At 46.4% G+C, this 57671-nt stretch carries 56 protein-coding genes, 1 riboswitch and 1 other annotated feature; of the genes, 24 read left to right on the top strand and 32 right to left on the bottom strand.

Annotated features, from left to right (window positions below; translation table 11 throughout):
- The first annotated feature begins 87 nt into the window (after nucleotides 1-87).
- From epr to sacY, 3 genes are all read left to right on the top strand, one after another.
- Entirely contained in the window at nucleotides 88-2025 is a 1938-nt protein-coding gene (gene epr, locus ACQXR1_RS00280; protein ID WP_430771528.1) for a minor protease Epr, read from the top strand.
- A 430-nt stretch (nucleotides 2026-2455) separates the two neighbouring features.
- Nucleotides 2456-3835: a SacY negative regulator SacX gene (gene sacX / locus ACQXR1_RS00275; protein WP_134974934.1), complete on the top strand. Its 1380-nt coding sequence runs from the start codon at nucleotides 2456-2458 to the stop codon at nucleotides 3833-3835.
- Between the two features lie 53 nt (nucleotides 3836-3888).
- Entirely contained in the window at nucleotides 3889-4731 is an 843-nt protein-coding gene (gene sacY / locus ACQXR1_RS00270) for a transcription antiterminator SacY (protein ID WP_040081426.1), read from the top strand.
- 52 nt (nucleotides 4732-4783) lie between these two features.
- Here the strand turns inward: sacY and ACQXR1_RS00265 are convergent, their stop codons facing one another.
- On the bottom strand, nucleotides 4784-5644 hold the full coding sequence (locus ACQXR1_RS00265) for a glycosyltransferase family 8 protein (protein ID WP_040081424.1): 861 nt from the start codon (nucleotides 5642-5644) through the stop codon (nucleotides 4784-4786).
- 109 nt (nucleotides 5645-5753) lie between these two features.
- Nucleotides 5754-6467 (bottom strand): TIGR02206 family membrane protein, encoded by a 714-nt coding sequence (locus ACQXR1_RS00260; RefSeq protein ID WP_071582427.1) that lies wholly within the window; start codon nucleotides 6465-6467, stop codon nucleotides 5754-5756.
- Between the two features lie 150 nt (nucleotides 6468-6617).
- On the opposite strand from ACQXR1_RS00260, the gene ywaE reads away from it, so the two are divergent.
- From ywaE to ywaD, 3 genes are all read left to right on the top strand, one after another.
- Entirely contained in the window at nucleotides 6618-7133 is a 516-nt protein-coding gene (gene ywaE, locus ACQXR1_RS00255; RefSeq protein ID WP_326275078.1) for a tyrZ transcriptional regulator YwaE, read from the top strand.
- Nucleotides 7128-7342, top strand: a binding site (T-box leader). Its footprint overlaps the gene before it by 6 nt.
- Nucleotides 7343-7382: 40 nt before the next feature.
- A complete protein-coding gene (gene tyrS, locus ACQXR1_RS00250; RefSeq protein ID WP_083252795.1) occupies nucleotides 7383-8630 on the top strand; it encodes a tyrosine--tRNA ligase in 1248 nt (415 codons plus the stop codon).
- 149 nt (nucleotides 8631-8779) lie between these two features.
- The gene (gene ywaD, locus ACQXR1_RS00245) at nucleotides 8780-10147 is read left to right on the top strand and encodes an aminopeptidase YwaD (protein WP_069838442.1); all 1368 of its coding nucleotides are present in this window, start codon (nucleotides 8780-8782) and stop codon (nucleotides 10145-10147) included.
- A gap of 46 nt (nucleotides 10148-10193) precedes the next feature.
- Here ywaD and ACQXR1_RS00240 read toward each other — a convergent pair whose 3' ends face one another.
- The 6 genes from ACQXR1_RS00240 to ACQXR1_RS00215 all read right to left on the bottom strand — a co-directional run bounded on the left by ACQXR1_RS00240 (nucleotide 10194) and on the right by ACQXR1_RS00215 (nucleotide 14827).
- Nucleotides 10194-11054, bottom strand: a complete 861-nt coding sequence (locus ACQXR1_RS00240; protein ID WP_371326429.1) for a helix-turn-helix transcriptional regulator — start codon at nucleotides 11052-11054, stop codon at nucleotides 10194-10196.
- A 46-nt stretch (nucleotides 11055-11100) separates the two neighbouring features.
- A complete protein-coding gene (locus ACQXR1_RS00235; protein WP_014665883.1) occupies nucleotides 11101-11484 on the bottom strand; it encodes a carboxymuconolactone decarboxylase family protein in 384 nt (127 codons plus the stop codon).
- Nucleotides 11485-11490: 6 nt separating this feature from the next.
- Nucleotides 11491-12684 carry an MFS transporter gene (locus ACQXR1_RS00230; RefSeq protein ID WP_326275075.1) on the bottom strand — a complete coding sequence of 398 codons (1194 nt, stop codon included), beginning with the start codon at nucleotides 12682-12684 and terminating at the stop codon, nucleotides 11491-11493.
- A 137-nt stretch (nucleotides 12685-12821) separates the two neighbouring features.
- Nucleotides 12822-13454 (bottom strand): GTP pyrophosphokinase YwaC, encoded by a 633-nt coding sequence (gene ywaC, locus ACQXR1_RS00225; protein ID WP_014665885.1) that lies wholly within the window; start codon nucleotides 13452-13454, stop codon nucleotides 12822-12824.
- A gap of 140 nt (nucleotides 13455-13594) precedes the next feature.
- The gene (locus tag ACQXR1_RS00220; protein WP_430771527.1) at nucleotides 13595-14530 is read right to left on the bottom strand and encodes a 1,4-dihydroxy-2-naphthoate polyprenyltransferase; all 936 of its coding nucleotides are present in this window, start codon (nucleotides 14528-14530) and stop codon (nucleotides 13595-13597) included.
- Nucleotides 14531-14692: 162 nt separating this feature from the next.
- Nucleotides 14693-14827 carry a hypothetical protein gene (locus ACQXR1_RS00215; RefSeq protein ID WP_052438131.1) on the bottom strand — a complete coding sequence of 45 codons (135 nt, stop codon included), beginning with the start codon at nucleotides 14825-14827 and terminating at the stop codon, nucleotides 14693-14695.
- 149 nt (nucleotides 14828-14976) lie between these two features.
- Between ACQXR1_RS00215 and ACQXR1_RS00210 the strand changes: the two genes are divergently transcribed.
- From ACQXR1_RS00210 to ACQXR1_RS00180, 7 genes are all read left to right on the top strand, one after another.
- Nucleotides 14977-15126 (top strand): teichoic acid D-Ala incorporation-associated protein DltX, encoded by a 150-nt coding sequence (locus ACQXR1_RS00210; protein WP_003227330.1) that lies wholly within the window; start codon nucleotides 14977-14979, stop codon nucleotides 15124-15126.
- Between the two features lie 17 nt (nucleotides 15127-15143).
- Nucleotides 15144-16655 carry a D-alanine--poly(phosphoribitol) ligase subunit DltA gene (dltA, locus tag ACQXR1_RS00205; RefSeq protein WP_306289350.1) on the top strand — a complete coding sequence of 504 codons (1512 nt, stop codon included), beginning with the start codon at nucleotides 15144-15146 and terminating at the stop codon, nucleotides 16653-16655.
- A complete protein-coding gene (gene dltB, locus ACQXR1_RS00200; RefSeq protein ID WP_306289349.1) occupies nucleotides 16652-17839 on the top strand; it encodes a D-alanyl-lipoteichoic acid biosynthesis protein DltB in 1188 nt (395 codons plus the stop codon). Before dltA ends, dltB begins: the two co-directional genes overlap by 4 nt.
- Before the next feature lie 16 nt (nucleotides 17840-17855).
- A complete protein-coding gene (dltC, locus tag ACQXR1_RS00195; protein ID WP_003227325.1) occupies nucleotides 17856-18092 on the top strand; it encodes a D-alanine--poly(phosphoribitol) ligase subunit DltC in 237 nt (78 codons plus the stop codon).
- Complete coding sequence (gene dltD, locus ACQXR1_RS00190) at nucleotides 18092-19270, top strand: D-alanyl-lipoteichoic acid biosynthesis protein DltD (protein WP_069838438.1); 1179 nt, start codon at nucleotides 18092-18094, stop codon at nucleotides 19268-19270. Before dltC ends, dltD begins: the two co-directional genes overlap by 1 nt.
- 88 nt (nucleotides 19271-19358) lie before the next feature.
- Entirely contained in the window at nucleotides 19359-20117 is a 759-nt protein-coding gene (locus tag ACQXR1_RS00185) for an SDR family oxidoreductase (RefSeq protein WP_306289348.1), read from the top strand.
- A 141-nt stretch (nucleotides 20118-20258) separates the two neighbouring features.
- Nucleotides 20259-21350: a branched-chain amino acid aminotransferase gene (locus ACQXR1_RS00180; RefSeq protein WP_014665893.1), complete on the top strand. Its 1092-nt coding sequence runs from the start codon at nucleotides 20259-20261 to the stop codon at nucleotides 21348-21350.
- Nucleotides 21351-21383: 33 nt separating this feature from the next.
- On the opposite strand, the gene licH is transcribed toward ACQXR1_RS00180, so the two are convergent.
- The 7 genes from licH to ACQXR1_RS00145 all read right to left on the bottom strand — a co-directional run bounded on the left by licH (nucleotide 21384) and on the right by ACQXR1_RS00145 (nucleotide 27735).
- Nucleotides 21384-22712 (bottom strand): 6-phospho-beta-glucosidase LicH, encoded by a 1329-nt coding sequence (gene licH / locus ACQXR1_RS00175; protein WP_040081400.1) that lies wholly within the window; start codon nucleotides 22710-22712, stop codon nucleotides 21384-21386.
- On the bottom strand, nucleotides 22709-23041 hold the full coding sequence (licA, locus tag ACQXR1_RS00170; protein WP_306645663.1) for a PTS lichenan transporter subunit IIA: 333 nt from the start codon (nucleotides 23039-23041) through the stop codon (nucleotides 22709-22711). The genes licH and licA overlap by 4 nt, the downstream gene beginning before the upstream one ends.
- 18 nt (nucleotides 23042-23059) lie before the next feature.
- Entirely contained in the window at nucleotides 23060-24418 is a 1359-nt protein-coding gene (gene licC, locus ACQXR1_RS00165) for a PTS lichenan transporter subunit IIC (RefSeq protein ID WP_430771525.1), read from the bottom strand.
- Nucleotides 24419-24433: 15 nt separating this feature from the next.
- Entirely contained in the window at nucleotides 24434-24742 is a 309-nt protein-coding gene (licB, locus tag ACQXR1_RS00160; protein WP_069150575.1) for a PTS lichenan transporter subunit IIB, read from the bottom strand.
- A gap of 128 nt (nucleotides 24743-24870) precedes the next feature.
- A complete protein-coding gene (gene licR, locus ACQXR1_RS00155) occupies nucleotides 24871-26796 on the bottom strand; it encodes a transcriptional regulator LicR (protein ID WP_430771524.1) in 1926 nt (641 codons plus the stop codon).
- 161 nt (nucleotides 26797-26957) lie between these two features.
- Entirely contained in the window at nucleotides 26958-27116 is a 159-nt protein-coding gene (locus ACQXR1_RS00150) for a hypothetical protein (RefSeq protein WP_052438130.1), read from the bottom strand.
- Nucleotides 27117-27144: 28 nt separating this feature from the next.
- On the bottom strand, nucleotides 27145-27735 hold the full coding sequence (locus ACQXR1_RS00145) for a DNA-3-methyladenine glycosylase (RefSeq protein WP_430771522.1): 591 nt from the start codon (nucleotides 27733-27735) through the stop codon (nucleotides 27145-27147).
- 129 nt (nucleotides 27736-27864) lie between these two features.
- Between ACQXR1_RS00145 and katX the strand changes: the two genes are divergently transcribed.
- Together katX and ACQXR1_RS00135 are read left to right on the top strand one after the other, a co-directional pair.
- Nucleotides 27865-29508, top strand: coding sequence for a catalase KatX (katX, locus tag ACQXR1_RS00140; RefSeq protein ID WP_430771521.1), 1644 nt, complete (start codon nucleotides 27865-27867; stop codon nucleotides 29506-29508).
- Between the two features lie 100 nt (nucleotides 29509-29608).
- Nucleotides 29609-30811, top strand: coding sequence for an MFS transporter (locus ACQXR1_RS00135; RefSeq protein ID WP_430771520.1), 1203 nt, complete (start codon nucleotides 29609-29611; stop codon nucleotides 30809-30811).
- Here the strand turns inward: ACQXR1_RS00135 and ACQXR1_RS00130 are convergent.
- The 6 genes from ACQXR1_RS00130 to sigY are packed head-to-tail and all read right to left on the bottom strand — an operon-like array spanning nucleotide 30808 to nucleotide 33711.
- Complete coding sequence (locus tag ACQXR1_RS00130; RefSeq protein WP_430771519.1) at nucleotides 30808-31584, bottom strand: ABC transporter permease; 777 nt, start codon at nucleotides 31582-31584, stop codon at nucleotides 30808-30810. The genes ACQXR1_RS00135 and ACQXR1_RS00130 overlap by 4 nt on opposite strands.
- Entirely contained in the window at nucleotides 31581-32468 is an 888-nt protein-coding gene (locus ACQXR1_RS00125) for an ABC transporter ATP-binding protein (protein WP_151257781.1), read from the bottom strand. Before ACQXR1_RS00125 ends, ACQXR1_RS00130 begins: the two co-directional genes overlap by 4 nt.
- Before the next feature lie 5 nt (nucleotides 32469-32473).
- Nucleotides 32474-32662, bottom strand: a complete 189-nt coding sequence (gene yxlE, locus ACQXR1_RS00120; RefSeq protein WP_003227293.1) for a sigma Y negative regulator YxlE — start codon at nucleotides 32660-32662, stop codon at nucleotides 32474-32476.
- On the bottom strand, nucleotides 32659-32865 hold the full coding sequence (yxlD, locus tag ACQXR1_RS00115; protein ID WP_014665906.1) for a sigma Y negative regulator YxlD: 207 nt from the start codon (nucleotides 32863-32865) through the stop codon (nucleotides 32659-32661). Before yxlD ends, yxlE begins: the two co-directional genes overlap by 4 nt.
- A complete protein-coding gene (locus ACQXR1_RS00110) occupies nucleotides 32862-33182 on the bottom strand; it encodes a YxlC family protein (RefSeq protein WP_394715432.1) in 321 nt (106 codons plus the stop codon). The genes yxlD and ACQXR1_RS00110 overlap by 4 nt, the downstream gene beginning before the upstream one ends.
- Entirely contained in the window at nucleotides 33175-33711 is a 537-nt protein-coding gene (gene sigY / locus ACQXR1_RS00105; RefSeq protein WP_430771518.1) for an RNA polymerase sigma factor SigY, read from the bottom strand. The genes ACQXR1_RS00110 and sigY overlap by 8 nt, the downstream gene beginning before the upstream one ends.
- Nucleotides 33712-33924: 213 nt before the next feature.
- Between sigY and ACQXR1_RS00100 the strand changes: the two genes are divergently transcribed.
- Nucleotides 33925-35298 carry a cytosine permease gene (locus ACQXR1_RS00100; RefSeq protein ID WP_040081383.1) on the top strand — a complete coding sequence of 458 codons (1374 nt, stop codon included), beginning with the start codon at nucleotides 33925-33927 and terminating at the stop codon, nucleotides 35296-35298.
- Nucleotides 35299-35311: 13 nt separating this feature from the next.
- Here the strand turns inward: ACQXR1_RS00100 and ACQXR1_RS00095 are convergent, their stop codons facing one another.
- The 5 genes from ACQXR1_RS00095 to cydA all read right to left on the bottom strand — a co-directional run bounded on the left by ACQXR1_RS00095 (nucleotide 35312) and on the right by cydA (nucleotide 42061).
- Nucleotides 35312-36142 (bottom strand): NAD(P)H-hydrate dehydratase, encoded by an 831-nt coding sequence (locus ACQXR1_RS00095; protein WP_071582443.1) that lies wholly within the window; start codon nucleotides 36140-36142, stop codon nucleotides 35312-35314.
- Nucleotides 36143-36227: 85 nt separating this feature from the next.
- A complete protein-coding gene (gene cydC, locus ACQXR1_RS00090) occupies nucleotides 36228-37955 on the bottom strand; it encodes a thiol reductant ABC exporter subunit CydC (protein WP_430771516.1) in 1728 nt (575 codons plus the stop codon).
- Nucleotides 37952-39655, bottom strand: coding sequence for a thiol reductant ABC exporter subunit CydD (gene cydD, locus ACQXR1_RS00085; RefSeq protein ID WP_276354345.1), 1704 nt, complete (start codon nucleotides 39653-39655; stop codon nucleotides 37952-37954). Before cydD ends, cydC begins: the two co-directional genes overlap by 4 nt.
- A complete protein-coding gene (gene cydB, locus ACQXR1_RS00080) occupies nucleotides 39655-40671 on the bottom strand; it encodes a cytochrome d ubiquinol oxidase subunit II (protein ID WP_003244559.1) in 1017 nt (338 codons plus the stop codon). Before cydB ends, cydD begins: the two co-directional genes overlap by 1 nt.
- A complete protein-coding gene (gene cydA / locus ACQXR1_RS00075) occupies nucleotides 40655-42061 on the bottom strand; it encodes a cytochrome ubiquinol oxidase subunit I (protein WP_014665915.1) in 1407 nt (468 codons plus the stop codon). Before cydA ends, cydB begins: the two co-directional genes overlap by 17 nt.
- A gap of 556 nt (nucleotides 42062-42617) precedes the next feature.
- On the opposite strand from cydA, the gene cimH reads away from it, so the two are divergent.
- The 3 genes from cimH to ACQXR1_RS00060 all read left to right on the top strand — a co-directional run bounded on the left by cimH (nucleotide 42618) and on the right by ACQXR1_RS00060 (nucleotide 46039).
- The gene (cimH, locus tag ACQXR1_RS00070) at nucleotides 42618-43970 is read left to right on the top strand and encodes a citrate/malate transporter CimH (RefSeq protein ID WP_069150586.1); all 1353 of its coding nucleotides are present in this window, start codon (nucleotides 42618-42620) and stop codon (nucleotides 43968-43970) included.
- A 122-nt stretch (nucleotides 43971-44092) separates the two neighbouring features.
- Nucleotides 44093-45781, top strand: a complete 1689-nt coding sequence (locus ACQXR1_RS00065; RefSeq protein WP_430771515.1) for a M56 family metallopeptidase — start codon at nucleotides 44093-44095, stop codon at nucleotides 45779-45781.
- Nucleotides 45782-45838: 57 nt separating this feature from the next.
- Nucleotides 45839-46039, top strand: coding sequence for a hypothetical protein (locus ACQXR1_RS00060; protein ID WP_430771513.1), 201 nt, complete (start codon nucleotides 45839-45841; stop codon nucleotides 46037-46039).
- Nucleotides 46040-46052: 13 nt separating this feature from the next.
- On the opposite strand, the gene ACQXR1_RS00055 is transcribed toward ACQXR1_RS00060, so the two are convergent.
- From ACQXR1_RS00055 to ACQXR1_RS00040, 4 genes are all read right to left on the bottom strand, one after another.
- On the bottom strand, nucleotides 46053-46892 hold the full coding sequence (locus ACQXR1_RS00055) for a polysaccharide deacetylase family protein (RefSeq protein ID WP_430771512.1): 840 nt from the start codon (nucleotides 46890-46892) through the stop codon (nucleotides 46053-46055).
- A 101-nt stretch (nucleotides 46893-46993) separates the two neighbouring features.
- On the bottom strand, nucleotides 46994-47719 hold the full coding sequence (locus tag ACQXR1_RS00050) for a ZIP family metal transporter (protein ID WP_151257511.1): 726 nt from the start codon (nucleotides 47717-47719) through the stop codon (nucleotides 46994-46996).
- 108 nt (nucleotides 47720-47827) lie between these two features.
- Complete coding sequence (gene msmX / locus ACQXR1_RS00045) at nucleotides 47828-48925, bottom strand: maltodextrin ABC transporter ATP-binding protein MsmX (protein ID WP_003242648.1); 1098 nt, start codon at nucleotides 48923-48925, stop codon at nucleotides 47828-47830.
- Nucleotides 48926-49045: 120 nt separating this feature from the next.
- The gene (locus ACQXR1_RS00040; protein ID WP_430771511.1) at nucleotides 49046-49939 is read right to left on the bottom strand and encodes a PucR family transcriptional regulator; all 894 of its coding nucleotides are present in this window, start codon (nucleotides 49937-49939) and stop codon (nucleotides 49046-49048) included.
- A gap of 183 nt (nucleotides 49940-50122) precedes the next feature.
- Between ACQXR1_RS00040 and ACQXR1_RS00035 the strand changes: the two genes are divergently transcribed.
- Entirely contained in the window at nucleotides 50123-51580 is a 1458-nt protein-coding gene (locus tag ACQXR1_RS00035; protein WP_430771510.1) for an aldehyde dehydrogenase family protein, read from the top strand.
- Nucleotides 51581-51621: 41 nt separating this feature from the next.
- Here the strand turns inward: ACQXR1_RS00035 and ACQXR1_RS00030 are convergent, their stop codons facing one another.
- Nucleotides 51622-52458: a YitT family protein gene (locus ACQXR1_RS00030; protein WP_003242615.1), complete on the bottom strand. Its 837-nt coding sequence runs from the start codon at nucleotides 52456-52458 to the stop codon at nucleotides 51622-51624.
- 77 nt (nucleotides 52459-52535) lie between these two features.
- Nucleotides 52536-52638, bottom strand: a riboswitch (guanidine-I (ykkC/yxkD leader).
- A gap of 157 nt (nucleotides 52639-52795) precedes the next feature.
- On the bottom strand, nucleotides 52796-53815 hold the full coding sequence (gene galE / locus ACQXR1_RS00025) for a UDP-glucose 4-epimerase GalE (protein ID WP_430771509.1): 1020 nt from the start codon (nucleotides 53813-53815) through the stop codon (nucleotides 52796-52798).
- A gap of 197 nt (nucleotides 53816-54012) precedes the next feature.
- Between galE and ACQXR1_RS00020 the strand changes: the two genes are divergently transcribed.
- From ACQXR1_RS00020 to pepT, 4 genes are read left to right on the top strand one after another with little or no spacing between them, the layout of a single operon-like run.
- The gene (locus tag ACQXR1_RS00020) at nucleotides 54013-54486 is read left to right on the top strand and encodes a DUF1453 domain-containing protein (RefSeq protein WP_430771507.1); all 474 of its coding nucleotides are present in this window, start codon (nucleotides 54013-54015) and stop codon (nucleotides 54484-54486) included.
- Between the two features lie 17 nt (nucleotides 54487-54503).
- On the top strand, nucleotides 54504-55724 hold the full coding sequence (locus ACQXR1_RS00015) for a sensor histidine kinase (protein WP_326275050.1): 1221 nt from the start codon (nucleotides 54504-54506) through the stop codon (nucleotides 55722-55724).
- Nucleotides 55711-56367, top strand: coding sequence for a two-component system response regulator YxJL (gene yxjL, locus ACQXR1_RS00010; protein ID WP_430771506.1), 657 nt, complete (start codon nucleotides 55711-55713; stop codon nucleotides 56365-56367). Before ACQXR1_RS00015 ends, yxjL begins: the two co-directional genes overlap by 14 nt.
- A gap of 49 nt (nucleotides 56368-56416) precedes the next feature.
- Complete coding sequence (gene pepT / locus ACQXR1_RS00005) at nucleotides 56417-57649, top strand: peptidase T (protein WP_430771505.1); 1233 nt, start codon at nucleotides 56417-56419, stop codon at nucleotides 57647-57649.
- Nucleotides 57650-57671: the final 22 nt, after the last annotated feature.

The following is a 57671-nucleotide window of genomic DNA, read 5'->3' as shown; positions in this document are numbered from 1 at the left end:
CCATGAAAATTTTTTTCCTTCTTACTATCAATCTCTCTTTTTTTCTCCGATATATATATCAAACATCATAGAAAAAGGAGATTAATCATGAAAAACATGTCTTGCAAACTTGTTGTATCAGTCACTCTGTTTTTCAGTTTTCTCGCCATAGGCCCTCTCGCTCATGCGCAAAACAGCAGCGAGAAAGAGGTCATTGTGGTTTATAAAAACAAGGCCGGAAAGGAAACCATCCTGGACAGCGATGCTGATGTTGAAAAGCAGTATAAGCATCTTCCCGCAGTAGCAGTCACAGCAGATCAGGAGACAGTAAAAGAATTAAAGCAGGATCCTGATATTTTGTATGTAGAAAACAACGTATCCTTTACCGCAGCAGACAGCTCGGATTTCAAAGTGCTGTCAGACGGCGCTGACACCTCTGACAACTTCGAGCAATGGAACCTTGAGCCCATTCAGGTAAAACAGGCCTGGAAGGCAGGACTGACAGGAAAAAGTGTCAAAATTGCCGTCATTGACAGCGGAATCTCCCCCCACGATGACCTGTCGATTGCCGGCGGGTATTCAGCTGTCAGTTATACCTCTTCTTACAAAGATGATAACGGCCACGGAACACATGTCGCAGGGATTATCGGAGCCAAGCACAATGGCTACGGAATTGACGGCATCGCACCGGAAGCACAAATATACGCGGTTAAAGCGCTTGATCAGAACGGCTCGGGGGATCTTCAAAGCCTTCTCCAAGGAATTGACTGGTCGATCGCAAACAGGATGGACATCGTCAATATGAGCCTTGGCACGACGTCAGACAGCAAAATCCTTCATGACGCCGTGGACAAAGCATATGAACAAGGCGTTCTGCTTGTTGCAGCAAGCGGGAATGACGGAAACGGAAAACCAGTGAATTATCCGGCGGCGTACAGCAGTGTCGTTGCGGTTTCGGCAACAAACGAAAAGAATCAGCTTGCTTCCTTCTCAACAACTGGAGATGAAGTTGAATTTTCAGCGCCGGGAACAAACATCACAAGCACTTACGTAAACCAGTATTATGCGACAGGAAGCGGGACATCCCAAGCGACACCGCACGCCGCTGCCATGTTTGCTTTGTTAAAACAGCGGGACCCTGACGAGACAAACGTCCAGCTTCGTGAGGAAATGCGGAGAAACATCGTTGATCTTGGTACCGCAGGCCGCGATCAGCAATTTGGCTACGGCTTAATCCAGTATAAAGCACAGGCAACAGATTCAGCGTACACGGCAGAAGAGCAAGCGGTGAAAAAAGCGGAACAATCAAAAGCACAAACCGATATCGACAAAGCGCGGGAACTCGTTAGCCAGCTGCCGGACTCCGACGCCAAAACTGCCCTGCAAAAAAGACTGGATAAAGTACAGTCATACAGAAATGTAAAAGATGCGAAAGACAAAGTCGCAAAGGCAGAAAAGTACAAAACACAGCAAACCGTTGATACAGCCCAACCTGCCATTAACAAGCTGCCGAACGGAACAGACAAAAAGAACCTGCAAAAACGGTTAGACCAAGTTAAACGCTACATCGCATCAAAGCAGGCGAAAGACAAAGTTGCGAAAGCGGAGAAAAGCAAAAAGAAAACAGATGTGGATAGCGCACAATCAGCAGTTGGCAAGCTGCCGGCAGGTTCAGAAAAAACGTCCCTGCAGAAACGCCTTGCCAAAGTGAAAAGCACCAATTTGAAAACAGCGCAGCAATCCGTCTCCTTCGCTGAAAAGACATCAACTGATGCAAATGCGGCAAAAGCACAATCAGCCGTCAATCAGCTTCAATCAGGCAAGGACAAAACAGCATTGCAAAAACGGTTAGACAAAGTGAAGAAAAAAGTGGCGGCAGCTGAAGCAAAAAAAGTCGAAACGGCAAAAGCTAAAGTAAAGAAAGCGGAGAAAGACAAAACAAAGAAATCGAAGACATCCGCTCAGTCTGCAGTGAACCAATTAAAAGCATCCAATGAAAAAACAAAGCTGCAAAAACGGCTGAACGCCGTCAAAGCGAAAAAGTAACCAAAACCCTTTAAGACTTGCATACCAGGTCTTAAAGGGTTTTTATCTTCATAGAACACCGCACACAACCTTTTTCCCATCCATCGCACAGGCTTTTCATACTATTGCTATACAGCCATGAACAGCATAAAATGAACGTTATTACAGTTATCACCACATATGGCGGGATTGTGACTGGGCAGGCAGGCAAGACCCAATGATGCAAAGGGAGTATTAGTGCCTAAAAAAGCAGGGCATTTTAACTCTTCTTTTCGTGTTGGTCTCCTAACGGCGCCTTGGACAACAATTCCTATACTAATGCTCCGTCACCGACGCGGGCATTTTTGCCATTTTCAACCGATATTTCTCACTTTTTTCATTTTGATTGTCAACTTTTCATTTGATACGATGAACAAGCCGACTTTTCTTCAGCAAAGGAGGTTTTGATTGCTTGCATAATGAGATTGCAAAAGACTTACTGCTGCTAGCAGGAGGAAAAAACAACATTATCAGCATCAGCCATTGTACGACCCGTCTTCGTTTTGATGTAAAGGACGAGACGAAAATTGATATACGTGCCATTGAGAACCTGCAAGGTGTGCAGGGCACCTTTTTCCGATACGGACTATTCCAGATTATTTTCGGAGCAGGCGTCGTCAACAAAATATATAAAGAAGTCGTTCAAGTGTGGGAGGCCGCGCCTTCTGAAGAGCCTGTTCACCAGAAAAAAGCCAGCCGGAAGCTGAACCCTGCCGCAGCTTTTGCGAAAACACTGTCTGATATTTTTGTGCCGATTATTCCGGCAATAACAGCAAGCGGCCTGCTCATGGGGCTGATTGGCATGATTAAGGTGTTTCACTGGTTCGCTGCCGGCAGCCCATGGATTAAAATGCTCGACCTCGTGTCCAGCACGGCCTTTATTTTGCTGCCGATTTTAGTCGGCTTCAGTGCCGCACGGCAATTTGGCAGCAACCCATATCTAGGGGCAGTGATCGCGGGGCTTTTGACGCACCCTGATCTGCTGGACCCGTCTATGCTCGGCAGCAAAACCCCGTCTTCTTTAGATATATGGGGGCTTCACATCCCGATGATGGGCTATCAGGGTTCCATCATACCGATTCTTCTCTCCGTTTTTGTCATGAGCAAAATTGAGAAGCTATTAAAATCGATTGTGCCGAAGTCACTTGATGTCGTGATCATTCCCTTTATTACGGTCATGGTGACAGGGTGCCTCGCGCTGATTGTGATGAATCCCGCCGCTTCTATCGTCGGCCAAATCATGACACAATCGATAGTCTATATTTATGATCACGCCGGCATTGCCGCCGGAGCCCTTTTCGGCGGCATCTACTCTACTATCGTCCTATCTGGCTTGCATCATAGCTTTTATGCGATTGAAGCAACGCTGCTTGCGAATCCGCATGTCGGTGTCAACTTTTTAGTGCCGATATGGTCGATGGCGAATGTGGCCCAGGGCGGAGCGGGGCTTGCGGTATTCCTCAAAACGAAACAATCAAGCCTGAAAAAAATTGCTCTCCCCGCTTCTCTGACCGCGTTTTTAGGCATTGTTGAACCGATTGTATTCGGGGTGAATCTCAAACTGATCCGTCCCTTTATCGGTGCAGCCATCGGCGGTGCTATTGGCGGAGCGTACGTAGTTGCGGTACAAGTTGTGGCAAATTCCTACGGGCTGACAGGCATTCCGATGATTTCAATTGTGCTGCCGTTTGGCGCCGCGAATTTTGTTCATTATATGATCGGTTTTTTGATCGCCGCCGTCTCTGCTTTTATAGCTACATTGTTTCTCGGGTTTAAAGAAGAGACAGAATAACTGGATTTATTCGTTTTCATTCATAAAACGGGGGATGAAAGGACAAAAAAGCTATGAAAATTAAAAGAATCTTAAATCATAATGCTATCGTCGTAAAGGATCAAAATGAAGAGAAGATTCTCTTGGGTGCAGGAATTGGGTTCGACAAAAAGAAGAATGATATTGTCGATCCGTCAAAAATAGAAAAAACCTTTATCAGAAAAGATACAGCTGACTATAAGCAGTTCGAAGAGATTTTAGAAACATTGCCTGAAGACCATATTCAGATTTCTGAGCAAATTATCTCTCATGCCGAAAAAGAGCTGAACATCAAAATCAATGAGCGCATTCATGTCGCTTTTTCAGACCATCTTTCCTTTGCGATTGAACGCCTGAGCAATGGGATGGTCATTAAAAATCCGCTGCTGAATGAAATCAAGGTCCTTTATCCGAAGGAGTTCCAGATCGGCTTATGGGCCAGAGCACTGATTAAAGATAAACTGGGGATTCACATTCCAGATGATGAAATCGGCAATATTGCCATGCATATCCACACAGCAAGAAACAATGCCGGCGATATGACCCAAACGCTAGATATTACAACAATGATCCGTGATATTATCGAGATTATCGAAATTCAGCTGTCTATCAATATCGTGGAAGATACCATCTCTTATGAACGGCTCGTGACCCATCTCCGCTTTGCCATTCAGCATATCAAAGCGGGCGAATCCATTTATGAGCTGGACGCAGAAATGATCGACATCATTAAAGAGAGGTTTAAGGATGCTTTCCTGTGCGCCCTTAGCATCGGCACCTTTGTGAAAAAGGAATACGGCTTTGAGTTTCCTGAAAAAGAATTGTGCTACATCGCCATGCATATTCAGCGGTTCTACCAACGGTCAGTCGCACGCTGAAGCAAACAAAAAAACGCTTTTGATCATCTCAAAAGCGTTTTTTATATCTATATTATTGGTTGATCGCCGGGTTCCCAATCGTATTCCACTTCGTATACGACATGTAATGGAAATACTCATCGCGATACGGATGTTTTGTATTGGAGTTCCAAGGCTTTTCTCCGCCGCAGAAGTGCACGATTGCCGGGTTTTCTCTCGTTTCATTATATTGCTTCCGCCCTAACAGAGTCGGTGGGGTTTTCAGCTTTAACATGATATAGGTTTGAGCGTTCCAGCGCGGATGAAGTTCATACCACTGATCATACAAGATCGCATTCAGTGCATCTTGGTCGTGCAGCACAAGAAAATCTTCGTCTGGGTGTTCATTGATAAAGTTGATGACTTTTTCTGTGATGTTTTGCTTTCTCCAAGACTCACAATCAATAATCATGATACCTGAGTTAAAATACTTCCCTGTATCAGTGATGTCCATTTCCTTCAGGCGTTCATGCTGCCCCGCATCCTCAACAGCGGCAACGGTGTATGGCGCAATGTCCAAGTCCCATAACTTTGAAATATCCTCTAGGACAAGCGCATCGCAATCGATGTAAATCATTCGTTTGATGCTTTCATCCTTAATTAAGTCGGGAATCGAAATGCGGTAATACGCTGCTTTTGTAATATGGCTGCTCTCTACAGCATGTTCATACATGTTGGTATCTACTTCTAAAAACTCAATCGGCACGCCGAATTTCAAAGTAGTTTCTTCCAGTCTTTTTTTGTTATCAGGCTGAATTCCGCCATCAATGACGTATAATTTAACCTCTCTCTCCTGATCCATATTGGTCAATAAAGAAACGAACATCCCACCCAAATGACGAGCATAATTATCATCTGCGCATGATACGATATGCATGATTTCATCTTTCCTCAATGGTATTCATCTCCCTTTTTGTTGTACAAGTTACATACCCTTTTTCAAAAAAATAAACACGTTCTCCGACATTTTTTAAAACAGAATGTGTGATACAACAAAAAAGGTGTCATTTTTTGAAGATGCGATAAAGCCAATAAAGAATGAAAAAGCTGGCGATCGTGATGGCTTCAGCCGAGACGATATACCACGGCCATGGCCCGAGAACATCCAAGAGAGAGGACCCACCCGGTTTTTTCGTCAAATACATATAATTCGCCCCTAGCCAGCGATCAATCAGGTAAATGCAGACGCCGTACACATTAACAAGGAGGACAGTCACCCATAACGAGCGCTGGCCCATTCTGTATGTGCCAATCACCGCCATCAGCAGACAGGATAAAAACACGGACCCGTGCGAAATAAAAAAGAGGATATATCGGATATGCGGAAAAGAATACATGCCGAGGTCGGGAGTGGCAAGAGCCTGAATTGAACTGCCAATGCCGGCAAAAAACAAAAATACAAACAGCTTTCTGCTTTTTGTCACTAGCATAATGGCTGACAAATACACCGACAGGTCACTAAGCTGGAGAGGCAATGAAGTGCGCACTGACCACCTGCCCGTGGCGATCATCCATATTTGATAGCCGATTTGCGAACCAAGCAAAAGAAACACAAACAAAAAACGCAAAAACCGGCTGGCCTTAGACCGTTTAATCCCATCTTGAAACAGAAACAACAGAACGGCCAAAAGAGCGATAATCGCTAGCGTTACCACATGCTCTGTCGAAAACAGATGAAATGGATCATGCTTATAGACGGATTGAACATACTTTTGCAAAACTGCACCCCCGTTTGCGGGTTTTTGTTTATTTTGGCGTTGTTTGGGCTTTTTTTATTCAACCGATATATGGGCTTGAAGTTCACATCAGACTCTGTTACAATTCGTTTCATAGCTAATGATTCTGATAATTTAAGGCAGGCCTAAAAAATGGAACGTTCACATCAACATCAGCAGCTTCGGAAAGAAGAACACGATACACTTTCTAAGCTCAAACAAATGCCCGTCGAGTCACTCAACCTGGAAGCCATTTCGATCGCTACGAATCTGTATCGGTCTGCGCAAAGGCTCCGTGTCAAAATGGAGACTGAGGTTCTTTCTTCCTATAACCTTTCTTGGACCGCTTTCTCCATTCTTTATGATCTATGGGTATGGGGAGCGCTCGAGACAAGAAAAATCGCTGAGCTGTCAGGGATATCTACAGCTACAGCAAGCAACGTGATCAAAACGCTTGAAAAAAAGAGTTTTTGCCGTAAAAGCATCGACACAAGAGATCGGCGACTCGTGTTTGTCTCCATCACCGATTCCGGCAAACAAGCGATCGAAGAACTCTACCCGGAGTTTCACAGAGGGGAAACAGAGCTCATTGCGGGAATGACAAAGGACGAACAAAAAACATTGACAGGGCTGCTTAGAAAGGTAGCTGACAATCTTCATACACCATAAGCTTTGACGGGAATCCAGTAGGGTTTGTCTCCCTGTTCCAGAGAGCCGGCGGAAGGTGCGAGCCGGCGCACAGGCAAACGTGAATTACCTCCCCGAGCTTTCTTTGTGAACCTTAAAAGTAGCAAAGAACGGGAAACCGTTATTCGAATGAGCGGAAGACGATGTCTTCAACCAGGGTGGTACCGCGTGCATTGAGCCACGTCCCTTATCGGGATGGGCTCTTTTTTGTGTTTTAAAAAAGGAGGAAAAGTGATGAAAACATTTGAACAGCTCACAGCAGCACAGCAAAAAGAAGTCGAAAGACAGCTTCAGCTATACATGACAGGCGCCCACGAAGTCATACCGCCGGAGGAATTAAAGGCAAAGCTCGTGAAATCGATTTCGACAGGCACACCGCTCAAAATTAAACTTGGATTAGATCCGTCTGCACCAGATGTACATTTGGGCCATACGGTTGTGTTAAACAAGCTGCGTCAATTTCAAGAAAACGGCCACATTGTCCAGCTGTTAATTGGGGATTTCACAGGGAAAATCGGTGATCCGACCGGAAAATCAGCAGCAAGAAAGCAGCTGACTGATGAAGAAGTTCAACACAACGCCAAAACATATTTTCAGCAATTCGGAAAAGTGCTGGATCCTGAAAAAGTCGAGCTTCACTACAACTCGAAATGGCTGAAAACATTGAATCTGGAGGATGTCATTGAATTGGCAGGCAAAATAACCGTAGCCCGCCTGATGGAGCGTGACGACTTTGAAGAACGCATCGCCATGCAAAAACCGATCTCGCTTCATGAATTCTTTTACCCATTGATGCAGGGATACGATTCCGTCGTTCTCGAAAGCGATATTGAACTTGGCGGAACAGACCAGCATTTCAATGTCCTCATGGGACGGCATTTCCAAGAACGATACAACAAAGAAAAACAAGTCGTCATCCTGATGCCGCTCTTGGAAGGCTTGGATGGCGTGGAGAAAATGTCGAAGTCGAAACACAACTACATCGGCATTGACGAACATCCAAACGACATGTACGGGAAAACGATGTCACTGCCCGACAGCCTGATGAAAAAATACATCCACCTGGCGACAGACTTAGAGCTTGAAGAGAAAAAACAGCTGGTAAAAGACTTAGAAACCGGCGCCGTTCATCCGCGTGATGCTAAAATGCTTTTAGCTAAAACAATCGTCCGAATGTATCACGGCGAGAAAGCCGCAGAAGCTGCCGAACACTCGTTTAAAACAGTCTTTCAGGAAAACAGCCTGCCAGAGGATATACCGGCCGTAAACTGGAAAGGCGAGAAAACGATAGCGATGATTGATCTGCTCGTCAAGCTGGAACTCCTCTCTTCGAAGAGCGAGGCGCGCCGCATGATTCAAAACGGCGGTGTACGCATCGACGGAGAGAAAATAACAGATGTTCACGCCAAAGCAGAGATAAGAGAGAATATGATCATCCAAGTCGGCAAACGCAAGTTTTTAAAGCTCAAAAAAGTCTGATATCCCGAAACGCTTATGATCCTTCATTCATAAGCGTTTTTTGCAGGTATAAAGCACTGTCTTTTCAAAAACACTCTTCATCTTGCAGGAAACTCCTTTAGCATCCCGAAATATTCCCCAACCATATATTTAGGGGAGGTTTATTTTTGATGAAAAAGCTTTTGACTGTCATGACGATGGCTGTTTTAACTGCCGGCACACTGCTCTTGCCGGCACAGAGTGTTACTCCTGCGGCGCACGCTGTACAACTATCAGATAGCGAGCGCGAGCTTCCATTCAAAGCAAAGCGTGCGTACTCTACCATTTCTCAGCTAAGTGAAGCAATCGGCCCCAGAATAGCCGGAACTGCAGCTGAAAAAAAGAGTGCCCTATTGATCGCCTCATCAATGAGAAAATTAAAGCTTGATGTAAAGGTTCAACGATTCGACATTCCTGACCGCCTTGAGGGAACGCTGTCTTCAGAAGGACGCGATATTCTTCTCCAAGCGGCGTCCGGCTCGGCTCCGACTGAGGAACAAGGACTAACGGCTCCGCTTTACAATGCAGGCTTGGGCTATCAAAAGGACTTTACCGCTGACGTCAAGGGCAAAATCGCCTTAATTTCCAGAGGAGACCTGACTTATTACGAGAAAGCCAAAAATGCCGAAGCCGCTGGAGCGAAAGCTGTCATCATTTATAACAACAAAGAAAGCCTCGTGCCTATGACGCCAAACCTGTCGGGAAATAAATCCGGCATTCCGGTCGTCGGCATTAAGAAAGAAGACGGCGAAGCACTTACCCAGCAAAAAGAAGCCACTTTAAAACTAAAAGCATTCACAAACCAAACCTCCCAGAACATCATCGGAATCAAAAAACCAAAGAATATCAAACATCCAGACATTGTATACGTGACGGCCCATTACGACAGTGTTCCTTTTTCGCCCGGAGCAAATGACAACGGCTCAGGAACCTCTGTTATGCTGGAGATGGCGCGTGTCTTAAAAAGCGTTCCATCTGATAAAGAAATCCGCTTTATCGCTTTCGGCGCTGAAGAGCTCGGTTTGCTCGGTTCCTCTCACTATGTAGATCATCTATCCGAAAAAGAGCTGAAACGAAGCGAAGTGAACTTCAACTTAGATATGGTAGGCACAAGCTGGGAAAAAGCGTCTGAGCTGTATGTCAACACATTGGACGGCCAATCAAACGCTGTTTGGGAATCCAGCCATACGGCCGCTGAAAAAATAGGGTTTGACAGCCTGTCTCTGACACAGGGAGGATCATCTGATCATGTGCCATTCCATGAAGCCGGCATTGATTCCGCCAACTTTATTTGGGGAGACCCGGAAACAGAAGAAGTTGAGCCATGGTATCATACCCCCGAAGACTCGATCGAACATATCAGCAAGGACCGCCTCCAGCAAGCAGGCGATCTTGTGACAGCCGCTGTCTATGAGGCTGTGAAAAAAGAGAAGAAACCGAAAACCATTAAGAAACAAATGAAGGCCAAAGCATCTGACATTTATGAAGATATCAAATAAAAAAAGACGGCACTTGGGTGCCGTCTTTTTTATAATGATCAGCTGTTTAGCCGTCTATAAGTAAAGCTTTCAGTTTATCAACTGTATTTTCTTTTTCTAACGGCCGATAAATGGTCAGTTTCAAATCAGGAGAGTCATATATTTGTAATGTCATATGCTCCATCACCATTGTTCCGGCTGCCGGGTGATGAAGTACTTTTTCTCCTGCGTGTGTGCCTAATACTTCATGGTGGTTCCACCATTTTTTAAATTCCGGGCTTCTTTCAGTTAACTCATCGATCAGCTCTTTTATCCATGCTTCCCCAAGAAACCGGCTGGCTGTCGATCGAAACTGTGCGATCAGTTTTTTGGCGTGGCTTTCCCAGTCGTCAAGCAGATTCCGATACTCCTTCGAGGTGAAACATCGCCATATGGCGTTTCTTTCCTTTCTGCTCATTTGGCCAAAATTGCCGAACACAGCACAAGCTGCTGTGTTCCAAGCAATAACGTCCCACTTTTCGTCAGTCACATAAACAGGGCAATTGGTTAAATGATCAATAAAGTGCCGCACAGCCAGAGGAAGGCTTTTATTTTCTTCATCCTGATCGTCTAAAGGAACATGATGGCCCGCCAACAGAAAGACATGGCGTTTTTCCTCGTAATTCAATTTGAGCACTCTCGATATGCTTTCCAGTACCTGTGTAGATACCCGAATATCCCTTCCCTGCTCAAGCCATGTGTACCATGTGACACCTATACCGGACAGCTGGGCTAATTCCTCTCTCCTCAAGCCTGTCGTTTTCCTTCTGGTGCCCATAGGCAATCCAAACTCTTGCGGAGAAATCTGTGCCCTTTTAAGTTTTAAAAACTCCCCTAGCTCTTTCCGTTTTTCTGCCATACTGTCCACATACACACTCTCCTTCCGCATAGAATTTCCTATTAGTATTCTACATAAAAAGGAGAAGGTTTTTATATTATTTGTTTCGTTCTGCAAATACTTCCGCGGCCACAGGAAGAATGGTATTCAGCGCATTCGGGAAACCTGAATAAATAATCATCTGCATCATCACTTCTATGAGTTCTTCTTGTGTCCATCCGACATTCAGGGCTCCGTTAATATAGAATTTTAGCTGCTGGGTATTGCCCAATGCAGTCAATCCAGCAACGGTTGCTAATAATCTGGATTTCAGATCAAGACCTGGTCTTGAAAAAATCTGACCGTAGTTAAACTCCACGGCAAGCACACCAAGGTCCGGAGCGATGGAATGTTTAAAATTGTCCACGATCGCTTCATAGTTCTCCTCATCAATTTGTTTCAGAATATCTAACCCTTTTTTAAAACGTTCACTTGTTTGCACCAGCTTCTATCTCCCTTCCAATATCGCTTTTTTAGTAGTACGATTTATGGTAATCCTTGAACTGAAGGCAATACCGACCATGATCATCCCCATAATACAAACGCCGTTCCAATGAAACAGCATCCAGACTGCACCCCCTGCATACGATCCCAAGGCGCCGCCTAAAAACGTGCTGACCATAAAGATGCCATTCAATCTGCTTCTCATTTCAGCCGACAATTGGAAAATCTCCGCCTGACACGCCACCTGATTCGCCTGAATGCCCATAGTGATGAATAAAGCGCCCAATACAATCACAATCAATGAAGCCTGGCCTGCCATTAATAAAACAAATGACAATAAGGTAAAAGACATACAAAGCTTGTTGGAAAAAGCAGCTCCTTTTTGATCAATAATCCGGCCGATCAGCGGAGTCGCAAAAGCCCCGCCAATTCCCACCAAACCGATTGTTCCGGCAGTCTGGCTGCCAAACGAGAATGGAGGTTCACTCACCATAAACACTAACGCCGTCCAAAATAAACTGAAGGCGCCGAACATGAAGCCTTGGTTTACACATGCTTTTCTTAACACTTTCTCTTTGATCAAAAGGGGAAATAATGAAGAAATGAGTTTTCCGTAATGAAATGCATGTGTCCCTTTGCTTTTCGGAAAGCAGAAGTGAATGATCAACATAATGATGACGGCTGCTGCACAGGCAATCCAATACATCACGCGCCAGCCATAATGGGCATCTATCGCTCCGCTGACCACTCTCGCCCCTAAAATTCCGCAAACCAAGCCGATGGCTACGTTTCCGAGTACTTTTCCTCTGTTCCTGTCATTTGCTAAACCTGCCGCAAACGGCACAAGGATTTGAGGAATAATCGTAAAGAATCCCAATAATAAATTTGTGATGACTAGCCATGGAAAGCTTACAGCTAACGCTGAAGCGGCCGAACAAACCCCCACTAAAAATAGCAGGCTCACAATGAAGCGGCGGCGTTCAAAAAGATCTCCCAATGGAACAAGCAGCAGGTTCCCAGCCGCATAGCCAATCTGCGCCAATGTAGCAATCATTCCCGCTTGTGCCGGCGTCACATGAAACGTGCCTGCCATGCTGACAAGCAATGTTTGATTGATATAGACATTAGCTACAGTAAACCCGCAAGTCACCGCTATAAGAAAAATCAAACCTCTCGATAATGAAATGGAATGGCTCATGTTTACCTCCTTCTTCATGCATGATAAAGCAGGTTCAATCATGGAAACAGAAGTGAGTTTATACTGGTATAAAAAGTACTAGCAAAGCAAAAAAGCGAAACCCTGTCAGGCTTCGCTTTTGTAAAACATTTTGTTTATCAATCCACTTCTTTCTTAATCCCCAGCATTTTCTCATCTAGGTAATGGGCGATTTCCGCGGCTTCCTTCAGCTCATCTGTTAATTGCTTAGGAACGTCATTGTTCAATTTATAGTAAATTTTATGTTCAAGGCTTGCCCAGAAGTCCATCGCGATCGTCCGGATTTGAATTTCTGCTTTGACGTATTCCACACGGTTCGTTAAATTCACAGGCATCTCAATGATTAAATGCAGGCTTCGGTAGCCATTCGGTTTGGGTGTCTGGATATAATCCTTTACCTTTACGATTCTCAAATCTTCATGCTGCTTCAACACATTTACGACATTATAAATGTCAGAAATAAAGGAACAGATGATGCGCACGCCGGCAATGTCGTGAATATGCTCCTTCATTTCCCTCGTCGTAATTTCGCAGCCCTTTCTCATCAACTTATTCACGATGCTTTCAAAGCTTTTGACACGGGATTTTGTATGTTCAATCGGGTTATGTCCGTGAATGAGGTTATATTCCTGGCTGATTATTGAGAACTTTGTATCAAGTGCATCTAGCGCAAATTTATAAACTAATAATTCATTTTTCCAATCTTCCATTACTGTTTTTAAATCGTCCATATGTGTTACAGATAAATCCATTTTCGTCATCTCCTTTAACGGAACTTTATCCGCTGTCCATGTACTAGACGTCCCTGTCAGCTGCAAGGTTCTATGAATTTTTTTACAAAATGCGGTCGATTGTAACAAAAAAGACCGCACGAAACGAGCGGTCTTTTTTATTATCGGAAATAGCTGATCAATAAACCGATTGAGAGCAGGAATCCGAAAAATGTATTTGTTTGGGCTGTTGATTTCATTGCGACAATCATATTCATCGGCATTTCTTTCTGGACGAAGCCCTTCACTGCCTGAACCGGCTTAGGCACGCTCAAAAAGACGACAAACAGCCAAGGGCTTGCGGCACCGGTAAGAACCAAGCCGACAACCCAAATATAAGCGACGGCAAACGACGCAGCTAACAGAGTAACAGCTCCCTTATGCCCCATCAAAATCGCCAATGTTTTGCGGCCGCCTTTTTTGTCCTCTTCAATATCGCGAATGTTGTTTGACAGGTTAATCGCACCGACAAGAATCGCAATCGGGATCGAGATCAAAATGCTTTGCGTGTTGATCATATCTGTCTGAATAAAAAACGAAATCAGCACAAACACCGAACCCATGCAAATGCCTGAGAATAATTCACCGAACGGCGTGTACGCGATCGGCAGCGGCCCGCCTGTATACAGGTAGCCGATCGCCATGCCGACAAGGCCGATCAAAGCGAGCCACCAGCTGCTGCTCGCGCAAATATAGACACCGAGCAAAATGGCAATCCCGTATGATGCGAGGGCTAATTGCAAAATCGTTTTAGGCTTCATTCCGTGGCGTACAATTGCCCCTCCGATTCCGACTGATTCTGCTGTATCTAACCCGCGTTTAAAATCATAGTATTCATTAAATAAGTTCGTCGCGATCTGGATCCATAGGCAGGAAAATAGCATAGCCAAAAACAGCAGCAGATCAACCTTTACATAAAACATCGCTAAAACGGTTCCGAGCAGCACAGGCACAAACGATGCGGTTAACGTATGAGGACGGGTTAACTGCCAAAGGATCTGCCCCATGCTTTCTTTTTGCGGCGCTGTCTGACCCTCACCCTTATTTGTTTGGTTCATCTTCCTCTTCCTTTCTATTAAAAGGCTTACTTTTTTTTCAGCCGTCAGCTTAATAAAAAACTCCTTTTGCTTCCTTATCTATCATAATGACTTCTCCCTTATTTCACAAGATACCGCAAGAAGGCGTTTTCTTTCTTATTATACGCTTCCGCCCCGATTTCATTAGGTTTCTGCTTCCACTTGATCGAACAGGTACAGAAAAATTTTTTTAAGTACATTACGCTTTTTAAAAGTTAAAAAGATCTTTTGACTCCATGTATCTTTTCCTTTATTATGAATCAGCTCGAAACATTCCATTCTTGCCCCTGCAGGTATAAAGATTCATTTTTAAAAACAGACGCCGATATATTAATTTGAGGGAGTTTAGGGAAAAAATGAAACTTTTTGAGCATCTGATCGTCAAATAATCATGTGATTGTCGAAAAAACGGGAAGGGAATTTTTGATATGCTGCAATTAATGAAACAGCTGTATGAAAAACCCGCTGTCAAGTGGACATGTCATACAGGCTTTTATTTGATGATACTGCTTGTTTTGTTTTTTATGTATGGTTTTCACACCGCGAATACCGGTTCATATATTTATAACGATTTCTAATTGGAGAGAGAATAACTATGAAACTTTTACATGCTATTCAAACACATGCGGAAACTTATCCGCAAACCGATGCCTTCCGCTCTCAAGGCCAGTCGCTCACGTATCAGGAGTTATGGGAGCAGTCTGACCGCGCGGCTGCCGCGATCCAAAAACGCATTTCTGGGGAAAAGAAATCTCCTATCCTTGTTTACGGCCATATGGAGCCGCACATGATCGTTTCCTTCTTGGGAAGCGTCAAAGCGGGACATCCTTATATTCCGGTTGATCTGTCCATTCCGGCTGAACGGATTGCGAAAATTATCGAAAGCTCTGGAGCAGAGTTGCTGATCCATGCAGCCGGACTTCCAATTGATGCAGTCAGCCAGCAGATTCAAGCCGTTTCAGCGGAAGAACTGCTGGAAAACGAAGGCAGCTCTGTCACCGAAGATCAATGGGTCAAAGAACACGAAACGTTTTATATCATTTACACTTCTGGAAGCACAGGAAATCCGAAAGGCGTGCAGATTTCCGCTTCTAACCTTCAAAGCTTCACAGACTGGATTTGTGCAGACTTCCCAGTCAACGGCGGAAAAACATTTTTAAACCAAGCGCCATTCTCATTTGATTTATCTGTCATGGACCTATATCCGTGCCTGCAATCAGGCGGGACTTTACATTGCGTGACAAAGGATGCTGTGAATAAGCCGAAAATCTTATTTGAAGAGCTGAAGAAGTCCGGGCTGAATGTGTGGACATCAACACCTTCTTTTGTGCAAATGTGCTTGATGGACCCGGGTTTTTCACAGGACCTGCTGCCTGGTGCGGACACATTTATGTTTTGCGGAGAGGTTCTTCCGGTTTCTGTGGCAAAAGCGCTGCTTGAGCGTTTTCCGAAAGCAAAGGTTTTTAATACGTACGGCCCGACTGAAGCGACAGTGGCTGTCACATCGGTTGAAATTACAGATGACGTGATCAGCCGCAGCGAATCGCTTCCAGTGGGCTTCGCCAAACCAGATATGAACATTTTCATTATGGATGAACAGGGACAGCCGCTTCCTGATGGAGAAAAAGGGGAAATCGTCATTGCAGGACCGAGCGTAAGCCGAGGCTACCTTGGTGAGCCGGAACTGACGGACAAAGCGTTTTTCTCTCATGAAGGCCAGTGGGCATACCGGACTGGCGATGCCGGCTTTATTCAAGACGGTCAGATTTTCTGCCAAGGGCGTTTGGATTTTCAGATTAAACTTCACGGCTACCGAATGGAACTGGAGGAAATCGAGTTTCATGTCAGACAGTCACAGTATGTTCGCTCTGCTGTCGTGATTCCTTATCAGCCAAACGGAACAGTTGAGTACCTGATCGCTGCTATTGTGCCTGAGGAGCATGATTTCCAGAAGGAATTCCAGCTGACAAGCGCTATTAAAAAAGAGCTTGCCGCTTCTCTTCCGGCATATATGATCCCGAGAAAATTTATCTATCAGGATCACATTCAAATGACGGCTAACGGCAAAATTGACCGAAAACGCATTGGCGAAGAGGTTCTTGTATGACGCCTTACAGCTCGTTTTTATTCTTTATACTGCTTGGCATTCTTCTCCTGCCGACGATCATCCTCGGCTTAAACGGAAAAAGATTTCAAGCATACAACATGTTCATATCTATCATTATATTGGCTTTAATTTTTTCGCACGACTTACATGGGGTCATTGCACTGTGCCTGTTTACAATATGGCAGGTGCTCTTGGTCAGCGGCTATCTGGCATACCGGCAGAAAGCGAACAGCGGCTTTGTGTTTTGCGGGGCTGTTATCGCGTCGATTCTGCCTTTATTTCTGTCAAAAATATGGCCGTTTCTTTCACACCCGCAGCCGCATCATCCGCCGCATAACCTGATCAGCTTTTTAGGGATCTCATATTTAACCTTTAAAGGCGTTCAGCTGATTATGGAAGCAAGAGACGGACTGCTGAAAGAACAGCTGCCATTGCACCGCCTGCTGTATTTCATCCTGTTTTTCCCGACGATCTCCTCCGGTCCGATCGACAGATACCGCCGGTTCGTCAAGGATGAACAAAAGGCTTGGACGAAAGAAGAATACGCCGACCTGCTGTATACGGGGATCCATAAAATCTTCATCGGTTTCCTGTATAAATTTATTATCGGCTACGCGATCAATACGTACTTCATCATGAATCTTCACGCAATCACGCACAATAAGATTCTTGGGAACATGCTGTACATGTACGGCTACAGCATGTATTTATTCTTTGATTTCGCCGGCTACACGATGTTTGCCGTCGGGGTCAGCTACATTATGGGCATTAAATCTCCAGAAAACTTTAATAAACCGTTTATCAGTAAAAATATTAAAGATTTCTGGAATCGCTGGCATATGTCTCTGTCATTTTGGTTCAGAGATTATGTGTTTATGAGATTTGTATTTTGGATGACGAAGAAAAAGTGGATCAAAAACCGCATGGCTGTCTCAAACATCGGGTATTTCCTGCTGTTTATGCTGATGGGGGTTTGGCACGGGCTTGCGCCGCAATATATCATCTACGGCCTTTATCACGCCGTGCTGATGACGTGTTACAATTTTTTCGAGAAGTGGAATAAGAAATATAAATGGCTGCCGTCCAACCGCTGGACAACCATTCTCGCTATTGTGATCACGTTCCATTTCGTTTGCTTCGGATTTTATATTTTCTCAGGAAAACCATTTCATCACCACCATTAAAGGAGATTAGAAAGCTATGGATTTTAAACAAGAGGTATTAGACGTTTTAGCAGAGGTTTGCCAGGATGACATCGTAAAGGAAAATCCTGATATTGAAATTTTTGAAGAAGGTTTGCTTGATTCTTTTGGAACAGTAGAATTGCTGCTTGCGATTGAAAACCGTTTTGATATTTTAGTGCCGATCACTGAATTTGACCGGGACGTTTGGAATACCCCTAACAACATTGTAAATCAGCTGTCTGAGTTGAAATAATGAAAAAGCGTTTTTTCGGTCCAATTATTTTGGCGTTTATTCTATTCGCAGGCGCCATCGCAATTCCATCTTCATGGCTGACAGGCTTCATCACCGATAAGCGTGTGAAAGAGTCAGCAACAGCCTTGAATCCGAGTATGTTTCAAGGGCTATATTTACAAGATCAGATGCTCAAAGATCCGACATATCTTCCGATTTACGGATCTTCTGAGCTTTCACGGCTGGACGAGTTCCATCCATCTAATTATTTTCAGGTAAACAATGAGGGATTCACGCCATACCTTGTCGGCAAAGGCGGGTCCCAATCATTGATTCATTCTTTAAACTTCGCTGCCCATATGGATCAGCTGAAAGGCAAAAAAATCGTATTCATCGTGTCTCCGCAATGGTTTATTAAACGCGGGTCTGATGAACAGCATTTCGCGCCGAACTATTCTGCGCTGCAAGGGCTTGATTTGGCGTTTAACGATCAGATCGATCCTGAAATAAAAAAGAAAATGATGAAACGCATGCTGCGCTTTAAGGCTGTGCAAAACGACGCGATTCTTTCCGAGCTGTGCAAAGCAATCGTAAACGGCCAGACGTGGAAAGTGAACGCGCTGAAGCCGGCGGCGAAAGTGTATTACAGCATGCTGGAAAAGAAAGATCTGTATTATTCAACGACAGAATCACCCGGACCAAAGCGTTATATCTCGCAGTCAGTAAAAGATAAGTCATGGTCTGAACTGAATAAACTAGCAGATCAATCGGGCAAACGCCACTCCGGGTCTAACGATTTTCGTATCGACAACCCTGTCTATAAAAAGCTGAAGCCAAAAGTGCAAAAGCTGAAAGGGAAAAACAAAGGAAGATCGTATGCTGTATCACCGGAATACGGCGACTTTGAAATAATGCTGGATATCCTGAAGGATGCGGGCGCAGAACCTATGTTTGTCACTATTCCGGTTAACGGAAAATGGTACGATTACACAGGCTTCCCGAAAAAAGGACGCACTGACTATTACAAAAAGGTAAATAAACAAATCAGAGCCAAGGGCTTCCAGGTTGCTGATTTCTCAGGGCATGAATATGATCCGTATTTCATGAAAGACACCATCCACATTGGCTGGAAAGGCTGGGTGTATGTCGATAAAGCAATTGACGAATTTTATAAAACCGGTAAAGTCACTTCATCCTGAGCATCTCATAGGACGCGGCTGTATATTTCCTGCTAAGATTTGAAATAGTAAAGAAATCACAGCCAACTGAATAAGAGGTGTTACATCCATGAAGATGACAGGCAATACGGTTTTAATCACAGGGGGTTCTGCTGGCATCGGGCTTGAACTGGCCAAGCGCCTGCTGGAGCTCGGCAATGAAGTTATCATTTGCGGACGCAGCGAAGCACGTCTTGCAGAAGCGAAGCAGCAGCTCCCAAACATCCATACAAAGCAATGTGATGTGGCAGACCGTTCGCAGCGGGAAGCATTGTTTGAATGGGCGCTAAAGGAATTTCCGGCCCTGAATGTTCTCGTCAACAACGCCGGCATTCAAAAGGAAATTGACTTTAAAAAAGGGACAGAGGAGCTTTTTGTGGACGGAGACGAAATTGAACTTAATTTCCAAGCGCCTGTCCATTTATCCGCTCTTTTTACGCCTCATTTGATGAAGCAGCCCGAGGCGGCAATCGTGCAGGTTACATCCGGGCTTGCGTTTAACCCGTTAGCTGTTTATCCGGTGTACTGTGCAACAAAAGCGGCACTTCACTCGTTCTCGCTTACACTCAGACACCAGCTCCGCGACACGAGCGTGGAAGTGATTGAAATGGCGCCTCATATGGTGGACACGGGCTTAAACCAAAAATCGCGCGATAAACAAGGCCTGACGTACCGGGGCATTTCAACTGAAGAATATGTTCAATATTTCTTGGACGGCTTGAAGGAAGGCAAACAGGAGATTACAAATGAACGTGTTGAAGGTCTTCGAAATGCCACTCGCGCCGATTATGACAGGGTATTCGAGCAAATGAACTCGCAGGAGAATTAATTTCTCCTGCTTTTTTCTTATGAATTTCTTACAAATTTGAGCAAACCTATTGCGAATATTTGGTGAAGGTATACAATAGAATATAAATTATTTTCAAATAAGTTTGATAATATAAACAATTTAACAGCAGGGAGATTGACCATGACTAAACAAACGATTCGCGTTGAATTGACATCAACAAAAAAACCGAAACCAGACCCAAATCAGCTTTCGTTCGGAAGAGTGTTTACAGACCACATGTTTGTAATGGACTATGCGGCAGATAAAGGTTGGTACGATCCAAGAATCATTCCTTATCAATCCTTATCAATGGATCCGGCCGCGATGGTCTATCACTACGGCCAAACCGTGTTTGAAGGGTTAAAGGCTTACGTGTCAGAGGATGACCATGTCCTGCTTTTCAGACCGGAAAAAAATATGGAACGCCTGAATCAATCAAACGACCGCCTCTGCATCCCGCAAATTGATGAAGAACAGGTTCTTGAAGGCTTAAAGCAGCTTGTCGCAATTGATAAAGACTGGATTCCGAATGCGGAGGGCACATCCCTTTATATCCGTCCGTTCATCATCGCAACCGAGCCTTTTCTTGGTGTTGCGGCATCTCACACGTATAAGCTCTTGATCATTCTTTCTCCGGTCGGCTCTTATTACAAAGAAGGCATTAAGCCTGTCAAAATCGCTGTTGAAAGTGAATTTGTCCGTGCGGTAAAAGGCGGAACAGGAAATGCCAAAACCGCTGGGAACTACGCTTCAAGCTTAAAAGCGCAGCAGGTAGCCGAAGAGAAAGGATTTTCACAAGTGCTTTGGCTGGACGGAATCGAAAAGAAATACATCGAAGAAGTCGGAAGCATGAACATTTTCTTCAAAATCAATGGTGAAATCGTAACACCGATGCTGAACGGAAGCATCCTGGAAGGCATTACGCGCAATTCTGTCATTACCTTGCTTAAACATTGGGGCTTTCCCGTTTCAGAACGAAAAATTGCGATCGATGAGGTCATCCAAGCCCATAAAGACGGCATCCTTGAAGAAGCCTTCGGAACAGGTACAGCAGCCGTTATTTCCCCAGTCGGCGAGCTGATTTGGCAGGGTGAAACACTGTCAATTAACAATGGTGAAACAGGGGAAATCGCAAAAAAATTATATGACACGATTACAGGCATTCAAAAAGGCGCTGTCACAGACGAATTCGGATGGACGACCGAAGTTGCAGCACTGACTGAAAGCAAGTAAGAAAAAAGCCGGCCCATTACAGGCCGGCTTTTTTTACGCTTCAATTTTGTTGAAGAACTGCGGCAGATACGCTTTGTGCGCCTCCAGCATGTCGTCTAAAATCTGTTTGGCCACAGTATCGGACGGGACAAGCGGGTTAATCGTCATGGCAAGGAGGGCGGTTTGATAGTCACCTGTAACTGCCGCTTCTGCCGCGACACGCTCAAAGGATTTGATTTGCTGGACGAGGCCTCGGACAGACACCGGCAAGTCGCCGACAGCAATTGGCTTAGGGCCTGTTTTCGTCATCACACAGTTCACTTCAACTGCGGAATCGTCTGGAATGCTCGCTATTGCACCATTATTGATCGTGTTCACCGGCTGAATGTCATGTTTATCATTGTAAATGGAGCTGATTAGGTTACATGCTGCATCACTGTAGTAAGCTCCGCCCCGTTTTTCCAGCTGCGGCGGTTTGATCGCAAGGTTCGGATCTTTATAGAGCTCAAACAGCTCTTTTTCGACCTTCTGCACGACTTCAGCGCGGGTGCCCTCCGTTTGTGATGCTTCTAGTTCGTGCTCCAGCATTTCTTTTGTTTTGAAATAGTAACGGTGATAGCCGCAAGGGATCACATTGAGCGCTTTTAAGAAATCCGGTTCCCATTCGGCGCCTGAGATATTTTTCATCGTCATCGCGTTTTTCGGGTCACCCATCGCCTCGATGACTTGCTCTTTCACACTTACGCCGTCCAAGAAAACATCCAGCCCGAACACCATATGATTCAGTCCGGCGAATTGGACTTCTACGCGGTCCACATCTACATCAAGCGCTTTGGCTACGCCCATTTTAATGCCGATTGGAACATTACAAAGACCGACGACTTTCTTCAGGTTGGAGTAGCGAAGCAAGGCTTCTGTTACCATGCCGGCAGGGTTTGTGAAGTTAACAAGCCAAGCGTTCGGGCAGAGCTCTTCTATGTCCTTTGCGATCTCAAGAATGACCGGAATCGTGCGTAATCCTTTAAACAGGCCTCCCGGACCGTTTGTTTCCTGGCCAATTACTCCGTATTTTAGTGGAATGCGCTCATCCTTTGCTCTTGCCTGCAAAAGTCCGACACGGAATTGAGTCGTAACAAAGTCTGCGTCTTTCAGCGCTTTTCTCCGATCGAGCGTAAGATGAATGTCGATCGGGACGCCTGCTTTTTCAACCATCCGTTTGGCGAGGGTGCCGACAATATTCAGCTTTTCTTCGCCCTCAGGGATATCGACGAGCCATAATTCACGCACAGGCAGCTCATCATACCGTTTAATGAACCCTTCCACTAGCTCGGGCGTATAGCTTGAACCTCCGCCAATCGTTACAATCTTCAATCCTTTTGTCATATGCTTGCTCCCCTTTGCTCGGTGATTTTTTCATATAACTCAATGATCTCTGCAGCCATATCCTTCACTGTCATTGCATTCATTAAATGATCCTGTGCATGAACCATCAGAAGCGTCATTTCCGTTTTATCTCCGCCCGCTTCATTTTGGATCAGCTCTGTCTGATAGTGATGGGCTTTTGACAATTCTTCAGCAGCGTCTTGAAGCTTATTCCGCGCTTCTTCTGCGTCGCCGCTTTTCGCTGCGGCAATGGCCTCCATTGCGGAGCTCCTTCCGTTTCCTCCGTGAAGGATAATTTGAAAAATGATTTGTTCCATTTTCTCATTCACGCGATTCACTTCCTTTCTCTACAGAGCCGCTTCCTTGTCATCTGATGCAGCAGGTGTTTGGACCAGCTCCAGATCGTTTTCTTCTTTCAGCTTCTGCTTATCCCACATTCTGAAGAATGGGTAGTAGACAATAAAGGATACGGCAATATTAATGGCTTGCATGACCGCGCCTGAGACTTTTCCTCCTGTCGCCAAGTAGCCTGAAAAGATCGGCGGCATGGTCCACGGCACTGCGATACCCGCCGGTTTGGCGACAAGGCCGGTGCTCATTCCGATGTACGTGAGTGTCACTGTGACAAGCGGCGTGATGATAAACGGAAGTAAGAGCATTGGGTTCATGACGATCGGCATTCCGAATATAATCGGTTCGTTAATATTGAAGATGGCCGGGCCGATCGCAAGTTTTCCGAGCTGTTTCATTTGTTTGCTTCGGGCACGCAGGAACATTGTGACAACCAATGCCAATGTCGCGCCGCTTCCGCCGATATTGACCCAGATATCGAAAAATTGCTGGGTGAAAATCTTAGGAAGCTCCTCTCCTGCTTGGAACGCAATTCGGTTGGCATCCATTGCACCGTACCAAATCGGTGCCATGACGCCGCCGACAATATTGGCGCCGTGAAGTCCGCAGGCCCATAAAAGCATTTTGACGGCTTCGGCGACAAGGCTTCCTCCAAGACTTCCTCCAAGAATGGAAAGCGGAGTCCCCAGTAAAACGCTTACAATATTATGAAGACTTTCAAACGGTGTCGCTTCAACTGCCAGCCGGGCTGCCCAAATCAGAAAGATGACGGCAAAGCCAGGAATTAAAGCGACAAATGACTTGCTTACCGCCGGCGGAACGCCGTCCGGCATTTTGAAGACTAAATTGCGCTGGATAATGAGGCGGTAAATCTCAGTGGACACCATCGCGATAATCATGGCGACAAACAGGCCTTTGCTTCCCATGAGCGAAAGCGGAATCCCGCCGCCGACCATGATTTCTTTCGTCGCTCCATCCGGTGTAAACGGCACTTGATAAGGTGTTGCTAATAAAAATGCCGCAAGGGAAATGGCTCCGGCCGACAAAGCATCGACGCCGTATTTCTCGGCGAGCCGGTAGGCGATGCCGAACGCGGCGACTAGCCCCATAATTTCAAAGGTGGCGTCAACTGGGTAGGCCAGTTTTTCAGACCAGGAGCTGCCAAACGTTTTTGCCATAAACTCAGCGTATCCCGGGATTGGGAGATTGCCGATGATAAGGAAAAAGGAGCCGATGATAATCAGCGGCATCGTGAGGATGATACCATCACGCAGCGCCTGCAAATGACGCTGTCCTGCAATTCTTCCCGCTATAGGCATGACCTTTTCTTCTAAGATCTGATTGACTTTATTCACATAGCCCGCCCCTTTCTATGACACATTTCCAAGCTGTTCAGCCGATTTCAGCACTTCTGCCCCGTTGCAAGTGCCATAATGGACGGTATTAATGACGTCTACCGGAACCCCCTTTGACTCTCCTAATTTTTTGAGCTGCGGAAGCATATAACGGACTTGCGGCCCGAGAAGCAGTACATCCGCTTTATCGATATGATTTTGTACAGAATCGCCTGAAACTGCCCAAATGGTATAGTCTTTTCCTTGTTCCTGCGCACTTTTTTCCATCTTGCTCACCAGTAAGCTAGTAGACATGCCTGCTGCACAAACGAGTAATATATTCATGTAAAAGACCCCCTAGAGTTTGATCAATCTTGTTATATCCTGCTGTTGCTATCATCATATTATGAAATCGCTTTCATAAACACTCAAGGTTTTTCCGCAGGAAACGGAAAAAAGGTATATACAGGCTGTCAGCTTAGCTTTTTTTGGTCAAACACATCCGAAAGCTCTTGATACGAACGGCATTTGATCAGCTGGTTCACCGCCGCCGGGTCATCCAAAATGCTGCCCAGAAGTTTATACATGCTTTGCAAATCTGTTGTGTTCTCCTTCTCGACACAAAGCAGACAGACAAATTGAACACGCTGATTCTCCCAATCGATCGGTTTTTTGAGCGTACAAACGGCCCAAAACGTAGTTTTTGTCTGCGGAACGAGCGGGTGCGGGATGGCAACTAGATTGCCAAAGCACGTTGGCGACATGTCTTCTCTTTCAAAAATGGAATCTATGATTTCTTCATCTGCATAGCCGCATTCGACCGCTTTCTGCCCTAAAAATTGAATCACTTCTTCTTTTGTGCGCAAATCCTCCTGAAAAAAAACGAGTTCCTTTCTTAGATAGCGGTCTGCTTTTTCCTTTTCATCACTTAGAATGGATTCTATTTTTGTAAAATCAGTTCCGCCTAAAAGTGTGTTAACCTTCAGTACGGGTACAGGGAGCTCTTTTTTCATCGGAATGGTGCTGATGACAAAATCAATGGATTCATAGGATATTTGGTCAAGACTGTAATACTCAGCCGTTCCAAGAATATCGAGCCGATTGCCGAAATGGGAACGGAGTTTTTCGCGCAGAAGCTGGGCGCTTCCGGCACCCGATGCGCATACAATGATACAGCGTTTCGGCGGGCTTTCTGTTTTTTTTCGTTCAATCGCGGCGCCAAAGTGGAGAGCCAAATATCCAATTTCGTTTTCATGAATGTCGATGCCTGTTTGTTCCTTTATCACCAACCCCGCAATGATCCCAGCTTCAAAAGCGAGCGGGTAATGTTCCTTGATCGCTGCCAGCATCGGATTTCGAAGATTCATGCCATATCGGTTGCGGCTGATCGCCGGCTTCACATGCAGGGCCAATCCGATTTTCAGCTCTTTGTCATGCAGAATGCCGAGCTTCAGTTCACGATCAACGGCTTTGATCATGGCAAATGTCAGCTGATCGGTTTCTTCTTCTATTGAAAATGTGTCCTCTCCGCATTGTGGTTGTGTCATTCGTTTTGTGCCAAGGAGATGCATGGTGATGTACGCTGTCTCGTCTTTCGGAAACGTAACGGCAAGCGCTGATTCCAGTTCTTTTACGATGGCTTCTGCAGCCTGGTATTCTTTTTGATGCAGGATATGATCCATATCTTCAGGGAAAAGAGATACATAGTTTTCCGTTCTGATCCGTTTACAGGCGATAGCGATATGGATAATGAGGTTATTCAGTCCCAAGTTGGACAGAGGAATGCGGTCGTTTCTCATTTTTTTCAGGATGGCGGAACGGATGATCTCAATTTCTTCTTTTGGCAAGATATCAGCCTTTTCATTCAAAACATCCATCTCCGTTTCTCTTTCATCGACGATGTACTCCGCCATACAGTACCTCATCTGCACCTCGTCCCCGCGCAGCTTGAAGCCATAATTCGGACGTGTTTCCATGACGATGCGGTAAGGCAGCAGACGTTTCTTTACTTCCTTTATATCCGATTGGAGTGTAGATTTTGAGATGAATAGTTCTTCAGCCAGTTCATCGAGCTTGAGGTAATGATCCGCCAGCAGCAAACGTTTCATCAGATAGGCCATTCTCTCCTCCGGCAATACCGGCAGGCCCTTTTTTTGCTGAAACACATCTTGCAGCAGCACCCTAAAAGTCTGCTCATCATTAATGCTGAGCTTGTAGCCGGAGCCTCTTACCGATTGTACAAAGGCACCGTGGCCGCTTAGTACACCTTGCAGTTCCTTTATATCATTGCGGACCGTCCGCGTCGTTACATTTAATTGTGCGGCAAAAAACGAGCTTGTCAACGGGGCTTCAGCCGCCATCAGCAAGCGCAGAATATCACGAAGTCGCCCATGAAGCATGAGAAAAACCTCCTATCTAGTAGATGCAGGGATTCAGTGAATAGGCAGAAAGGATGATGAAGGGATGCGAAATGTATATAAATTCTATAATGGAGAGAATGGCAAGTCAATGAACATCCGGAGGACGAGAGGAAAACTGACCCATAAAAAAACAGCCGGGGTCAGCCGGCTGTTCTGGATGTTGACATATTCTTTTGTTTAGATGCCTTTCGATCCTTCATGATTTTTCGAACAATCGGGTAAATGAGCGGCGCCCATTTGATAACGGTTTTGATCATCTTTTTCAAAGCTTCAATTCTCCCTTCTTTTTTCTCAACCATTCCCCTGATTGCCGCTTGCTTAAACATGCTAACGCGACACGTACCTGTTTCCCGTCACCCAGAAACGCCATGGATAATCGCGGGCCTCCCCGCTGTTGTCGATGCCGATGCGCGGACCGGTTGAAATCTGCTCCGGTGTGTACCCTTTTTCAATGTAAAGCGGCTCTTCCGTGATCCAGCGCCCATAGTCATTCATCGTGACGCCAAGCGCTTTTGTGAGCTTTCCGGGACCGTTTGTCCATTCCCTAGGACTCCTGCCCGGTCTTCTCTCCTCCATTAACAGCTGGCCTTCATGCGGCTCAATCGCCCTGATTAATACCGCTTGCGGGATATTCTCTTCCGCGGCAACGACATTCAGCAATGTATGGGTGTGCATCACATATGTATACACCCGCCCAGCTTCTGCAAACATGATTTCAGTCCGCTTCGTCCGGCGGTTGTTAAAGCTGTGTGCCGCTCTGTCCCCAGCCCCCATATAGGCCTCTGTTTCCACAATATAGCCTGACGCTATGCCTTCGTCTGTTTCTTTTACAAGAAGGCAGCCGAGAAGCGACGGGGCAAGCTCAAGAGCGGTTTTTTGATAAAACGTGATGGGCAGCGGATTTTTTTCTCTCGTCACGAATCGACCTCTCCTTTTACCGATTTTTGTACATTGTACCATTCCCGAAGCAGATGAAAAAAAACGGCTGTTTTAAAATCTTTCCATTCAGGGAATATTGTTACCGTTCAAAAAAGGAGGGTCAACCCATTGAAAGATGATCATCATAACAAGCAGCACGGATCAAATGCCCAGGGCAGCGAGGATGCGCTTTCTCATAAGACGTCCGGGAAAAATGAGTCAGAGGATACCTTAACGAATAGGCAGGGGCATCCTGTTACTGACAACCAAAATGTGAGAACCGTCGGGAACAGAGGGCCTACAACGCTTGAGAACTATGATTTTCTCGAAAAAATCAGCCACTTCGACCGGGAACGCATCCCAGAGCGCGTTGTTCATGCCAGGGGAGCAGGTGCACACGGGTATTTTGAAGCGTACGGAAGCTTCGGAGACGAACCGATTTCAACATACACCCGGGCCAAGCTCTTTCAGGAAAAAGGCAAGAAAACACCGGCATTTGTCCGTTTTTCAACTGTGAATCATGGAAAACACTCACCTGAAACATTGAGAGACCCGCGCGGTTTTGCCGTAAAGCTATATACAGAAGACGGAAACTGGGATTTGGTCGGGAACAACCTGAAAATCTTTTTTATCCGCGACCCGCTGAAATTTCCGGATCTTGTACACGCATTTCAGCCTGATCCAGTGACCAACATACAGGATGGTCAACGTATTTTTGATTTCATTTCTCAGTCTCCTGAAGCGACGCATATGATCACTTTCTTGTTTTCGCCTTGGGGCATTCCGGCCAACTACCGGCAAATGCAGGGTTCAGGGGTACATGCCTATAAATGGGTAAATGAGGAGGGCAAGGCCGTTCTCGTGAAATACCATTTCGAACCGAAGCAGGGTATCCGCAACCTGACACAGAAGGAAGCAGAAGAGATCCAAGGGAAAAACTTTAACCATGCCACACAGGATTTATATGACGCGATCGAAAATGGCGATTATCCGGAGTGGGAAGTGTATGCCCAAATCATGAGTGATGATGAACATCCTGAACTGGACTTTGATCCTCTTGATCCGACAAAACTGTGGTATAAAGACGATTTCCCATGGAAACCGATCGGCAAATTGGTGCTTAACAAAAATCCGGAAAACTACCATGCGGAAGTGGAGCAAGCTTCATTTGGAACGGGGGTGCTTGTCGACGGTCTTGATTTTTCCGATGACAAACTGCTTCAAGGGCGGACGTTTGCCTACTCTGATACGCAGCGCTACCGTGTAGGCGCAAATTACCTGCAGCTCCCGATCAACTCGCCGAAAAAGCATGTCGCCACCAACCAAGAAGGCGGGCAAATGCAATATCGGGTTGATAGAGCAGAAGGACAAAACCCGCACGTCAACTATGAGCCATCCATTATGGGCGGGCTGAATGAAGCGAAGCAGGATGGAAAAGACCATACCCCGCATGTCGAAGGTGATGTAAAGCGTGAAGCAATTGACAGAACAAACAACTTCGGACAGGCTGGAGAAACGTACCGGAGATTTACTGAATTTGAACGGAACGAATTGATTACGAATTTAGTGAATACGCTTTCTACGTGCCGAAAAGAAATTCAGGATCAGATGATTGAGAATTTCACAAAAGCTGATCCTGACTATGGAAAACGCGTCGCGGAAGGGCTGAAAAAAGCTTCCGAAAACAACAGCAACGGGCCGATCGGCACAACTGAAACGGAACAGGCTGCAAAGCAGGCTGAACAGGAGAGCCATCCATCTGATCCGTATTAAAAACAGCGAACAGGGCTTTTTTAGAAGTCCTGTTTTTTATTTTTCTATTGAAACGCTTTCAATAATTGTGTTGTACTGGAAGGAAAGGGTGGAGAGAACAATGAAATTACAGCAGGACTTGATTCCTCAGAAAAAAACAATCGGCGCTTTAGATCACGCCGTTTTTTTATGCATGGTATTTTGTTTCTGGTTTTCAGGCTATATTTATGTGCCTGTATTCAGCCTGTATTTGGAGGATCTGCACTTTTCATACGGCGCAATCGGCATCATTCTCGGCAGCTACGGGGTCACGCAAATCCTTCTGCGCTTCCCGCTCGGCCTTCTGTCAGATATCCTGTTTTCTTTGCGCAAGCAATTGTTAATTGCCGGGTTCGGCTTTTCCGTCCTAAGCAGCCTGCTATTTCTGGTGTTTGATTCATTCTTCTTCGTGCTGGCCGCCCGGCTGTTTGGGGGAATTACTGCTTCTATGTGGGTGATGGCGACCATTTTATACGCACATTATTTCAATAATGGCAATGCATCAAAAGCAATGGGCATCATGCAATTTTTTACCGTCATGCCTCAGTTTGTCAGCATTGTGTTCTGCGGACTCGCCGCAGCCCATTTAGGGAGGCAGGTTCCTTTTTGGATGGCGCTGGCAGCCTCTGCCGCAGGTCTGGTGATCTGCTGCTTTATTAAAGATCCGTCTGCTCCTCCGGCGAACCGTGACGCCATCCATGTCAATCAATACATCAAAGACACATTGCGGCTGCCAAAGCTGAAGCTTTTCACCATCCTGTCTATGACGGCTCATGCCGTATTATTTATGACAGTGTTTGGTTTTACGCCGCTTTACATTAATCAGCTCGGAATGGGCGACACGGAGCTGCTTTGGGTGATGGGCGCCTTTTTCCTCCCCCACGCAGCCGCCACATTAAGCTTTGTGTTTCTGCGCTTTACAAGCCCTATCGCCTACTCCGTGATGCTCATTAGCTTTGCTGTCACCGGGGTCTGCTTGCTATATGTTCCTTATTCAGCCACATTGTTCACGGTTTGCATCACACACGCCTGTATCGGGCTGGCGCTCGGCTTCGTTTTTCCTCTGCTGCTAAGCCATGTCGTCGAAATCAGTTCTGTCCGTTTAAAAATGTCAGTGATGGGGTTTTATCAATCATTTTATGCGCTAGGCATCTTCCTCGGGCCCCTTCTTGCCGGGAAAATCGCACAGCTTTTCGGGCTTGCGGGAGTTTTTTATGGAGCCGGGTCGCTGGCATTTGCCGCCTTTTTTGTGATGCTCGCGCAAAAACGTAACATGATCAATTAATAGCTTTCATACCGCTGGAAGCGCCACACAGAAAACATGGCTAGAAGCATGATGCACAGTATGGAGAAAGTGAGTGACCATCCGAAAAAATCTGCCCGCTCTCCATGAAGAAAGATATGCTCCGCCTGCTTGCAAAGCTCGGCCGGAAGCCACTTCGCATGATCTGGGAATAGTGAAACAGCAAAGGAAACAGCTGCTGTGAACCCGATCCCGCAAGCCGCAGCTGCTCCGAGAGACCGGAATATCGTGCTTCCGGCAAGGCCGGCAGTCACAATAAATATCACCCAAAGCGCGTAAAGGCCAAGACTTGCGGCAAAGCGGCTGAATGATGCGTCCTCAAACAGCAGCCGGACGTAATAATAAGCAAGCCCGTATCCAGCTGCGAATGACAGAATGCCGATCACACTTTGGGTGAGCCATTTACTCACGATATAATGGGCTGCCGTCACAGGCCGTGACATGATCAGCGCCGTTACCCCTTGATTCCTTTCATTGGCTACACAGCCCATCACGCTAAAGATGATTAGAGCCATGCCAAGCGTGTTGAATTGAGAAAGCGTGCTGACCATCACTTCAGACCCGGAGGGCACCGTAAAACTGATTTTCATGCCATCAGGAAGATTTCCTCCATGTTCGATGATGTCCGGCATATAATAAATGGTTAGCGGCTGTGTCAGTCCGACGATCATCATCGCAATCGGCAGCCAAACCAGCTTGCCGCTTTTCCACCCTTCCAGCCATTCCTTCTGCAATAGCGCCATCATCACCTTCATGCGTGCACCACCTTGAGGTAGACGTCTTCGAGAGACTCGGTTTTCTGTTCAAAACGGGTGACGGTCAATCCCTTCCGGATACAATCACTTAATAAGGATCGGCCAGCGTGTATATCAGGCAGCTCGAAAACAGCTTGGGATTGATTCTTATAGACAATAGCTGAGATGTAAGGCTTCTCTTCAAGCCAGCCCTTCAGCTTCTCTTTCACTGTAAGGGTAAAAACGTTCGTTTGATGCTGTTTTTTCAGCTCCTGCAGCTCACCTTTCCATGAAACCTCACCGTTTTTCATAATCACCACTCGATCACACACCTGCTCTGCATCGTGCAAAACGTGTGTTGAAAACAGAACGGCCATATGCTTCTTCAGCTCCCGCATCATGTCCAGCACCTCGAACCGTCCTGTCGGATCAAGTGCAGACACCGGTTCATCCAATATCAAAAGCTTCGGTTTATGGAGCAGTGCCTGTGCCAGACCGAGTCTTTGTTTCATGCCTCCTGAATAGCCCCCGATCCTTTTGTGTGCCGCTTCGTGCAAACCGACAAATTCCAGCATCTCACCGATCTCCTCTTGGCACTTTTTCTTTGGAAGACCGGATAGTCGCCCGGCAAATATTAAAAATTCATTTGCGGTCATCCACGAATAAAAAGCAGGATACTGCGGGAGGTACCCAATCAAACACCGATCCAGCTTTTTTTCTCCTAACAGCTTAATGTTTCCGGAGGTTGGCGAAAGCAGTCCGGCCAGCATTTGCAGAGTCGTGGTTTTGCCGGCTCCATTAGGTCCTAATAGTGCGACACACTCATTTTCATTCACGTGAAAACTGACATTCTTTACAGCTTCATGATGCCGATATGTTTTGCATAATGACTCAATAGACAGCATGCCACTCACCTTTGCTTTCTGCCGACGGTGAAAAATAAAATCGGCCCGATAATATTGATACATACGATGATTGCAGCCCACATCCACTTTGGACCGTTTGTCCGCTCTTCTTTTATGCAGCTGATGAGAGCAAACACCGCCAAAGCCAACTGTAATACAATCAGCGGCAAAATCATTTCCCAAGAAATATTCATTGCTTGATCCCCCTTTTCTTCCGATCCGGCCTAATGACAAATAAGTAATAACAAATCAGCGGCATCGGTACTTGAATCAATCCGACAATCCCCCAAACCCATGCCATGCGATTTCGTTTTTTCGCATCAATAAATAAAAAGATTCCCTGCGCCACTACGAGGAGACAAGCCGCAACCGTGATGACAATTTCTGTTTGTGTCATCGGCGCTCCACCTCGCATTCCCCGAGCTGTCTTTTTTTCTCGGTCACAATCAAAATCGGCAGGGTAGCAAGCACACAAACCTGAAGTACAATAAACACAGCAGGAGCTTGAGTGAATGCCAGGATCGCCGCACTCACAACCATCAGCGCGCAGAATACAAATAAAATGATCTCTTTTAGCAGTTTTCTTCTGCGTTCAGCTTTCATTTGTGAAAGCTGGTAAAGCAGTTCTTTTTGATTCGGTATAGAGGGATTGGCTGTTTCATCAATTTTCTGCAATTCTGATTTCAAATGAAGAGATCGCTTTTCTTTATTCATCGTCCCACTCCTTTCTGATTTGGTGGAGCCCTTTATGAACTCTTGACTTTACAGTGCCTTCTTTGATTTGAAGCATCACTCCGATTTCGGCGTAGGTATAACCGTAGTAATGCCTTAATAAAACTGGCGTGCGCAGTTTAGGGTCCAGCTTTGAAAACAGATCGAGCGTTTCGCTCCACTCTGCCCCTTTCGACGACACATCCCACTTGATCTTGCGGATTGCTTCCTCCGTAACCGCCTGATTCCGTTTCCATTCTCTCTTTCTCTTTTTCTGATGATCGAGATAGAGCCGCGATGCAATGGAGATCAGCCACGTGGAGAATTTGGAACGGCCTTGGAAGCTTCTTAAATGAATGTACCCTTTCAAAAAGGTTTCCTGAACGAGCTCCTCGCTGAGGTCAGGATGAAGAGAAAGTTTTAGCAAATATTTATATAAAAAAGAATAATGATAGTGGAAAAGAGCTGTAAACGCTTCGTCGTCTCCCTCTTTCGCCTGTTGTATCAGCTGCTGTTCTTCGTGTGTATCCAATGGCCGCGATCCCCCCTTTTTTTGTTTTTCTGCCTTATGTGACGACACCGGATTTAAAAGCGTTCATCTTTTTTTACAATTCTTTTCAGCCATTGACAGATCAGGCTTCCCAGCCGTTTGGCTGCATATCCTTATTTGTAAACCCCCTCATAGTCTGTTAAGCTATGACTTTATGTCGATTTCAAAAAAACATCCAATATGGAGGACGATGCATTGAAAGTAGAAAGGCGAACGATTGAATATATTCCGAATGAAGAAAGACATGGTAAAGCGAAAGATTTATTTCCCGTATGGTTCGGGGCTAATATGCATATCACCACGTTAGTGACCGGCACGATTCCCGTTGCAATGGGACTTAATTTGTTTTGGAGTGTTGCCGCTATTATTTGCGGAACCTTAATCGGTGCCATATTTATGGCGTCTCATTCCGCGCAAGGCCCTCAGCTTGGCATCCCGCAAATGATTCAAAGCCGTGCCCAATTCGGCGTAATTGGAGCGATTCTTCCCCTCTTCTTAGTCATGTTTATCTACCTTGGTTTCTTCGCAAGCAGCACGATTTTGGCGGCCGGAACCTTAAGCAGCTTTGTTCCCATCCCGGGATCATGGAGCATTATAGGCTTAAGCGCCGTATGTTTTTTACTCACCATTTTCGGTCATGATTTGATTCACAAAATGCAAAAAATCCTTTCTTGGACCTCTTTTGCTGTGTTTTTCGCTGCAACGATTCTTATTTTTCAATTGCCTATTCCGGCAGGCAGCTGGATTCCCGGAGCAGTTGATCTGCCCATTTTCTTGGTGGCAGTCAGCGCAGTTGCGACGTGGCAGCTTGCCTACGCGCCGTATGTTGCCGATTATTCAAGATATTTGCCAGTACAAACACCGGCTTCAAAAACATTTTGGTACAGCTATGCAGGTACGTCTGTCAGCTCCATCTGGATGATGCTGCTCGGCGCTTTGCTGACAACTGCACTGCCTGACTTTACGGCAAACTCAGGAAGCCAGATTGTCCAATTGTTCGGCCCCTTCTCATTTATTATGCTGATCATTGTGTTATTTGGACAAATGGCAATCAATGTTTTTAACCTGTATGGAGCTTTCATGTCCACGACAACAACGCTGGAGCCGTTTCTGAAATTAAAAGTCACGCCCAAAGTCAGAATCACCATGATCCTGGGTGTCACGCTTGTCGGCACAGTCTTAAGCCTGCTGGGGCAAAGCAATTTTATGGAGCTGTTTTTGAGTTTTATCTTTTTCATCAGTTATTTCTTAATTCCATGGACGGCCATCAATTTAGTCGATTACTACTTTGTCCGCCACGGAAAGTATCAAGTCAAAGCCATGTTCGATGTAAACGGGCCTTATGGAAAGGTCAATTGGATCACCACGATTGCGTTCGTTCTGTCCATCTTGTTGGAAATTCCGTTTATCAATACAACCTTTTACATCGGACCGCTAGCCAAAATGTTTGGCGGCGGAGACATCGCATGGATTATCGGCTTGGCTGTTCCTTCTGTGCTTTACTATGTATTAATGAAACCGCGTTTAAAAAAACGGGCGGGGTATCAAGAAAAGCTGTCTTCTCTATGAAGACAGCTTTTTATCATTCAAATCGCTTCCACACGCGGGGCAGCATGTCAGAAAGCTCGTGAGCAAGCAGCGTATGAGCGGAGTGCTCGTCCGTCCAGAGCTCGGCGCACGCGCCGTGCAGATAGACTGCGTTTAATATGGCGTGCTTTGAGTCCTCATGGCAGCAGAGCATCCCCAATATCATGCCCGTCAGCGTGTCACCGGTTCCGCCTTTGGCGAGCGCCCCGTTTCCGGTTGGGTTGAGCCAGCAGTCGCCATCAGGAAACGCGATGACGGTTTGATTTCCTTTTAATACAATGACAGTCTGCAGCCGAGCCGCCCACTCCTTTGCATGCTCCGCTCTTTTGTTTTGCAGCTCGTTCACTGGCACTCCTGTCATGCGGGAAAACTCGCCCGGGTGCGGCGTAAGGATGACGGGCGCCTGCCGTTTCGAATACGTGCGCTTTGCCAGCGCTCCGGCATCCAAAACAACAGGGCAATCCGCCGCAAGTGCATGATCGACTGCCTGCTGTACGGTTTCAGTTTGCGGAAGCCCCGGTCCGATGGCAATTGCCCGGTACTTCTCTTCAAGCTGATCCCCCTCCGTTTTTTTCCAGCCGTCACGCCAATAGGTCGCCTCAGGCAGAACAGGAACAATCAGCGGGATCACGCTTTCAGACGTGCCGATGACAAGCTTGCCGAGACCGCTCCGCATCGCCCCGAGCCCCGCCAGAAGCGCCGCGCCCGGCATGTCGTCGCTTCCCGCCAGCAGCAAGGCCGTACCGTACGTGCCTTTATGGCTCTCGGCATCTCTTTCAGGGAGCGAGGCCCTCACATGCTCCTCCGTCCAAAATGGAACATTCATCTCTATCCCTCCTCTGCTTTCTTTTCCTATTTTTCCTGTACCTTTCTATTTCAAACAAAAAAAGACAGCCTTTTAGGGCTGTCTTCTATTTTACAGGAACATCAAGGTGATACAGGCGGCGATATCGTTCGTTTGCCACCAACAGCTCCTCATGGGTTCCTTCCATTTCCGTTTTGCCGTTTTCGAGAAATACGATTTTATCGGCTGCTTCCACTCCCGCGAGATGGTGTGTAATCCATAAAATCGTTTTTCCTTTCAGCACCTCAAACACCGTTTCCATCAATTCACGCTCAGTGATGGGGTCGAGGCCGACTGTTGGCTCATCAAGGATGATGATCGGCGTATCCTGCAGCAAGATCCGCGCAAGTGCGATCCGCTGGCGCTCTCCACCAGAAAAACGGATGCCCGTTTCCTGTACAGAGGTATGATATCCGTCAGGAAGCGACTCAATGTAGTCATGCAGCTTGACCTGCTTTGCGGCACGGCGCACATCCTCGTCGCTTGCTTCTCCGTTTCCGAGCCTGATGTTGTTCAAAATACTTGTATCAAACAGGTGCGGTTTTTGATTTAACACAGCCACCGCATCAGCAATCTGATCCTTTAACAGCGCTGTCTCCACTCCGTTTAACGTCACAGAACCGGAGTCCGGTTTTAAGGCGCCTTCGATTAATGCAAGCGACGTTGATTTCCCAGAGCCGCTCCGGCCAAGCAGCGCCATTTTTTCTCCTTGGCGCAGCGTAAAGGAAAAGTTGTCAAGCACTTGGCTGCTGTTGTCATAAGAAAACGTCACATCACGAAAGGCCAAGGTGACATCTTGAAGATCGAGCATTTGAGCCCCTGATTCTGTTTGTGACGCCTCCGGCTGAGGAGCCACCTTGTTCATGCGTCTGATAGAATCCTGATAGCCCGGCACTTCGCCTAAGGCATCCGAAAGCGGCAAAAAGGCTTCCGTCAACGGAAACACCACTAGCACAAAAGCGGCAATCATCGTTTTAGCGAGCTCGCCGTCCGCTTGCTGTCCCGCTGTCCAAAACAGCATCAGCAAAATAAGGCCGGCGACAAGGCATTGCGCAGCAAAGTCCCGCCATCTCGTAAAACGTTGTTTTTTCCGTTCAAGCTCAAACCAATCATGTTCCTCTTTTTCATAAGCATCAATAAAAGCATGCCGGCGTCCGCTGAACATCCAGTCGCTGACACCCATCACTGCATCTGTCAGACGGCTGTACAGCACATTCCGTCCGCTTTTCAGCCTCGCATTCTTCGCTCTCGTCACGAGCAAAGACACAACCGGAAACAATACAACAAGAACAAACAAATAAAGCGCAAGCAATATGGCAAACGGCCAAGAGAAGAAGCCGAGCGCTATCACTGACACAGCATACAGGAGCAAGGCTGAGATCGCAGGAAAAATCGTTTTTAAGAAAGCATCCTGCAAATGCTCAATATCCTCAGACAAAATGCCGAGCATATCCCCCGTGCGAAAACGGGAACGCAGCATCAAAGCACCCGGCTCAAGCATATTGTAAAGGCGGACGCGCATGTCGGATACGATTTTCAAAATGATGTGATGCCCGACGAGCCGTTCCACATATCGCGATACAGAACGCGCAATCCCAAAGGTGCGCACTGCGACAATCGGCACATAAATGAGCAGAATGTTTTCCGGCCTTGTCGCCGCTTTAGAAATCAAAAACCCTGAGGTGAACATGAGAAAAGCAGCAGAAAAAATCGTCACCGCGCCCAAAAAGATAACCAGAACAAACAGGCGGGCATTTTGCTTGATATACGGCAAAATCCATTCTTCTTTCTTCATGCTCTTTCCCCCAGTTGTGCCTTCACGAGTTTGGTGTACACACCATTTTTCGCCAGCAATTCATCGTGAGTCCCGACTTCCGCAACCCGGCCTCCGTCCAGCACGATAATTTCGTCCATATCGAGCATCCAGTGAAGGCGGTGAGTCGCGAGAAAAACGAGCTTATCCTCAAATAAATCCAGCATCGTTTCTTTTATTTCATATTCTGTTTCGATATCAAGATGAGCGGTCGGCTCATCCAGCAGCAGGATCGGACGGTTTCCCAAAAAGGCGCGGGCCAGCGCGACACGCTGTGCCTGGCCGCCGCTGAGCGCCCGGCCGCCTTCCCCGATCCGCCCCTCTAATCCTTCAGGAAGGCTATCCACCAGCTCCGCCAGTCCCGCCGCCGCAGCAGCACGGGCTGTATCCTCTGCCGAAGCGCTTGGATGGTAGAAGCGAATGTTATTGCCAAGCGTATCATCAAAAATGTACGGATGCTGGGGGATGTACAGAAGGTTCTTCTGCCAGCTGCCGTCCTGCAAATGGGACCGGCTTGTACCATTAACCTCAATCATCCCGCCATCCGGCTCCAAAAATCCGCCGAGAATATCAATTAATGTTGATTTTCCGGCGCCGCTTGCACCGATAATGCCGATTTTTTTCTTGCCCTTAAATGAGAGATGAATATCAGACACCGAACGGCCGACTGACACGCCTGACAGCTTCAGCTCATCCTGATCGGACCAATCCTCGAGCTGAAGCGGCGTCTCTTCTTTAAAACCTGGCTGCGACAAAATCTCTTGAATGGTTTTTCCTGCTTCCTGGCCGTTTAGTGTTGCATGATAATCATTCCCCACTTCCCGCACCGGCAAAAAATACTCAGGCGCCAGAATAAGCGCCGTTAAAGCGGGGCCAAGCAAAATATCGCCGTCAATCAGGCGCAGGCCCAGAAATACTGCGACTGTCGCCACCGACAGCATCGTGAAAAAATCGAGGGCGAATGATGACAAAAACGCCACCCGGAGTGTGCTCATCGTTGCCTTGCGATACCGCTCACTCACATAGAAAATATTTTTGCTGTGTGACTTGCTCAAACCTAGGAAACGCAATGTCTCCAGCCCGCGAAGAGAATCAACAAAATGATTGGAAAGTCTCTGATAGGATTTCCACTGACGATCCGCTTTTCTCTGCGCGACAAGGCCGAGGAGAATCATAAAGATGATCAGAATCGGCATAGCCGCCACTAAAATGATGGCTGATGTCCGATCCTGAAAAAACACATAAATGACAACCGCCGCAGGCACAATCGCCATGCTGACCATTTTCGGCAGAAACAGCTCCAGGTAGCGGCGGAACTGGCTGATGCCTTCCATCGCCAGCGTCACCATTTGCCCCGTCCCCTCTTTCTTTGCAAAGCGGGGGCCTAATCGGAACAGCTGATCAAGAAAACTTCTCCTCAAATCTGCTCCTGTCCGAGCGGCGTATTGATAGACGATTTTCTGTCGCGCCACCGTCACCCCGTGCCGGGCGATAAAAGCGATGAGGAAAAAGCCGATCATCGGAAAAAGGGAGGTAATGCCCTTCCCGTTGAACAGTCCGGTTACGGCCTCACTCAGCCACTCTGCCTGCATAATAATGGCGGCTGTCTGAATCAGCGTTAAACAAGTAATCAAGGTGAGAATCCGCTTCATTCCTTTATATCGAAACAGGTCTTTTCCCATTAATAAGTCATAGGCTCCTTATGGCTGACGCGCTTCCGGAAGACATAATAGCTCCAGATCTGGCTGCCGATGACGAACGGCAGTAGCGTTAATGCTGCAATTGACATGACTTTAAGCGAATAATCTCCGGAAGAAGCGTTAGCTACTGTTAAATCGTATGCGCTATGAAGCGAGCTGACCATTACGCGAGGGAATAGGGAAATAAAGATCATTCCCACGGTCAGCGCCAGACCAGCGCCTGTCATCCCAAATGTCCAGCCGTCTTTTTTCTTGCGAATAAATACAGCCGCGAGCATAAAGCAGATGACAATCAAAACAGCGAGCGGAATGGTAATCTCGCCGCGGCGTGTAAACATGTCTGTCTGATACGCAGAAAGGGCCGCGAAGGCAAGAACCGCTACAAAAACAACACCCATTATCTTTTGCGCCATTTTCCGGGCGCGGTTTTGCAAATCACCAATCGTACGCAGCGTGATAAACATTAATCCATGCTGGAAGCAAAGAAGTGTTACCGTCACACCGCCAAGTATAGAATATACATTGATATAATCAGATACATGTGCGTGAATGTTCATGTCGGCATCAATCGGCATCCCGCGGAATAATGTCGTGAACAGAACACCAAGCACAAACGGAGGAATCAGACTGCCGAAGAAAACGACCCAGTCCCAAACCTTTACCCATTTTAAATGATCCACCTTGCCGCGGAACTCAAACGCGACCCCGCGGCCCATTAACGCAAGCAGCACTATGACAAACGGAATGTAATAACCGCTCAGCATCGTTGCATACCAGTTTGGGAATGCCGCGAAAATGGCGCCTGCGCCAGTCAAAAGCCAGACTTCATTCGCGTCCCAGAACGGCCCGATCGTGTTGATCAGCACTCTGCGTTCTAATTCATTATGGCCAAGAAAACGGGTCGCCATGCCGACCCCGAAATCAAAGCCTTCCAAAAAGAAGAATCCTACAAACAATACAGCAACGAGTATAAACCAAAGATCATGAAGAGATGCCATGGTATACCTCCTGACTAAATGGATCTGTTGATACAGGCACTTCATGATGATCATCATGCTCGGCACCTTTTTTAATCTCACGGATAAACAAGAAGACAAGCAGCGCGCCCAGAATCATGTACATCACACCGAATGCGATGATTGAGAATAACAAGGAGCCCGCTGTTACGTTAGGCGACACGGATTGAGCCGTTGTCATCAAGCCCATAACCGTCCAAGGCTGACGCCCGATTTCTGTCATAATCCAGCCCGCGGAGTTCGCGAGAAACGGGAAGGATATCAAAGCGATCATGATGCGCAAATACCATTTGCTGTTTTCAAGCTTTTTGCGGCGGTTCAGCCAAAGGCCGCCTAACGCTGCAAGAATCATGACAACGCCTGCGCCAACCATGATGCGGAAGCTCCAGAATGTCGTTTTGACCGGCGGAATATAGTCGCCTTTTCCGTATATTTTTTCGTACTCAGCTTGAAGGGTTTTCATCCCTTTGACACTTCCGCTGAATTTCTGATAAGCCAAGTAGCTCAAGGCATAAGGAACTTTGATCTCATTTGAGCTTTTTTCATTTTTAGTATCGATCGTCGCAAAAGCGGTCCAAGCAGCAGGGTCACCGCTGTCTTCCCATAGGCCTTCACTGGCAGCCATTTTCATCGGCTGTGATTCCATTAAGTGCTCAGCCTGCATGTGTCCGCTAAGGCCGACGCCAAGACCTGCACATAGGCCGACGATCATTGCGAGTTTAAAAGATTGCTTAAAGAACGGCACTTCTTTTTTCTTCAATAGTTTAAAAGCACTCACTCCGGCAATAAAGAAAGCCCCGGTGGCAAGCGCACCGAAAATAACGTGCGGGAATTCAACCCAAAGCTGAGGGTTTGTGATCAGCGCGCCAAAGTCATTCATTTCCGCGCGGCCGTTTTTGATCGTAAAGCCGACTGGCTCCTGCATAAAGGAGTTTGCTGTTAAAATCCAGAAAGATGACATGATCGTTCCGAATGATACGAGCCATATGCAGAGAGCGTGAATTTTCTTCGGCAGGCGGTCCCAGCCAAATATCCATAATCCGATAAAAATAGATTCCATAAAAAACGCCAATAGGGCTTCAATCGCAAGCGGAGCGCCAAATACATCTCCGACAAAACGGGAGTAATCAGACCAGTTCAGTCCAAACTGGAATTCTTGCAAAATCCCCGTTACAACACCGACTGCGAAATTTATTAAGAATAAGTGTCCCCAAAACTTTGCCATTTTGAGATACAGCTCATTTTTCTTCACAAGATAAAGAGTCTCCATCAACGCAACCATAAACACAAGCCCGATAGACATCGGCACAAACAAGAAATGAAACAACGTTGTAGATGCAAATTGTATGCGGGCTAATACCAATTCACTCATGCTTTCTCCTCCATTTCCGGTTGAAACTACTAATTTGCTCACCACTTCACAAATAGAACCAAAACTTTGATCAGTAATTCACAAAATAGACGAAAAAAATATTGTTCAATATTTCACAAATGTGTCAAAAAGTCGTCCAATATGATGCAAGATTGCTAGACTGACAAATTGACACAATCTCTAACTGGTTCATATTAAGTACTTTACAACGATTCATTTCAAAAATAAAGCCTAAAACACCTAAAAAGTCCCATACTATGTGACGGTTTTTTGTCTATTTTGTTGCTTATTTATGTCGGCTGCTAGGATAAATGACCCTTTATCATCGTACATCAACACATCGTTCCTTGCGAACAAAATGCTCACACCCGCTTCAGCACTCGAGTCTCAGCATTCCGTCATAAACCGATTTTAGTCAGAATGCCTCTTTCCATTTAAGCCGGCAAGAGGAGAAAAGCTGAATAGTAAATTTTTAATATATTAATAATTTCAATTTTTCAGTATACTTAACATAGTGAACAATTTCACTGCATCAAGAATAGGGGGAGGTTTTTCAATGGGAGAGCTTCAAACACACATGCAATTGCAAACGGATACAATTCACGAAGGGGTTCGAAAAGAGAATTGGTTTGCGAAAGCCATGAATATAAAAGTAGGCATCATACCGCTTCCTGTGTATGCCTTGCTGTTTATATTAATCACTGTTTTTGTTATGCATCACGATGTAAAAAGTGACATTCTGACATCCATTGCCGTCATGGCGTTTTTCGGGTTTACCTTTGCCCAAATCGGCAAATCGATACCGATTGTTCGGTCTATCGGCGGCCCGGCCATCCTAGCTACTTTTATTCCATCCGCTGTCGTGTACTATCACCTGCTGCCTAATGATATCGTCAAATCCACAACAGAATTTACAGAAAACTCAAACTTTCTATATTTGTTTATCGCCGGTATTGTCGTCGGAAGCATCCTCGGCATGAAAAGAGAAACACTCGTAAAAGCATTCATGAAAATCTTTATTCCGCTTATTGTCGGTTCTGTCACAGCAGCTATTGTCGGACTGGCTGTCGGGACATTGCTCGGACTCGGGTTTCAGCATACACTGCTGTATATCGTTATTCCTATCATGGCCGGAGGAGTCGGAGAAGGTGCTATCCCACTGTCCATTGGCTATTCTGACATCATGCCCATTTCTCAAGGGGAAGCGTTTGCACTTGTTCTCCCATCGATTATGCTGGGCAGCCTGTGCGCGATTATTCTAGCGGGCTTATTAAACAGAATTGGAAAGAAAAAACCGGAATGGACTGGAAACGGCAAAGTGGACCGCTCCGAAGAAGAGTCCCCTGCGCTGGAGGAATCACAGAGCGGTCAGCACATGTTCAACCTTTCTTTATTTGCGTCAGGCGGTATCCTTGCTGTTTCTTTATACTTAGTCGGCATGCTCGCCCATGATTTTTTCGGATTTCCGGCACCCGTTGCCATGCTGTTACTGGCTGTTCTAATCAAGCTGTTCAGATTGGCGCCTGCCTCAATTGAAAATGGCGCGTTTGGAGTATCCCGCTTCTTTTCAACAGCTGTGACCTACCCGCTGCTCTTTGCGATCGGGGTATCCATGACGCCGTGGGACAAGCTTATCGCTGCTTTTAACCTCAGCAATATCATTACAATTCTGTCTGTCGTTGTGACCATGATGGCCGTCGGCTTCTTCACTGGTAAATGGCTGAACATGTATCCGATTGAAACCGCCATTATTAATGCTTGCCATTCAGGGCAAGGCGGCACCGGTGACGTCGCTATTTTAAGCGCGGCGGAAAGGCTTGAGCTGATGCCGTTCGCCCAGGTGTCTACCCGCATCGGGGGAGCGATTACAGTATCCTTAACCTTATTGCTGCTGCACCAATTTTATTGATACACCTCGGAGCAAGTTCTTCGGAAAACGAAAGAGCTTGCTTTTTGCATGTCCGTATTTTTGCAAGTTCCCATCCCATGCTATAGTAATAGTTGGAAATACTAGATAGAAAGGAATTTGGCATGCCTATGGGAACTCATCTATTTCTCTTTATGCTTCTCGGGCTGGGATTTTATTTGATATCAGCCCTGGCTGCAAAACTCATTCCGGCCATAGACTTCTGGATTGATATTGTTCTATGGGTCGGCGCTGCAGCTTACATCTTCTCTCATCTCTCATTCATGGACGGCATTGTCTCAATCGCGACAATGTTCTACTGCTATTGGACCGCAATGGATCTCATTGTTTCAGAGCGTGCGGAAAAACCTTCGGGAGACTGGCAGGAAATCGAGCTTGCCAAAAACAAAACACGTCTCCTGTCAGACATTATGCTGACTGCCATTGTGTTTGCAGGGGCTGTTATTTTTTTCATCTATGGACCTGACCCAAGCCCTCTCAAATATGTAATCCTTCTCGGCATGATCTCCGGTGGAGGAGCACTGGTGAAGCGAATACTGAATGTTTTCAGTGTAAAGGTTTTCTATTCAGCAGCCTTAGAAAAATTGCATATCAGCTCACACTATGAAACCCGTACATATCCGCTTTCCGATTTGAAGGACATTCAGATTGAATCTACGGCTGATCTCTTAAAGCTCCATCCGCTTCTGACGATGTATTCATCCCGTTTAGATTTGACAACAAGCTTTCAGCAAGTCATTAAACTGTCTCTTCCCGGCGAAACACTGTTTCTGACGGTGAAGGAACCGCAAAAATGGAAAACGATTTTCCGAGAATACGCAGATGAAGAAATCAATGTGGACAATGTGATTTCTGTTTTGCCGTTTTATCATAGAAAAAATGTGAAGCGGCTGCTCGGGAAACTTTATTTTGCCGCCAGCGTAAAAGGGATATCCGCTTACGCCTTATTGGTGCTCGTGTTATACGCATTACACGCCTCTCCATGGATCATGGCTGTAGCGGTTATCCTGTATTGGGTATTCAACATGTATATGTCAGACCGTGTGTTGCGGGCGGCGATGGACGCCAAGCCCTGTCATCATCCGCATGTACAGGCAGCGGCTGACGAGATTTTCCGCAAGGCCGGCATTTCCCATGTCCGCATATACGAAACGGAGAGTGATGATTACAACGGAATGGCAGTCGGCATGAATGTCGGAAGGTCAATGGTCATTCTGACAAGCGCCACACTAACCCTGCCGCTGCGTGTCATCGAGGGCATTCTGGCCCATGAGGCGATTCATATTAAAAAACGTGATGTACTGTCATCACAGATTTTGCGTTTTCTCTATCTTGGAGCTGTCGTTGGGATTATCCTCTTGTTTGAGCAGCATATCATCCACCCCGAGGCCCACAAAATTGCGCTTTGGGCTTTCATTATGGCAATCATTGTCCTGTTTCAGCTCTATCAATCCTTTTGTTCACAATGGATGGAGGTGCGTGCTGACAACCTTGGCGCATCCTTGCTGGAGGGCGGTTACAAACAAATGGCTGAAGCCTTGAGAATCTTGGCGGTTCGGCAGGATGAGGACATACAGAAACAAAGTGCCTATAGCTCTGAAGCAGATGAAGACGAGCTTCAAATTGACTCTCTCACCCGGGATAAAAGCTGGCTTTTCAGATTGATTGATTTTCAGTTCGCCCCTCATCCTCCTATGTATTGGCGTGTCGGCACTTTATTGTCAAACAAAGGACACGGGGTGCTGAAGCGTTGGCTCAGAGACCGCCTGAAAGAATCGATCACTTTGAAATGAAACCGGTCAGCGTTTCATCCGTATAACAAATATGGTGAAAAAAGGGAGTGGTGAGAAGTGATTGTGATCATCTTATTGTTTATATCTATTATTGTTTTTCTTTCAGTCATTCAGCCGCAGCCATCGGAGCATAAAAGCCGCCAGCAGGCGGACAGCGGGTATTTCGGCTATTCAGATCATGGCTCACACCATGATGGATGCAGCAGTGACGGGGGTTTTAGCGATTCCGGATGTGGTGGCGGAGGGGGCGGCGATTAAGCGCCGCCTTTTTTTATTTCATTGATTCGATGTACGCACCAAAAGCCGAGCCTGACATGCCTGGGGACACGCGCACGCGATGGAGGGCATACATTCCCTGGTCTCTCGAAGCCGCGCCCGGTTCTGTCGTCACGCCCATTTGATAGCCCGTTTCTTTGGCGGCTTTCAGCGTCTCCTCATTGTAGCGCCCTACCGGATAGCTGATGATGGTGGTTTTCTGATGAAACATGTTGTCAAACAGTTTTTTCGAATCTGCCATCTCGATTTGCTGCCGTTGAGGCGTTAACCCGTTCAGTTCAAGGTGGTCAATTGTATGGCTTTCAATCGATATGCCGTGCTGTGTCATTTCTTTCATTTGGTCCTCTGTCAGATGGTGCTTATGTCCGATCGATTTGCCGATCATAAAAATCGTCGCCTTCATCCCGTACTTTTTCAGCACCGGATACGCGTCTTGATAATTGTCGGTGTAGCCGTCATCAAACGTAATCAGCACGCATTTCTCACTCGGCTTTTTATCCTGCGTCAGCATGAGATACGCCTCTTTTGGCGTTAATGTCTGATAGCCGTTATCGTGCAGCCACTTCATATGCGCTTCGAATTCTTTCTTTGGGACACGAAGGCTGTTTCCTGAGGAAATGCTGTGGTACATCAAAATCGGCAGCTTTGCCGGTGTCTCTGTTTTGATCCATCCGGCTGTATCGTCTTCTTTTTTCTGAACTTGTACTGCTTTTTCTTCCGGTTTCTTTTGTTCCGCTTTGGGCATCGTCTGCTCTGCATTCGCCTCTTGATCAGCGCAAGCCGCAAGAGCCAAGCAGCTTCCCAAAAGAAAGATGCTTAAGATAAAACGTTTCATCGGTTCCCTGCTTTCTGTCTATTTCTTCCTCCTTTTTCATCGGTCTGATTCTGAGATTTTCAATAGCAAAAACCGGACATGAAATCATGAACGGCTCACATTTAAGAAAACTGATTCAAAACCAGCGAGGTTAACAGGCCGAGTGCGGCGATTAAACCTGTCATCGGACCGCTGTCTTCGTACGCCTCAGGCATCATCGTTGAAGCAATCATCGCAATGATGCCTCCGCCCGCAAATGCTGCAATCGCTGACATGATTTCTTCAGAAGCGCCGTCAAGAAAGAAAAACCCTGACCATGAGGCAAGAATTGAAATCACGAGCACCGCGGCCCAAAGCAGCATAATTTTCGTTTTCGAGTACCCGCTGTTTTTCAGTCCTGCTGTACTAGACAGCCCTTCAGGGATGTTGCTGATAAAAATGGCGATCACCAAAAGAAAGCTGACCGATTGTTCTTCGAGAAGGCTGGCGCCAATCATAATCGATTCTGGGACAGCATCCATGATCGTGCCGATAAAAATGGCGATTCCGCCGCCGACAGCTGTTTGTCCCGATCTTTTTCTTTGTGACGCGCCCCGTTTGGAAACCGCGTAATCAAAAATCGTAAACACAACAGCTCCCGCAATAAATCCCGCGCCTGTCGACACGATTCCGCCCTCTGCTACTGCGTCCCCAAGAAGCTCGTAAGCGGCCGCGCCTATTAATACACCTGTGCCAAAAGCCATAATATAGCCGATGATCTGTTTGCGAATCGGAAGAAACATGGACGCCAGCGCGCCCAGCAAAACAGCAGAGCCCGATATCCCGCCCCACATTGCCGCATTCCACATCTCTATCTCCCCTCTCTTACCAACCACTACCCGCTGCCGTTTTTTCCGTAAACCTCGCAAACAAAGAACAAAAAACCGGATATGTCTCCATGTCCGGTTTTGCTGATCTTATCGAATTCTCACTTCTGTCTCACTGTCAAAGAAATGGCCTTTATTCATATCAAATGCAACCGTCAGCTCATCGCCTGATTGAATATCGAGGCGGGCGTCGATCCGTGCAATAAAGTCTTGGTTGTCGATCTGCGAATAAATCATGATTTCTGAACCGAGCAGCTCTGCGACATTGATTTTTGCTTTAATCGAGGAGTTCTTATACGATTCCACGACAATCAATTCATCATGAATATCCTCAGGACGGATGCCGAAGATGACCTCTTTGCCGATGTAGCCTTTTTCACGCAGCACCTTCATTTTTCCTTCCGGGACGGTTAATGCCGCAGAACCGATTTTGATTAAGCCATCCGTGAGCTTTCCTTTGAAAAAGTTCATCGCCGGTGATCCGATAAACCCGCCGACAAAGACGTTTTCAGGAAACTCGTATACATCCTTCGGCGTCCCGATCTGCTGGATTTTCCCGTCTTTCATGACTACGATCCGTGTCGCCATCGTCAGCGCTTCTGTCTGGTCATGCGTCACATAAATCGTTGTGGTTTGCAGTCTCTGGTGGAGCTTAATGATTTCCGCCCGCATTTGCACCCTCAGCTTCGCGTCCAGGTTTGACAAAGGCTCATCCATCAGGAACACCTTTGCATCCCGCACGATTGCCCGCCCAAGCGCGACCCGCTGTCTCTGTCCTCCTGACAGCGCTTTCGGTTTACGGTGCAAATATTCCTCAAGCCCGAGAATTTTAGCGGCTTCCTCTACTCTTTTTTTAATTTCTGGCTTCGGCATTTTCCGAAGCTTCAGTCCGAACGCGATATTATCGTAGACCGTCATATGCGGATAGAGCGCGTAGTTTTGAAACACCATTGCGATATCCCTGTCCTTTGGCGCTACATCATTGACCCGTTTTCCTTCAATATAAAAATCGCCTTTCGAAATTTCTTCAAGTCCTGCGACCATCCGCAGCGTCGTTGATTTCCCGCAGCCGGACGGGCCGACGAATACGATAAATTCCTTATCGGCAATATGAAGGTTAAAGTCATCAACCGCCGGTTCCTTCTGATCATAAAATTTATAAATGTGCTCCATCCGCAATTCAGCCATCTAACATCCCCCTTTGTTATTGTAAACGCTTTCTTACATTGAGTGTAACAGCAAATTCCTTTCGCTAAAATGGGCAGCGTTCATAAAATCACCCAGCCCTTTTTCGTGCATATTTCCAATTTATTCTGAACTTTCACTTTGCAGGCAGATAAAATAGGCAAGAAGCGCACCTTTGTACGATTTGATATCTATCCCTGACCGCTCAATAAATTTATCAATCCGATATTGCAGACTGTTGCGATGCAGATGCAGCTTTTTCGCTGTTAATGTGACGTTTGAATTGTTTTCAATAAACAGCTTAATGGTCTTCCTTAGCTCAGATTCACTTCCAAATAAAAGCTCAGCTTCTTCAGATAGCAGCGTTGCCAATTTTTCTTTTTCTGTTTCTAATAATATGAAAGGAAAAATCATCTCAAAGGTCACACTCTGCACCTGAGGCAGCCGTTTTTCAGCAAACAGGAAATACGCCTGTTCACGAGCGTAATGTTTTCGCAGGCACTCATCCGGCTCGTAAAATCTTCCCGCGTAAAAACGGACACTGAAGTAGAAATCACTTTCAAGAACCTTAGCGAGCGATTCCAGTTCGTCCTTCTCCGCCGCAGCTTCACTTTCCTGCTCAACAATGACGCCTCTGTCCTCATGGATCCACACAATCACAAAAGCCACCGGCCAAAAATGGCGTACCGCTTCCGTAAAGGACGTCCTGTCTATTTTGCCGAATAAATGAAAGTGAACAAACCTTGTCCGTTTCTTTATATTCGCCGGCAATTCTCCTCTTGAAAAAAGGAACGAAAACCACTTGTTTTCCTCCGGTGATTTCATAGATATTTGATTGCCCTCATCCGCAGCCGTCAAAAATGACTGCAGCACCAATACCTCTTTTTCGCTGATCTCTGTTTTCGGAATGGAGATGTATCTCTGACTGCTCTCATCAAAAAAACATAGACAGCCTTCCCTTATGCAAAGCTCCTCAGACACAATCGAACCGGGATAAATAGCCAGCAGCGATTTCATAGAGTCTCCTCTCTTATGCAAGGATCTGTATATTCAGTATAAGGCGAAATACACATGTTCTCCACTAAAAAAGAGTATATCCGGTATAGATAGACGAAAAACTGAAAGGGAACCTCATTCGTTTACATATTGGCGTCAGCGGAAATAGAAGAGGATATGCGGGACCAAAAGGAGGGTCATCTTATGAGTTTCGAAACGTTAAACAAAAGTTTTATCAACGGAAAATGGACTGAGGGAGAAAGCGGACGTACGGAGGACATTTTGAATCCGTATGACCAGTCTGTGATCACAACAGCATCTTTGGCAACGGGCAAACAGCTGGAGGATGCGTTTGACATTGCACAGAAAGCCCAAAAAGAGTGGGCCAAAAGCACGACGGAAGACCGAAAAGCCGTGCTGCAAAAAGCGCGCGGCTATTTACAGGAAAACCGCGATGACATCATCTTGATGATTGCCCGCGAAACTGGCGGAACGATTATGAAATCAACGATTGAGCTGGAACAAACGGTTGCCATTTTAGATGAAGCCATGACGTATACTGGTGAATTAGGTGGCGTCAAAGAAGTTCCATCCGACATTGAGGGGAAAATCAATAAGATTTACCGCCTTCCGCTCGGTGTCATTTCATCGATTTCTCCATTTAATTTTCCGATGAATTTATCTATGAGAACGATTGCGCCCGCGATTGCGCTGGGAAACAGCGTTGTTCACAAGCCTGATATCCAAACCGCTCTTTCCGGCGGAACCATCATTGCGAAAGCGTTTGAGCACGCTGGTCTTCCTGCCGGTGTCCTTAACGTCATGCTGGCGGATGTAAAGGAAATCGGGGACGGCATGCTCACCAATCCAATCCCGAGATTAATCAGCTTTACGGGATCAACAGCAGTCGGGCGCCACATCGGTGAAATCGCCGGCCGTGCCTTCAAACGGATGGCACTTGAGCTCGGCGGCAACAATCCATTTGCCGTCCTTTCAGATGCGGATGTCGATCGTGCTGTGGATGCCGCGATTTTCGGAAAATTTATTCATCAGGGACAAATCTGTATGATTATCAACAGGATCATCGTTCATCAGGATGTATACGATGAGTTTGTAGAAAAATTCACCTCCCGTGTCAAACAGCTTCCGTACGGCGATCAAACCGATCCGAAAACCGTTGTCGGCCCGCTGATCAACGAGCGCCAAATCGAGAAAGCGCTGGAGATCATTGAGCAGGCAAAGGCAGACGGCATAGAGCTTGCGGTTGAAGGAAAACGTGTCGGAAACGTACTCACGCCGTACGTCTTTGTCGGCGCGGACAACAACAGCAAAATTGCCCAAACGGAGCTGTTTGCCCCAATCGCAACCATTATCAAAGCCGGCAGCGATCAGGAAGCGATTGACATGGCAAATGATACCGAGTATGGCCTCAGCTCTGCGGTTTTCACTTCTGATTTAGAAAAAGGCGAAAAGCTCGCCCTGCAAATTGACAGCGGCATGACCCATGTCAACGACCAGTCCGTCAATGATTCACCGAATATTGCCTTTGGCGGAAACAAAGCAAGCGGTGTCGGCCGCTTCGGCAATCCGTGGGTCGTCGAGGAATTTACTGTGACGAAATGGATTTCGATCCAGAAGCAATACCGCAAATATCCGTTCTAAACGAAAAAATCCCTCTGCTTCAAGTACAGAGGGATTTTTCTTTATTTTGATATGTCCACAAATCCTTCGCCAAACACGTCGCGTACATCATGAACGATTACAAACGCCTTTTTGTCGCAGCTTCTAATGATTTTTTTCAGCATGGAAAGCTCCTGTTTGTTAATGACGATATATAAAATCTCTTTTGATTGGCCCGTATAATTTCCCTTCCCTGATAAAATCGTCACGCCCCGATCCATCAAGGTATTTACCTGCTCTGCAATCTCACTCTTATTTTCCGAAATGACCGTAATGGCTTTTTTCGTATTCAAACCTTCAATAATGAAGTCCATCACTTTCGTACCGATATACAGCATCACGATCGTAAACATCATTTTTTCCGCACCAATAATAAAATAAGAGCTAAATACTACGATTAAATCAAAAAACAAGAGCGCATAGCTGATATTCCAATCTAAATATTTATTAGCAATTCTGGCCAGAATCGCAGAACCGGCTGTCGTCCCGCCAACCCGGATAATCATGCCGATCCCGACTCCCGCAAATACACCTGCGAAAATCGTATTAATAATCAATTCATCAGACGGAATGCTCCACCCATGTGTCAGATGAAGAAAAAGCGAATTTGCCGCGACCGCAATGATCGTATAAACGGTTGTTTTTCCATCCAGAAACTTATAGCCGATTAAAAGCAAAAACGCATTTAAGATAAAGTTCGTGACACCGGGAGACCATTGAAACAGATAATACAATATCAGCGTAATCCCAGTGACTCCGCCTTCCCCAAGATCATTGGGAATCGCAAATAAATTAACCGCAAGCGCGAAGAAAAAAGCGCCAATCACAAGCATAAGTACATCCAGCATTCTCTTTTTCATCACGAAAACACTCCTTCTCATAGTTCTGTTCTAGCAAATAAAAAAACCCAGGAGAACGCTCTCGCAAAAAGAGCAGAAACTCCTGGGCTTTTATCCCACCGTGTCATAACAGCCTAGCTGCTATGTGTTTTCTCTCGGTCACAGTCCAATTTGCATTGCGGAACCCTAGAAAACCACTGTTTTGATCATATCCTTTTCACTTTCCAATATTAGCATTATACGGGACGGCTCGAATTGGTTCAAGGGGTATTTGCGGAGCTGAAAAAACTTACAATGGTACTTAACAGGCACCCTTGTTCTTTAAAGAAGGCCTTCTCTATTGAGAAGGCCTCTATTTTTACTCCTCACTCTCATACCCATTCACATTAGAAGACTGCCATCTCCAGGAATCAGCGCACATTTCCTCAAGGCCGCGTTTCGCTTCCCAGCCCAGTTCCCGCTTGGCTTTCGCAGGGTCTGCGAAGCAGGTGGCGATGTCTCCCGGGCGACGGTCCGCAAAACGGTACGGAACCTCTTTCCCTGACACTTTTTCAAAGGCTTTGACCATTTCAAGCACACTGTAGCCTGTGCCTGTTCCAAGGTTGTATGCATCGGCCCCAGTGGAGTTCAATACTTTTTCCAACGCTTTGACATGGCCTTCTGCGAGATCAACGACGTGAATATAATCGCGTACGCCTGTCCCATCTTTTGTCGGATAGTCATTTCCGAATACGCTTAATTGCTCAAGCTTGCCAACGGCTACCTGTGCCACATACGGCATGAGGTTATTCGGAATTCCGTTCGGGTCTTCACCGATCCGTCCGCTTGGATGGGCACCGAACGGATTAAAGTAACGAAGCAGCGCAACGCTCCACTCGTTGTCGGATGTATGCAAATCACGCAATATTTGTTCCAGCATGAGCTTCGTCTGTCCATAAGGGTTTGTCGCGCCTAATGGAAAGTCTTCCGTAATCGGCGATGTTTCCGGAACGCCGTACACTGTCGCAGATGAACTGAATACGATTTTCTTGACGCCGTATTTCTCCATGGCCTCGCATAAAATAAACGTTCCTGTCAGATTGTTATGATAATATTTGAGCGGAATCGCAACAGATTCACCGACTGCTTTTAACCCCGCAAAATGAATCACAGCTTCGATTTCATTTTCAGCAAAAACGGAATCTACCGCTTCCCGGTCCAATAAATCCGCTTCGTAGAACGTTAAATCTTTTCCTGTAATCTCCTTTACACGGTTCAGCGCTTCAGCCGAACTGTTGAACAGATTATCAAGAACAACAATCTCGTAGCCGCTGTTCAATAGTTCAACACATGTGTGGCTGCCAATGTATCCGGCACCACCAGTAACAAGTATTGCCATGATGTAAACCCTCCTAAAAAATGACCTGCTATTATTATATAGTTTTTAGGACGGCTCCACATCCTATTTTGAAGAAGTTTAATCGTTTATTAATAGTTTCTTCATATATTCAAGTCTAGCAGCTGAAAAATCAATCTGCCGGTTGACGTTTTTCTTTCCTATTTTCGCTATGCTTAATGCAGAAAGGATTTGATGACATGGCGATGAGCCCTTATATTTTTATTGTCTTTATTCTTATTGTTTTATCGATGTACAGGGAGAGAACTGTCAGACCCGGAAAGCTGCTGATCATTCCGCTGCTGTTGTTATGGGGCGTATCCGCATCGTTTCAGCCGGCGTATTTTCATTCCGTATTACATGTGGCGATCAGCGGCATTTTATTATTGATCTGGCTGGCCTGCGGGTTTGGCATTGGAAAGATGGTAAACGTGCGGATTCACCCGGAAACCGGAAAAGTCACTTCACGCGGCTCCCTTGGAAGTGTTATTCTCATTCTAGTGATACTTTCTTTGCGCATGGCCGCGAGAACATGGCTTCCTGAAAGCAACGAGATGTTTATTGCCATTATTCATTCTATGTTCTTCATTCCCCTCGGCACCATCACAGCCCGTAACATTATGCTTTATAAAGCATACAGACGGCTGACCGCTGGCAAGGTATCCATTCAATAACTGAAAGAAGGACCAGCATGAACGGACTATCTCCGGCTCGGCACTACAAGAAGCTTGTGCCGAGCCTTATTCTCATTTTGAATTGCATACAGTTTTTATCTCACCCAGCCAAAGCTGACCCCATTTTGTTGGCATTTGTATTTGCGGTGTACTTAGCATTCATTTGGGTCATTCCCTATGTGGCATCCGCTGCTGTTCATTTGAGCATATTCGTCGGGCTTTGGCTTCTGACCGTTTTTCTTTGGGCTGTTTCAGGACAAGAACAGGGAGCCGCCTTTTTCTTACTCGTATTTTTAATGGTTTATGCGGCCATAAAGCTTCCTGCACGGCTGTCTTTGATCTTTACAGTATGCCTAATTGGGGGCAATGTTTTCCTTTTGTATACTGTTTTTGACACCAGCTGGGACGATATCGTCAGCAACATCTCGATCATGATCGGGTTGTACGTCCTCTTCTCCTCCATGCGTTTCAGACGAGAAGCGAGAAAGGAGGCTGAGCGAAATCATGCTGAATTGGCGAAAATGCATGTGCAGCTGGAGCATGCTCATCAAGAACTCCAGAAAGCGCATGCAGAGCTGCAGGAGGCATCTGTTCTTTCATTAAGGTACGCGGTCCTCGAGGAGCGTACAAGAATTGCCCGAGACATTCATGACAGCATCGGCCATGAGCTGACTTCTGTGATTGTTCAGCTTCAATCTCTTCCCTATATCCTCAAAAGCAGCGAGGAGGATTCAGAAAAAGTCATTCAAAATGTACTGAGTGTCGCCAGAGAATGTCTTCAAGAAGTGCGGTCTGTCGTTCATCAAATGGGCCGAAGTGAATCGATGGTGGGGCTTACCGCTTTGCGGGGGCTGATTCATCAAGTGGAGGAACGGAGCGGCTTGCATGTTTCTTTAGATACTGCCGGACTGTCAGAAGAGTCTTGGCCTCAAAACATAAGCGAAACGATTTACCGCATCTTGCAGGAAGCGCTGACCAATATCATTCGTCACGCCGACGCTTCTCATGCGGCGACTGTCATTTCTAACGACGAAACCCATCTCTATGTCACAATCATCGACGACGGACAATTCACCGGCAGCCTTACTTATGGTTTTGGCCTGACAGGAATGAAAGAACGCGCTGAAAAAGCAGGCGGTTCCCTTACCTTTAGCGCCGTACAGCCGAGCGGCCTGCAAATTGAGCTGTCATTGCCACTCACGACAACGAATAAGGAGCAAAAAGATGAACAAAGATAAAATACGCGTCGCGCTTGCCGATGATCAGCCGCTTGTGCGTGAAGGCTTCCGGTACGTCATCAACGCCCAGACGGATATGACAGTTTCTGGCGAGGCCGGCGACGGTCACGATATTATAGCACTCGCAAAACAAACAAAACCTGACGTCATCCTCATGGATGTCCAGATGCCGCATTGCTCAGGCATCGAAGCGGCGAAAGACATCATGTCCGCCCTTCCAGATACAAAGATTGTCATTTTAACGACCTTTGACACGGAGGAATATGTATTTGAAGGCATCCGTGCAGGCGCAGTCGGCTATTTGCTGAAGGATGCGCTTCCTGAAGAATTGATAGATGCGATTCGCGCTGCGGCCAAGGGCGAGGCGATTTTCCGCACAGTCACGGCCGCTAAAATTATTAGTGAGACATTTTGGGCGAAACAGCAAACTCATGTCGAAGAACTGGCAGAGCCGTTCACCAAAAGAGAGCTCGAGGTTCTTCAGCAAATGGCCTACGGGCTGAGAAATGAGGACATTGCGGAAAAGCTTTTCGTCAGTGAAAGCACTGTGAAAACCCACGTGCATCGCATCCTGCAAAAATGCAATGCCCAAGACCGGACACAGGCTGTCGTTTTTGCCATTCGAAACGGTATTGTGCAATAGAAATCTCTCAGCCCGCCATGATAAAATAAGACAAAGGAGATGATTGGAAATGAAAGAAGAAATCATTGAACGGTTTACTACATATGTAAAAGTCGACACACAGTCCGATGAATCCATTGACACCTGTCCTTCCACACCCGGCCAATTGACATTAGGAAACATGCTCGTTGATGAGTTGAAGTCCATCGGCATGCAGGATGCAGCCATTGATGAAAACGGCTATGTCATGGCGACGCTCCCCTCCAATACTGAAAAAGACGTGCCGACAATCGGCTTTCTCGCTCACGTCGACACCGCTACAGACTTTACCGGCAAAAACGTGAATCCGCAAATCATCGAAAGCTATGATGGTAATGACATCGTTCTTAACGAACAGCTGCAGGTTACCCTGTCACCTGATCAATTCCCTGAGCTGTCTGGCTATAAGGGCCACACACTCATCACCACAGACGGCACCACCCTTCTCGGCGCAGACAATAAGGCCGGTATCGCTGAAATCATGACGGCCATGGATTACCTCATCAAACACCCAGAAATCAAGCACGGCACAATCAGAGTCGCCTTTACGCCTGATGAAGAAATCGGAAGAGGACCGCACAAATTTGATGTGAAACGGTTCAATGCATCCTTTGCCTACACGGTTGACGGCGGCCCGCTCGGCGAGCTTGAATACGAAAGCTTCAATGCCGCTGCCGCGAAAATTACGATTAAAGGCAACAACGTACATCCCGGAACGGCAAAAGGGAAAATGGTCAACTCTGCGAAAATCGCGATGAAGCTGAACAGCCTGCTGCCGGCTGACGAAGCGCCTGAATATACAGAAGGCTATGAAGGCTTCTACCATCTGCTGTCGATTCAAGGAGACGTAGAGGAAACAAAGCTTCACTACATTATCAGAGACTTTGACAAAGAGAACTTCCAAAGCAGAAAAGAAACAATGAAGCGCGCCGTTGAAGAACTTCAGAACGAATACGGGCAAGACCGGATTTTGCTGGATATGAACGACCAGTACTACAACATGAGAGAGAAAATTGAACCTGTCATCGAAATCGTCAACATTGCCAAGCAAGCGATGGAAAACCTCGGCATCGAACCGAAAATTTCCCCCATCCGCGGCGGCACCGACGGATCGCAGCTATCCTACATGGGACTTCCGACGCCAAACATCTTTACCGGCGGGGAAAACTTCCACGGCAAATTTGAATACATCTCAGCCGATAACATGGTCAAAGCCGTAAATGTCATCGTTGAGATTGCAAAGCTGTTTGAAGAGCAAGCGTAATACCAAAAGCCAGCCCAAAAAA

Source organism: Bacillus sp. ATD (assembly GCF_050585765.1).
GTDB classification, from domain to species: Bacteria; Bacillota; Bacilli; order Bacillales; family Bacillaceae; genus Bacillus; species Bacillus stercoris.
Note: the sequence above shows the minus strand (reverse complement) of the source record. Positions and strands in the feature narration are given on the sequence as shown.

What these genes read in the sequence shown, in the direction of transcription:
- epr (WP_430771528.1), top strand. Translation starts at nt 88, where the DNA reads ATGAAAAACATGTCTTGCAAACTTGTTGTATCAGTCACTCTGTTTTTC.
- sacY (WP_040081426.1), top strand. Translation starts at nt 3,889, where the DNA reads ATGAAAATTAAAAGAATCTTAAATCATAATGCTATCGTCGTAAAGGAT.
- ywaE (WP_326275078.1), top strand. Translation starts at nt 6,618, where the DNA reads ATGGAACGTTCACATCAACATCAGCAGCTTCGGAAAGAAGAACACGAT.
- ywaD (WP_069838442.1), top strand. Translation starts at nt 8,780, where the DNA reads ATGAAAAAGCTTTTGACTGTCATGACGATGGCTGTTTTAACTGCCGGC.
- ACQXR1_RS00240 (WP_371326429.1), bottom strand. Translation starts at nt 11,054, where the DNA reads ATGCGGAAGGAGAGTGTGTATGTGGACAGTATGGCAGAAAAACGGAAA.
- ACQXR1_RS00230 (WP_326275075.1), bottom strand. Translation starts at nt 12,684, where the DNA reads ATGAGCCATTCCATTTCATTATCGAGAGGTTTGATTTTTCTTATAGCG.
- ywaC (WP_014665885.1), bottom strand. Translation starts at nt 13,454, where the DNA reads ATGGATTTATCTGTAACACATATGGACGATTTAAAAACAGTAATGGAA.
- ACQXR1_RS00220 (WP_430771527.1), bottom strand. Translation starts at nt 14,530, where the DNA reads ATGAACCAAACAAATAAGGGTGAGGGTCAGACAGCGCCGCAAAAAGAA.
- ACQXR1_RS00215 (WP_052438131.1), bottom strand. Translation starts at nt 14,827, where the DNA reads ATGGAATGTTTCGAGCTGATTCATAATAAAGGAAAAGATACATGGAGT.
- ACQXR1_RS00210 (WP_003227330.1), top strand. Translation starts at nt 14,977, where the DNA reads ATGCTGCAATTAATGAAACAGCTGTATGAAAAACCCGCTGTCAAGTGG.
- dltA (WP_306289350.1), top strand. Translation starts at nt 15,144, where the DNA reads ATGAAACTTTTACATGCTATTCAAACACATGCGGAAACTTATCCGCAA.
- dltB (WP_306289349.1), top strand. Translation starts at nt 16,652, where the DNA reads ATGACGCCTTACAGCTCGTTTTTATTCTTTATACTGCTTGGCATTCTT.
- dltC (WP_003227325.1), top strand. Translation starts at nt 17,856, where the DNA reads ATGGATTTTAAACAAGAGGTATTAGACGTTTTAGCAGAGGTTTGCCAG.
- dltD (WP_069838438.1), top strand. Translation starts at nt 18,092, where the DNA reads ATGAAAAAGCGTTTTTTCGGTCCAATTATTTTGGCGTTTATTCTATTC.
- ACQXR1_RS00185 (WP_306289348.1), top strand. Translation starts at nt 19,359, where the DNA reads ATGAAGATGACAGGCAATACGGTTTTAATCACAGGGGGTTCTGCTGGC.
- ACQXR1_RS00180 (WP_014665893.1), top strand. Translation starts at nt 20,259, where the DNA reads ATGACTAAACAAACGATTCGCGTTGAATTGACATCAACAAAAAAACCG.
- licH (WP_040081400.1), bottom strand. Translation starts at nt 22,712, where the DNA reads ATGACAAAAGGATTGAAGATTGTAACGATTGGCGGAGGTTCAAGCTAT.
- licB (WP_069150575.1), bottom strand. Translation starts at nt 24,742, where the DNA reads ATGAATATATTACTCGTTTGTGCAGCAGGCATGTCTACTAGCTTACTG.
- licR (WP_430771524.1), bottom strand. Translation starts at nt 26,796, where the DNA reads ATGCTTCATGGGCGACTTCGTGATATTCTGCGCTTGCTGATGGCGGCT.
- ACQXR1_RS00150 (WP_052438130.1), bottom strand. Translation starts at nt 27,116, where the DNA reads ATGGTTGAGAAAAAAGAAGGGAGAATTGAAGCTTTGAAAAAGATGATC.
- ACQXR1_RS00135 (WP_430771520.1), top strand. Translation starts at nt 29,609, where the DNA reads ATGAAATTACAGCAGGACTTGATTCCTCAGAAAAAAACAATCGGCGCT.
- ACQXR1_RS00130 (WP_430771519.1), bottom strand. Translation starts at nt 31,584, where the DNA reads ATGAAGGTGATGATGGCGCTATTGCAGAAGGAATGGCTGGAAGGGTGG.
- ACQXR1_RS00125 (WP_151257781.1), bottom strand. Translation starts at nt 32,468, where the DNA reads ATGCTGTCTATTGAGTCATTATGCAAAACATATCGGCATCATGAAGCT.
- yxlE (WP_003227293.1), bottom strand. Translation starts at nt 32,662, where the DNA reads ATGAATATTTCTTGGGAAATGATTTTGCCGCTGATTGTATTACAGTTG.
- yxlD (WP_014665906.1), bottom strand. Translation starts at nt 32,865, where the DNA reads ATGACACAAACAGAAATTGTCATCACGGTTGCGGCTTGTCTCCTCGTA.
- ACQXR1_RS00110 (WP_394715432.1), bottom strand. Translation starts at nt 33,182, where the DNA reads ATGAATAAAGAAAAGCGATCTCTTCATTTGAAATCAGAATTGCAGAAA.
- ACQXR1_RS00095 (WP_071582443.1), bottom strand. Translation starts at nt 36,142, where the DNA reads ATGAATGTTCCATTTTGGACGGAGGAGCATGTGAGGGCCTCGCTCCCT.
- cydC (WP_430771516.1), bottom strand. Translation starts at nt 37,955, where the DNA reads ATGAAGAAAGAAGAATGGATTTTGCCGTATATCAAGCAAAATGCCCGC.
- cydD (WP_276354345.1), bottom strand. Translation starts at nt 39,655, where the DNA reads ATGGGAAAAGACCTGTTTCGATATAAAGGAATGAAGCGGATTCTCACC.
- cydB (WP_003244559.1), bottom strand. Translation starts at nt 40,671, where the DNA reads ATGGCATCTCTTCATGATCTTTGGTTTATACTCGTTGCTGTATTGTTT.
- cydA (WP_014665915.1), bottom strand. Translation starts at nt 42,061, where the DNA reads ATGAGTGAATTGGTATTAGCCCGCATACAATTTGCATCTACAACGTTG.
- cimH (WP_069150586.1), top strand. Translation starts at nt 42,618, where the DNA reads ATGGGAGAGCTTCAAACACACATGCAATTGCAAACGGATACAATTCAC.
- ACQXR1_RS00065 (WP_430771515.1), top strand. Translation starts at nt 44,093, where the DNA reads ATGCCTATGGGAACTCATCTATTTCTCTTTATGCTTCTCGGGCTGGGA.
- ACQXR1_RS00055 (WP_430771512.1), bottom strand. Translation starts at nt 46,892, where the DNA reads ATGAAACGTTTTATCTTAAGCATCTTTCTTTTGGGAAGCTGCTTGGCT.
- ACQXR1_RS00050 (WP_151257511.1), bottom strand. Translation starts at nt 47,719, where the DNA reads ATGTGGAATGCGGCAATGTGGGGCGGGATATCGGGCTCTGCTGTTTTG.
- msmX (WP_003242648.1), bottom strand. Translation starts at nt 48,925, where the DNA reads ATGGCTGAATTGCGGATGGAGCACATTTATAAATTTTATGATCAGAAG.
- ACQXR1_RS00040 (WP_430771511.1), bottom strand. Translation starts at nt 49,939, where the DNA reads ATGAAATCGCTGCTGGCTATTTATCCCGGTTCGATTGTGTCTGAGGAG.
- ACQXR1_RS00035 (WP_430771510.1), top strand. Translation starts at nt 50,123, where the DNA reads ATGAGTTTCGAAACGTTAAACAAAAGTTTTATCAACGGAAAATGGACT.
- ACQXR1_RS00030 (WP_003242615.1), bottom strand. Translation starts at nt 52,458, where the DNA reads ATGAAAAAGAGAATGCTGGATGTACTTATGCTTGTGATTGGCGCTTTT.
- galE (WP_430771509.1), bottom strand. Translation starts at nt 53,815, where the DNA reads ATGGCAATACTTGTTACTGGTGGTGCCGGATACATTGGCAGCCACACA.
- ACQXR1_RS00020 (WP_430771507.1), top strand. Translation starts at nt 54,013, where the DNA reads ATGGCGATGAGCCCTTATATTTTTATTGTCTTTATTCTTATTGTTTTA.
- ACQXR1_RS00015 (WP_326275050.1), top strand. Translation starts at nt 54,504, where the DNA reads ATGAACGGACTATCTCCGGCTCGGCACTACAAGAAGCTTGTGCCGAGC.
- yxjL (WP_430771506.1), top strand. Translation starts at nt 55,711, where the DNA reads ATGAACAAAGATAAAATACGCGTCGCGCTTGCCGATGATCAGCCGCTT.
- pepT (WP_430771505.1), top strand. Translation starts at nt 56,417, where the DNA reads ATGAAAGAAGAAATCATTGAACGGTTTACTACATATGTAAAAGTCGAC.